Annotated in this window: 56 protein-coding genes and 1 pseudogene; 20 read left to right on the top strand and 37 right to left on the bottom strand. The window is 53.5% G+C overall.

Annotated features, from left to right (window positions below; all coding sequences use genetic code 11):
- Positions 1 to 316 precede the first annotated feature (316 nt).
- Positions 317 to 901 (bottom strand): NUDIX domain-containing protein, encoded by a 585-nt coding sequence (locus PHD44_RS02730; protein WP_300187824.1) that lies wholly within the window; start codon positions 899 to 901, stop codon positions 317 to 319.
- Between the two features lie 96 nt (positions 902 to 997).
- Here PHD44_RS02730 and PHD44_RS02725 point away from each other — a divergent pair, with 96 nt between their 5' ends.
- Entirely contained in the window at positions 998 to 1297 is a 300-nt protein-coding gene (locus PHD44_RS02725; RefSeq protein WP_300187822.1) for a hypothetical protein, read from the top strand.
- Here PHD44_RS02725 and PHD44_RS02720 read toward each other — a convergent pair.
- Together PHD44_RS02720 and ettA are read right to left on the bottom strand one after the other, a co-directional pair.
- Positions 1294 to 2109: an HDOD domain-containing protein gene (locus tag PHD44_RS02720; protein ID WP_300187820.1), complete on the bottom strand. Its 816-nt coding sequence runs from the start codon at positions 2107 to 2109 to the stop codon at positions 1294 to 1296. The genes PHD44_RS02725 and PHD44_RS02720 overlap by 4 nt on opposite strands.
- A gap of 88 nt (positions 2110 to 2197) precedes the next feature.
- Positions 2198 to 3862 (bottom strand): energy-dependent translational throttle protein EttA, encoded by a 1665-nt coding sequence (gene ettA / locus PHD44_RS02715; RefSeq protein WP_300187818.1) that lies wholly within the window; start codon positions 3860 to 3862, stop codon positions 2198 to 2200.
- A 58-nt stretch (positions 3863 to 3920) separates the two neighbouring features.
- Between ettA and PHD44_RS02710 the strand changes: the two genes are divergently transcribed.
- The 4 genes from PHD44_RS02710 (at position 3921) to PHD44_RS02695 (ending at position 8945) form a co-directional block, all read left to right on the top strand.
- Complete coding sequence (locus PHD44_RS02710) at positions 3921 to 5798, top strand: vWA domain-containing protein (protein ID WP_300187817.1); 1878 nt, start codon at positions 3921 to 3923, stop codon at positions 5796 to 5798.
- A complete protein-coding gene (locus PHD44_RS02705; RefSeq protein WP_300187815.1) occupies positions 5795 to 7075 on the top strand; it encodes a hypothetical protein in 1281 nt (426 codons plus the stop codon). The genes PHD44_RS02710 and PHD44_RS02705 overlap by 4 nt, the downstream gene beginning before the upstream one ends.
- Positions 7076 to 7144: 69 nt before the next feature.
- Positions 7145 to 7813, top strand: a complete 669-nt coding sequence (locus tag PHD44_RS02700) for a thioredoxin fold domain-containing protein (RefSeq protein WP_300187813.1) — start codon at positions 7145 to 7147, stop codon at positions 7811 to 7813.
- A 631-nt stretch (positions 7814 to 8444) separates the two neighbouring features.
- Positions 8445 to 8945, top strand: a complete 501-nt coding sequence (locus PHD44_RS02695; RefSeq protein ID WP_300187811.1) for a DsrE family protein — start codon at positions 8445 to 8447, stop codon at positions 8943 to 8945.
- Positions 8946 to 9185: 240 nt separating this feature from the next.
- Here the strand turns inward: PHD44_RS02695 and PHD44_RS02690 are convergent, their stop codons facing one another.
- The 3 genes from PHD44_RS02690 to PHD44_RS02680 all read right to left on the bottom strand — a co-directional run bounded on the left by PHD44_RS02690 (position 9186) and on the right by PHD44_RS02680 (position 12044).
- Positions 9186 to 9830: a peroxiredoxin gene (locus PHD44_RS02690; RefSeq protein WP_300187809.1), complete on the bottom strand. Its 645-nt coding sequence runs from the start codon at positions 9828 to 9830 to the stop codon at positions 9186 to 9188.
- 195 nt (positions 9831 to 10025) lie between these two features.
- Entirely contained in the window at positions 10026 to 11036 is a 1011-nt protein-coding gene (gene murB / locus PHD44_RS02685; protein WP_300187807.1) for a UDP-N-acetylmuramate dehydrogenase, read from the bottom strand.
- 66 nt (positions 11037 to 11102) lie between these two features.
- Entirely contained in the window at positions 11103 to 12044 is a 942-nt protein-coding gene (locus PHD44_RS02680; RefSeq protein ID WP_300187805.1) for a hypothetical protein, read from the bottom strand.
- A 174-nt stretch (positions 12045 to 12218) separates the two neighbouring features.
- Here PHD44_RS02680 and metG point away from each other — a divergent pair, with 174 nt between their 5' ends.
- Complete coding sequence (gene metG, locus PHD44_RS02675) at positions 12219 to 14276, top strand: methionine--tRNA ligase (protein WP_300187803.1); 2058 nt, start codon at positions 12219 to 12221, stop codon at positions 14274 to 14276.
- A gap of 68 nt (positions 14277 to 14344) precedes the next feature.
- Here metG and ccoS read toward each other — a convergent pair whose 3' ends face one another.
- The 4 genes from ccoS to PHD44_RS02655 form a co-directional block, all read right to left on the bottom strand.
- Positions 14345 to 14560, bottom strand: coding sequence for a cbb3-type cytochrome oxidase assembly protein CcoS (gene ccoS, locus PHD44_RS02670; protein ID WP_298219894.1), 216 nt, complete (start codon positions 14558 to 14560; stop codon positions 14345 to 14347).
- Between the two features lie 344 nt (positions 14561 to 14904).
- Entirely contained in the window at positions 14905 to 15834 is a 930-nt protein-coding gene (htpX, locus tag PHD44_RS02665) for a protease HtpX (protein ID WP_300187801.1), read from the bottom strand.
- Positions 15835 to 16005: 171 nt separating this feature from the next.
- Entirely contained in the window at positions 16006 to 16416 is a 411-nt protein-coding gene (locus PHD44_RS02660; protein WP_300187799.1) for a hypothetical protein, read from the bottom strand.
- 83 nt (positions 16417 to 16499) lie between these two features.
- Positions 16500 to 17333 carry a GNAT family N-acyltransferase gene (locus PHD44_RS02655; RefSeq protein ID WP_300187797.1) on the bottom strand — a complete coding sequence of 278 codons (834 nt, stop codon included), beginning with the start codon at positions 17331 to 17333 and terminating at the stop codon, positions 16500 to 16502.
- Between the two features lie 198 nt (positions 17334 to 17531).
- Between PHD44_RS02655 and PHD44_RS02650 the strand changes: the two genes are divergently transcribed.
- Complete coding sequence (locus PHD44_RS02650; RefSeq protein ID WP_300187795.1) at positions 17532 to 18575, top strand: quinone-dependent dihydroorotate dehydrogenase; 1044 nt, start codon at positions 17532 to 17534, stop codon at positions 18573 to 18575.
- 4 nt (positions 18576 to 18579) lie between these two features.
- Here PHD44_RS02650 and PHD44_RS02645 read toward each other — a convergent pair whose 3' ends face one another.
- The 12 genes from PHD44_RS02645 to PHD44_RS02590 form a co-directional block, all read right to left on the bottom strand.
- Positions 18580 to 19341 (bottom strand): molybdopterin-synthase adenylyltransferase MoeB, encoded by a 762-nt coding sequence (locus PHD44_RS02645; RefSeq protein ID WP_300187793.1) that lies wholly within the window; start codon positions 19339 to 19341, stop codon positions 18580 to 18582.
- A 36-nt stretch (positions 19342 to 19377) separates the two neighbouring features.
- Positions 19378 to 19800 (bottom strand): hypothetical protein, encoded by a 423-nt coding sequence (locus tag PHD44_RS02640; RefSeq protein ID WP_298219900.1) that lies wholly within the window; start codon positions 19798 to 19800, stop codon positions 19378 to 19380.
- Positions 19801 to 19961: 161 nt separating this feature from the next.
- Positions 19962 to 20822: a peptide chain release factor N(5)-glutamine methyltransferase gene (gene prmC / locus PHD44_RS02635; protein WP_300187791.1), complete on the bottom strand. Its 861-nt coding sequence runs from the start codon at positions 20820 to 20822 to the stop codon at positions 19962 to 19964.
- Between the two features lie 17 nt (positions 20823 to 20839).
- Entirely contained in the window at positions 20840 to 21934 is a 1095-nt protein-coding gene (gene prfA / locus PHD44_RS02630; RefSeq protein WP_367182000.1) for a peptide chain release factor 1, read from the bottom strand.
- A gap of 75 nt (positions 21935 to 22009) precedes the next feature.
- Complete coding sequence (hemA, locus tag PHD44_RS02625; RefSeq protein ID WP_300187790.1) at positions 22010 to 23275, bottom strand: glutamyl-tRNA reductase; 1266 nt, start codon at positions 23273 to 23275, stop codon at positions 22010 to 22012.
- Between the two features lie 111 nt (positions 23276 to 23386).
- A complete protein-coding gene (locus tag PHD44_RS02620; RefSeq protein WP_300187788.1) occupies positions 23387 to 24235 on the bottom strand; it encodes a phosphatase PAP2 family protein in 849 nt (282 codons plus the stop codon).
- Entirely contained in the window at positions 24232 to 25353 is a 1122-nt protein-coding gene (locus PHD44_RS02615) for a glycosyltransferase family 2 protein (RefSeq protein WP_300187786.1), read from the bottom strand. Before PHD44_RS02615 ends, PHD44_RS02620 begins: the two co-directional genes overlap by 4 nt.
- Before the next feature lie 310 nt (positions 25354 to 25663).
- Complete coding sequence (locus PHD44_RS02610; protein ID WP_300187784.1) at positions 25664 to 27016, bottom strand: ATP-binding protein; 1353 nt, start codon at positions 27014 to 27016, stop codon at positions 25664 to 25666.
- Complete coding sequence (locus tag PHD44_RS02605; protein ID WP_300187782.1) at positions 27013 to 27675, bottom strand: response regulator transcription factor; 663 nt, start codon at positions 27673 to 27675, stop codon at positions 27013 to 27015. Before PHD44_RS02605 ends, PHD44_RS02610 begins: the two co-directional genes overlap by 4 nt.
- Before the next feature lie 63 nt (positions 27676 to 27738).
- Positions 27739 to 28521, bottom strand: a complete 783-nt coding sequence (locus PHD44_RS02600) for a hypothetical protein (RefSeq protein ID WP_298219907.1) — start codon at positions 28519 to 28521, stop codon at positions 27739 to 27741.
- Between the two features lie 66 nt (positions 28522 to 28587).
- Complete coding sequence (locus tag PHD44_RS02595) at positions 28588 to 28932, bottom strand: PepSY domain-containing protein (RefSeq protein ID WP_300187780.1); 345 nt, start codon at positions 28930 to 28932, stop codon at positions 28588 to 28590.
- 82 nt (positions 28933 to 29014) lie between these two features.
- Positions 29015 to 29494: a co-chaperone YbbN gene (locus PHD44_RS02590; RefSeq protein ID WP_300187778.1), complete on the bottom strand. Its 480-nt coding sequence runs from the start codon at positions 29492 to 29494 to the stop codon at positions 29015 to 29017.
- A 159-nt stretch (positions 29495 to 29653) separates the two neighbouring features.
- On the opposite strand from PHD44_RS02590, the gene PHD44_RS02585 reads away from it, so the two are divergent.
- Positions 29654 to 30544 (top strand): ATP-binding protein, encoded by an 891-nt coding sequence (locus PHD44_RS02585; protein WP_300187776.1) that lies wholly within the window; start codon positions 29654 to 29656, stop codon positions 30542 to 30544.
- 254 nt (positions 30545 to 30798) lie between these two features.
- Complete coding sequence (locus tag PHD44_RS02580) at positions 30799 to 31095, top strand: RNA-binding protein (RefSeq protein ID WP_012823910.1); 297 nt, start codon at positions 30799 to 30801, stop codon at positions 31093 to 31095.
- A 150-nt stretch (positions 31096 to 31245) separates the two neighbouring features.
- Here the strand turns inward: PHD44_RS02580 and PHD44_RS02575 are convergent, their stop codons facing one another.
- Genes PHD44_RS02575 through pepN form a run of 4 tightly spaced genes read right to left on the bottom strand, consistent with a single transcriptional unit; the run spans position 31246 to position 36677 of the window.
- Complete coding sequence (locus tag PHD44_RS02575) at positions 31246 to 32007, bottom strand: methyltransferase domain-containing protein (protein WP_300187774.1); 762 nt, start codon at positions 32005 to 32007, stop codon at positions 31246 to 31248.
- Positions 32008 to 32016: 9 nt separating this feature from the next.
- A complete protein-coding gene (gene motB / locus PHD44_RS02570; RefSeq protein WP_300187772.1) occupies positions 32017 to 33093 on the bottom strand; it encodes a flagellar motor protein MotB in 1077 nt (358 codons plus the stop codon).
- A 39-nt stretch (positions 33094 to 33132) separates the two neighbouring features.
- Positions 33133 to 33984, bottom strand: a complete 852-nt coding sequence (gene motA, locus PHD44_RS02565) for a flagellar motor stator protein MotA (RefSeq protein ID WP_300187771.1) — start codon at positions 33982 to 33984, stop codon at positions 33133 to 33135.
- A gap of 53 nt (positions 33985 to 34037) precedes the next feature.
- Positions 34038 to 36677 carry an aminopeptidase N gene (pepN, locus tag PHD44_RS02560; protein WP_300187769.1) on the bottom strand — a complete coding sequence of 880 codons (2640 nt, stop codon included), beginning with the start codon at positions 36675 to 36677 and terminating at the stop codon, positions 34038 to 34040.
- A 315-nt stretch (positions 36678 to 36992) separates the two neighbouring features.
- Between pepN and rdgC the strand changes: the two genes are divergently transcribed.
- From rdgC to PHD44_RS02545, 3 genes are read left to right on the top strand one after another with little or no spacing between them, the layout of a single operon-like run.
- Positions 36993 to 37889, top strand: coding sequence for a recombination-associated protein RdgC (gene rdgC, locus PHD44_RS02555; RefSeq protein ID WP_300187767.1), 897 nt, complete (start codon positions 36993 to 36995; stop codon positions 37887 to 37889).
- A gap of 49 nt (positions 37890 to 37938) precedes the next feature.
- A complete protein-coding gene (gene purB / locus PHD44_RS02550; RefSeq protein ID WP_300187765.1) occupies positions 37939 to 39315 on the top strand; it encodes an adenylosuccinate lyase in 1377 nt (458 codons plus the stop codon).
- 13 nt (positions 39316 to 39328) lie between these two features.
- A complete protein-coding gene (locus PHD44_RS02545; RefSeq protein WP_300187763.1) occupies positions 39329 to 40720 on the top strand; it encodes a hypothetical protein in 1392 nt (463 codons plus the stop codon).
- Here the strand turns inward: PHD44_RS02545 and queG are convergent.
- Together queG and crcB are read right to left on the bottom strand one after the other, a co-directional pair.
- Entirely contained in the window at positions 40699 to 41784 is a 1086-nt protein-coding gene (gene queG, locus PHD44_RS02540) for a tRNA epoxyqueuosine(34) reductase QueG (protein ID WP_300187761.1), read from the bottom strand. The two genes, PHD44_RS02545 and queG, sit on opposite strands and share 22 nt — an antisense overlap.
- Positions 41785 to 41796: 12 nt before the next feature.
- Positions 41797 to 42171 carry a fluoride efflux transporter CrcB gene (gene crcB / locus PHD44_RS02535; RefSeq protein WP_300187759.1) on the bottom strand — a complete coding sequence of 125 codons (375 nt, stop codon included), beginning with the start codon at positions 42169 to 42171 and terminating at the stop codon, positions 41797 to 41799.
- Between the two features lie 166 nt (positions 42172 to 42337).
- Between crcB and PHD44_RS02530 the strand changes: the two genes are divergently transcribed.
- Positions 42338 to 43027, top strand: coding sequence for a rhodanese-like domain-containing protein (locus PHD44_RS02530; protein ID WP_300187757.1), 690 nt, complete (start codon positions 42338 to 42340; stop codon positions 43025 to 43027).
- A gap of 30 nt (positions 43028 to 43057) precedes the next feature.
- Here PHD44_RS02530 and PHD44_RS02525 read toward each other — a convergent pair whose 3' ends face one another.
- Entirely contained in the window at positions 43058 to 43948 is an 891-nt protein-coding gene (locus PHD44_RS02525; RefSeq protein WP_300187755.1) for a LysR family transcriptional regulator, read from the bottom strand.
- A 120-nt stretch (positions 43949 to 44068) separates the two neighbouring features.
- On the opposite strand from PHD44_RS02525, the gene PHD44_RS02520 reads away from it, so the two are divergent.
- Positions 44069 to 44746, top strand: coding sequence for a YceI family protein (locus PHD44_RS02520; RefSeq protein WP_300187754.1), 678 nt, complete (start codon positions 44069 to 44071; stop codon positions 44744 to 44746).
- A gap of 53 nt (positions 44747 to 44799) precedes the next feature.
- Entirely contained in the window at positions 44800 to 45657 is an 858-nt protein-coding gene (locus tag PHD44_RS02515) for a pirin family protein (RefSeq protein ID WP_300187752.1), read from the top strand.
- Positions 45658 to 46066: 409 nt separating this feature from the next.
- On the opposite strand, the pseudogene PHD44_RS02510 reads toward PHD44_RS02515, so the two are convergent.
- The 6 genes and pseudogenes from PHD44_RS02510 to rpmI form a co-directional block, all read right to left on the bottom strand.
- A pseudogene (locus PHD44_RS02510) lies at positions 46067 to 46330 on the bottom strand (MerR family transcriptional regulator); the annotation flags it as partial.
- The gene (locus tag PHD44_RS02505) at positions 46308 to 46610 is read right to left on the bottom strand and encodes an integration host factor subunit alpha (protein WP_290677765.1); all 303 of its coding nucleotides are present in this window, start codon (positions 46608 to 46610) and stop codon (positions 46308 to 46310) included. The gene PHD44_RS02505 and the pseudogene PHD44_RS02510, both read right to left, overlap by 23 nt.
- Positions 46611 to 46623: 13 nt before the next feature.
- On the bottom strand, positions 46624 to 49023 hold the full coding sequence (gene pheT / locus PHD44_RS02500; protein ID WP_300187750.1) for a phenylalanine--tRNA ligase subunit beta: 2400 nt from the start codon (positions 49021 to 49023) through the stop codon (positions 46624 to 46626).
- A gap of 41 nt (positions 49024 to 49064) precedes the next feature.
- Positions 49065 to 50087, bottom strand: a complete 1023-nt coding sequence (pheS, locus tag PHD44_RS02495) for a phenylalanine--tRNA ligase subunit alpha (RefSeq protein ID WP_300187748.1) — start codon at positions 50085 to 50087, stop codon at positions 49065 to 49067.
- 225 nt (positions 50088 to 50312) lie between these two features.
- The gene (gene rplT / locus PHD44_RS02490) at positions 50313 to 50672 is read right to left on the bottom strand and encodes a 50S ribosomal protein L20 (RefSeq protein WP_300187746.1); all 360 of its coding nucleotides are present in this window, start codon (positions 50670 to 50672) and stop codon (positions 50313 to 50315) included.
- Positions 50673 to 50685: 13 nt separating this feature from the next.
- The gene (gene rpmI, locus PHD44_RS02485; protein WP_298218176.1) at positions 50686 to 50880 is read right to left on the bottom strand and encodes a 50S ribosomal protein L35; all 195 of its coding nucleotides are present in this window, start codon (positions 50878 to 50880) and stop codon (positions 50686 to 50688) included.
- Positions 50881 to 51027: 147 nt separating this feature from the next.
- Between rpmI and PHD44_RS02480 the strand changes: the two genes are divergently transcribed.
- Positions 51028 to 51285 (top strand): hypothetical protein, encoded by a 258-nt coding sequence (locus tag PHD44_RS02480; protein WP_300187744.1) that lies wholly within the window; start codon positions 51028 to 51030, stop codon positions 51283 to 51285.
- A gap of 63 nt (positions 51286 to 51348) precedes the next feature.
- On the opposite strand, the gene infC is transcribed toward PHD44_RS02480, so the two are convergent.
- Both infC and thrS read right to left on the bottom strand, forming a co-directional pair.
- Positions 51349 to 51921 (bottom strand): translation initiation factor IF-3, encoded by a 573-nt coding sequence (gene infC / locus PHD44_RS02475; RefSeq protein WP_300187743.1) that lies wholly within the window; start codon positions 51919 to 51921, stop codon positions 51349 to 51351.
- A 184-nt stretch (positions 51922 to 52105) separates the two neighbouring features.
- The gene (gene thrS, locus PHD44_RS02470) at positions 52106 to 54019 is read right to left on the bottom strand and encodes a threonine--tRNA ligase (protein ID WP_300187741.1); all 1914 of its coding nucleotides are present in this window, start codon (positions 54017 to 54019) and stop codon (positions 52106 to 52108) included.
- Between the two features lie 505 nt (positions 54020 to 54524).
- On the opposite strand from thrS, the gene PHD44_RS02465 reads away from it, so the two are divergent.
- From PHD44_RS02465 to PHD44_RS02450, 4 genes are all read left to right on the top strand, one after another.
- Positions 54525 to 55247: a DUF484 family protein gene (locus tag PHD44_RS02465; RefSeq protein WP_300187739.1), complete on the top strand. Its 723-nt coding sequence runs from the start codon at positions 54525 to 54527 to the stop codon at positions 55245 to 55247.
- A 62-nt stretch (positions 55248 to 55309) separates the two neighbouring features.
- The gene (locus PHD44_RS02460) at positions 55310 to 56248 is read left to right on the top strand and encodes a tyrosine-type recombinase/integrase (RefSeq protein ID WP_300187737.1); all 939 of its coding nucleotides are present in this window, start codon (positions 55310 to 55312) and stop codon (positions 56246 to 56248) included.
- An 82-nt stretch (positions 56249 to 56330) separates the two neighbouring features.
- Positions 56331 to 56870: an ATP-dependent protease subunit HslV gene (hslV, locus tag PHD44_RS02455; RefSeq protein ID WP_300187735.1), complete on the top strand. Its 540-nt coding sequence runs from the start codon at positions 56331 to 56333 to the stop codon at positions 56868 to 56870.
- The coding region (locus tag PHD44_RS02450) for an AAA family ATPase (RefSeq protein WP_300187733.1) at positions 56867 to 57671 on the top strand (805 nt) is incomplete at its 3' end. The genes hslV and PHD44_RS02450, both read left to right, overlap by 4 nt.

Here is a 57671-nt window from a genome sequence, read left to right as displayed (position 1 = left end):
TACGCATTTCAATGACTTACGTCATTGAGCGGCAGGGCTTCCATGCCCTGCAAGGGAAGGTCTGCTTTCGTGTAGACCTTCCCTTGAGCAATGCCGTATTTACGGCTTTCATCCGGGCATCCTGTTCAATGTATTTGATTGTCTGGTTTTATCTCGATAGGCGCAAATGAATCGCGGCATTGGGAAAAAAACACACGGCTTGCACAATTTTCTTACATGGCTGCCTCAACATGAGGATCAAAAACATATTAACAAACATATAGTTGCCAAATTATCGACCTGTACGCGAAATTTATGCGACAAAAATAAGCAGGTTCTAATCATCACAAAAACGCGACAGATGCCGATCGAGCCATTGCATGGCAATGATCGGGGCCGCGGAACAAATGATGCCGGAATCGATACGGGCCAAGGCTTCGTCCAGAGACATGGTATGCAGCTTGATGTCCTCGTGCTCTTCCGGCAAACCAAAAAATGTTTCGGTCGGAGCCGCATCGATCAGAGCAAGAAACAAATAGATGCTCTCCGTGGTGCCTCCGGGGCTGACCCAATAGCGCGTGATCGGTATCAGACGCACGGGTTCGAGTCCCGATTCCTCTTTCATTTCACGTCGGGCAACAGATTCTACCGATTCATTCGCCTCGATCATGCCCGCCACAATTTCAGTCAGCCAGGGTCCGCCCGGCGCATCGAACGCACCGGGTCGAAACTGTTCAATCATCACGACTTCACGTCGTTTGGGATCAAAGGGCAGAACGGCCACAGCGTGACCACGCTCGAATATCTCCCGACTGATTTGTGGCGACCAGCCACCGTCATAGCGCTCGAAGCGAAGACGGTAGCGGTTCAACGCAAAAAAACCACGGTACAAAGGTTCTATATTCAGTAATTCGTACTGCATCTTCATCCTGATTGGTTAATGATATGACCGGGCAGGTTATGCTAACCGAAGTTCATAAGACTATTACGGCCAGACGGGAAAAGCAGAAGGTACCCCATGTCCCCATCCTTGATTCAAATACTCGAACCACTGATCGGTAGCACGCTGACGATTGGCCACCGCCGCGGAACGGTGATTGATATCTTAGAAGACCCCCCTTCACTGGTCATGAGCAGCCCCGAAGCGCCTGAAGAAATTCGTCTCGATCATCTGGGGAGGCCTCAAGAAACCAGCGTACCCAGTTGGACCGTGAGCCTGTTCAGCGAATCCGGAAACGTGCTGCATCCGGATTTACAAAGACAACTCCATCCTGATCTCGCAATCCGGGCGCATGAGTTTCTTAATAACAAAGATTAGAAACCCGCGCTAAGTGCTCGAATTGCATCGTCAATTTCCTGGTCAATCAAACTCACGCTCAAATCGAGACCCAGTTTTTCAGCGGCAGGAATGGGCTTGCCATCCGGTGTTTCGGTCAACCCTTTGGCCTGCGCGATTGCCGCGATGACCACGTCGGCATGATTGGCCGAACCCTCGTGCGTATAGTCGAGGTTATTCGCTTCCCGTACCACGTCTTCATACATCGGCGGGAAATCCCAGGCCTGAACGATCTTGGCACCCAACCGTGGTTGCAGGCTCATGACCAGTTCGTTCAACAGAGCCGGTGCCTCCTGTAACTTGGGAATATCTTCAGCCACCACAATCACCGGGATCCCCCCCACGCCGTGGAGCAACCCGGCCAACAACGCCTGGTCGACGTCGAGCTTGGTGTACTCCCTGGCAATACGGTGGGACAAAGCCGCGATCTGGGCAGAGAAGGACCAATGTTCCTGCATCGCCTTCTTGATCACGACATGATTCGCCTTGAAAAGCTGTTGGGTGGATAACGATACGATCAACTGACTGACTGTGCGCATACCAAGGCGCGTAATCACCTGGTGCAAGCCGTTAATCTTCTGTACACCACGGTACATTGCGCTGTTCGCGACCTGAATCAGGCGTGCGGCAATGGCTGGATCCTGTGCGACCACATCCACCAGATCCTGAATCGTGCTGTCCGGTTGCTCCGCCACACGCCGTGAGCGAATTGCGACATCAGGCAGTACAGGAAGCGCAATGCCCTTCTCCATGATTTTATTGATAATGGCCTGTTCCAAAGCAGGATTAACCATTTGAAGCTCCTTGTTATAACTGGCGGCACATGCACACCAGTAATCAGTCATTCACTGCTGGGTTCTTTTGGCCAAAACATAAAAACACTCAGGCCAATCGGGTGTATTTGATCCGTTTGGGTTGATCGGCATCCGAGCCCAACCGCTTGTGCCGATCCGCTTCGTAATCCTGGAAGTTCCCCTGGAAGAACACCACGGAGCCATCGTCCTCGAAGGCGAGGATATGCGTTGCGATTCGGTCAAGGAACCAGCGGTCATGCGAAATGACCAGCGCGGAGCCCGGAAAATCAAGAATCGCCTGCTCCAACGCCCGCAGGGTTTCGATATCGAGGTCGTTTGTCGGTTCATCGAGCAGCAGCACGTTGCCACCAGACTTGAGCAACTTGGCCAGATGCACGCGATTGCGCTCACCACCGGACAAGTCCTTCATGAACTTCTGCTGATCCTGGCCTTTGAAGTTGAAGCGGCCAAGATAGGCGCGCGAAGGCATCTCATATTTGCCGACCGTGATGTTGTCGTAACCGCCGGAAATCTCTTCCCAGACGGTCTTGTTATTTTCAAGATCGTCGCGACCCTGCGCCACGTAGGAAATCTGTACCGATTCACCGATGGAGATTTCACCGGCGTCCGGTTTCTCCTCGCCAATCAGCATCTTGAACAGCGTGGATTTACCCACGCCATTGGGGCCGATGATCCCGACGATCCCGCCCTTGGGCACTGAGAACGACAAACCTTGATACAGCACGCGGTCACCAAATTGTTTGGACAGATTGGTAACGTCGATCACCTTGTCGCCCAGGCGAGGTCCTGGCGGAATGTAAATCTCGTTGGTTTCCGAACGCTTCTGGAATTCTTCGGATTGAAGCTCCTCGAATCGGGCCAGACGCGCCTTGGATTTGGCCTGACGCCCCTTGGGATTCTGCCGGACCCACTCCAGTTCCTGCTCCATCGCCTTGCGCTTGGCCGATTCTGTTTTCTCTTCCTGTGCCAGACGCTTTTCCTTGCTGTCGAGCCACTCGGAGTAATTCCCCTCGAACGGAATACCCTGACCACGGTCGAGTTCGAGAATCCAGCCGGCCACGTTGTCCAGGAAATATCGATCGTGGGTTACGGCCACCACGGTACCGTTGAACTCTTGCAGAAAACGCTCAAGCCAGGCAACGGATTCCGCATCCAGATGGTTGGTTGGTTCATCGAGAATCAACATATCCGGGTTGGAAAGCAGTAAACGGCAGAGCGCCACGCGTCGGCGCTCACCGCCGGAGAGTTTGGTGACATCCGCATCCCAAGGCGGTAGACGCAGCGCATCGGCAGCGATTTCGAGTTTGCGATCAAGATCCCAGCCACCGGCAGCATCGATTTTGTCTTGCAATTCCGCTTGCTCGGCCAGCAAAGCATCAAAGTCAGCGTCCGGGTTGGCAAACTCATTGCTTATCTCATTGAAGCGCTCAAGCAACCGCGCCGTTTCACCCGCGCCATCCATGACATTGCCACGCACATCCTTGGCCGGGTCGAGATCAGGCTCCTGCTTGAGATAGCCAATTTGAATACCGGGTTGAGGACGTGCTTCACCAATGATGTCCTTGTCGACTCCGGCCATGATGCGCAGCAGAGTAGACTTGCCCGCACCGTTATAACCCAATACGCCGATTTTGGCGCCAGGGAAGAAATTGAGGTAAATGTCTTTGAGAATAAATTTTTTCGGAGGGACGAGTTTGCCGACCCCATTCATGGTGAAGATATATTGCGCCATACGACCTTGGGTTTTGAGAGTAAAATGTGCGGGTATTATCAATCAGATCGAGGTAAGGATGCCAGTACCACCGACAAGCCCGCCCCTCAGAAAGCATGCATCCACCCTTTGGGGGCTTCTTATTCTGCTGATTACCGGGCTGATTTGCGCTCCCGTTCTGGCAGCCACTCCGCCTGAACTGCATGTTTTGATCGACGTTTCCGGCAGCATGAAGCAAACCGACCCGCAAAATTTAAGGCGCCCCGCCTTGCGCTTACTGGGCGATTTGCTACCACCTTCCGCACAAATTGGCATCTGGTTTTTCGGCGACAAGATCAGCCCCATGCTAAAAACTGCCAGTGCTGATCCAAAGGTAAAGGAACGCGTCCGACAAACCGCCAAAAAAATCCGTTCCAACGAACCCTTTACCGATATTCCCGCCGCACTGACCGCGGCTGCAGCCACCTGGAACGATGGCACGGACCGTAACATTCTGCTGCTGTCCGATGGCATGGTTGATATCTCACCGGACAAGTCCATCAATGTTCGAGCACAAGCAGCGCTTTTGCAGAAACTCGTGCCACAACTTCGAGCCGAACATATTCGCGTGCACACGATCGCCTTGTCAAAAGATGCCGACAGTAAGCTGCTTTCCCAGATTGCGGCCGACACAGGCGGCATTTTTGTCGAAGCCGATTCGGCCGACGCATTGCAACGCGCTTTTCTCAAGATATTCGAAGCGGCTGCGCCCCGAGATGGCCTCCCGCTGAAAGACAACAAGTTTCTGGTGGATAGCGCCGTCAAAGAACTGACCATCCTCGCGTTCAGAGACAAACCGGAAGAACAGACCAAACTCAAGCTACCCAACGGTCAAATCGTTGACGCCCAAGGCAGCAAATCCAAAACGGGTTGGCGTTGGGATGACAGTGGCGGCCGTGATCTGGTCACCATCGAAAACCCGCCTGCGGGAGCGTGGCAGATTATCGGCGCACTCGATCCGGACAACCGGGCGCTGATCATCACCGATCTCAAACTTCGCCTGACACCCTTGCCAACGCGCATTTACCCCGGAGAACGGATCGATGGCGCGCTGATGCTGACCAATCATGATCAACCGATTACCAAAGCCGCATTAACACAAACCATCAAGGCGACGATCGACGAACAAAAAGGAAGCGAACTCATTACCTCAATCAAACTCAATGATCAAGGCGCAGACCCGGACATCATCGGTGGTGATGGCAGATTCAACTATCAACTTCATCTGATTGATCCAGCAGGTATTTACAGCCTGGTCGCCACAGCGAGCAGCCCGACCTTCCAGCGTGATTGGCGCCAGAATTTTGCCATGGCGCCGATGCCACCAGTGCAACTCAAAATCGTTTCATCCGAAGTTGAAGTCCCACCAGCCGCAAATGCGGATGGTACGGCGGGACACCCCACCCTACCCGTCAAAAAGATCATGCGCCAGATTCAAGTCACTCAGGATCCCACGGTGCTCGAACCCAATACGGCCAAATTAATCGGGCAATGGCAGTGCGAACGGACCCATTCCGATGGGCAGTATTCAAATAAACCCCAATCAAACAAAATTGTCGCGCCCATACCCATCGAATGGAATCTGACACACACCACCATGATGTTCCCTACGCCCGATGAAACAACGGCTGACTGTGTCCTCAACGCCGTGCTTAAAGCAAAACTGACGACACACAGGGAGATCGACCTTGTGCTTGAACCATTCAAACTAGCCGCCCTAACACCCACCGAGGCACAACCCAAACAGGCTGAACCTGTCGAACAGGCGCAAGAAGGTGCTTCGGGTAAGATCAACTGGATGCTCATTATCGTTATCAATGTCATAACACTGCTTTTGATCGGGCTGGGTATATGGCTTTGGCAACAAAAGGTGAAACGCACACACCGCCAACTGCTCAAAGAGGCACAATCAGTATGACAATCACAGCCGCCACACACAGTTTGTTCACCGAGAACTGGGCCATTCTGGCAACGGAAGCTGCTGCGGTTTTATTGATTCTGGTGCTGACCATTGGTTTAATCAGCTGGCTTGGTCGCCGCAAACGGATCAATGCGGCCCGATCGCTTCTCGATGAACGGGATGATTTGGCAGAAACTGCCACCGAAACCTTTCATACCCATGTTCAGGCGCTGGCAACCGGTAAGACCCTGACCCCCGATGAGCTGGACGATTACGAGCAGCGTAGCCTGCAACTAATCAACGAACTGGTGGAACCCTGGCTTGAGCCATCAGCGGAACGCCTGCGTGAAGCCGTACGTCAAATCATGACGATCCGGCACAACGACCTACACCAGATTACGGCCATATTCCGCCAGCAACAAGCGGCTGAACCCATTTCCGACAATTCGGCAAACGCACCGCAAATTCAGCAGTTGCAAACCGAACTCGTGGCCAGCCAGAAAGCCGAAGCCGAACGCTCGGCACAACTTGCTGAAGCATTGAAATCGGTCAGCATTATTGTCGGTGAATACGGACGGAAATTCGGTGTCGAGGCCGATTATCGCGTTCCACAGATCTTGCGCGCGCTGATTTATCTTCAATCCATTGATAAGGGCATGAATCAGCAGGAAGCTGTGGATGCCGCCGATGCCAGTATGAACAGTGGCATTGATGTGTTCGAAGAGGAAATCCTGGCTGACGAAAGCGTGGAGGTCGTTCCGACTACAACCTCTCCACCACCAATGTCGTCTCCAGAACCTGCACCCAAGGCTCCCAAAAATAAGCATGAGGATGCAGCCGCAACTGTAAGCACAGATGACAAGGAAGACTCACCAGGAGCTGTTCAAGCACCGTCAACGCCTGTCAAATCCATCCGTATGGAAAAAGCGGAAGAAACAGAAATTCAAAGCCGAGCGGCGCCTACGAAGGCAACTGAAAGTGCAACAGTAAAACAACCCGAAGAACCGAAAGCTGTTGATCTTGCAGAAACCAGCAGCACACCAAACAGCGATGACACCTCAACTGTAGATCAAGTTGGCGAAGAAGAACTCGAACCCGGTGAAGAGCAAATTGATCTGGATGCCGTTGAGCTGCCAGAAAAAACGCCAGATACCACGGAATTCAACCTTGACCTGGATGACATCGATGCGCTTCTGGACGCTGAAATCAGTCGCCAGCAGAAAAAAGTAGCGACCACACCATCCACGCTCCCTAATCTGGATGACGACGAACTCGATTTGAGCAAAAAACCATGACGCAAGAAACGTATTGGGCTCATAACGTCTAAAATAGATAGCCTGATAACTAAATTAGAGTACCATCTCATGATCGATCTTCATCTTCGCGGCTCCAAACAACAGCGACTGATCCCGTTCTTGGCCAGTGTGCTCTTAACACTTTTCCTTTTTAATGCGCCGGTGCATGCACAGACGCCTACCGCAGCACAAGATCGGGTGGTCGCCCAAAACCTGATGAACGATCTTGTCGATTCCAGTTGGATTAAGGATGGCAACGGGTCAAAAATCGTCTATCTGTTTTTCGATCCGAACTGCCCCTACTGTCATCATGTATTCGATTCGTTGATGAAGATTCGCAAAGATAGGCCCGATCTGCAATTTCGCTGGATACCCTTGGGTATGCTAGGCAGCAATTCGACGGCCAAGGCGGCAGCCATCATTCAGGCACCCGATCCGCTGAAGGCTTTTATGACCAATGAGAAGAATTATGGGTTTCTCAATTCGGATACCGGTGGCGGCATCCCACCGGCCAAGCACGTGGATGCAGCAACGCAAACCATCCTGGTTGAAAACCTATCGATTTTGCAGGGACAGAATTTGTACGGCATCCCCGTGGTGGTGTTCCAAGCAGATGATGGCAAACCCTTTTATTTCTCAGGTCAGCGCTCTGAAGCACAGTTAAGGGAAATTCTGGCACATGTGGAAGCCGGCAGCTTCGGCGGCGGGCAACCAATAAAAGGTAAGCAGCATCAATAGATGTATCCGTATCGTAACTTGCAAAAGGAAACCTTGCTTCTTGACGTTACTCCGCCCATAGAGGAACGTTTTCTGCCGATCCCCGAAGCGAAGATTGTGCCGAGGAAGCTTTCAGATCCTAAAACCTTTCTTGCAGGCCGGAGTGATATACAGCCTTGATTTAACAACAGGCAATTTTATCGATACTACTCATACACATGCCGTATGATCATCATAGATTGGGTTGCAATATCGGTGCGTTGGTTACATGACGAATTTGATGTCTGCAGTTTATGCACTTTCTACTCTGCAAGAATCCGTTCATGGCTTCGTGGGCCTGCGCCAGCTTAATGCGAAGCAGGCGTGAGCCCCCATTTAGATACGCTCGATCCGATACACGTCAGGCCCGAGATCAGTATTTCAATGACCTATGTCATTGAACGGCTGGGCGTCCGCGCCTTACACCACAGGGTTGTGGTGTGGTTCAATAACGCGGGCTTGCGCCTGCTTCGCATTAAGCTGGCGCAAGCCCGCGTATGCGATTGAGCCAGAGCAAGTTCGTTGCGGACTTTCCTCAACGAACTTCCTCGAAAAACCCCAAGGAATGGGTTTTTCGAGATCCCCAAAGTCATATAAAAACGAGGTTAAGACCATGAAAAATCTATGGATTGCTAGTGTGCTGGCCACATCATTTTTAATAACAGGGCCCTTAGTCCAGGCCTCTGAATTAAACAATAAGGCTGCCTTAGACGGCATCCAGGAAATTAAGGTCATCTATGATGTCCGTAAGGCGAACCCTAACTTGTTATTGGCATACCTTAAAGGGATTGAAAGCAACCGTAAAAATTTAGCTTTAGAGGGTGTTAAATCTACTCAACGCATCGTCTTTATCGCCGATTCTGTAAAGTACATTACCAGCGAACCTTCCGATGATGTCAGTATCCAGCATGGTGACGTGTTGAAAAAAATTGCTGAACAAGTTAAGCGTCTTAAATCCTTGGGGGTTGAAATGGAGGCCTGCAGTGCCGCGACTGCTGCCTTTAAAGTTGACAATGACACTATTCTGCCTGGAATCCAAGTCGTTCGTTCTGGCTTTCTTTCTGTCATGGGTTGGCAAGCCAAGGGCTATCAATTAGTACCGGTTTATAATTAGTCTAACTATATATTGGTTGCCATAAAGTCGTGCAACAAATCCCTTCAGGGCAGCTCGAATAACCTGTTGTGCTGTCCGATTGCGGTTTAACGTGGGCTGGCGCCTTCCTCACATTAAGCTTGCGTAAGCCCGTGACGGTTTTTCGAGGTGCCCAAAAATCAAAAAAGCCCGATTTGTTCGGGCTTTTTTACTGTGCGTTACTTCACACGACGTGAAGTACTGCCTTGATCGATTATGTAATCAAAGTGACTTCTTGCAGAAGTACCAGTCAACACATTCGTATTCACCGCTATTCATACGCGCTTCGGCTTCTTGGGCCGTTGCCGGAGGTGGCACGATGACCTTGTCACCTGGCTGCCAACCTTCTGGTGTGGCAACGCCGTACTTGGTAGAGGTTTGCAGCGCTTTCACCAGACGAAGAATTTCCGGAATCGAACGACCGTTACTCATCGGGTAGTAAAGCATGGCGCGCAAAACGCCTTCCGGATCGATCACAAACGTGGCACGAACCGCTTGAGTATCCGAAGCGCCTGGATGCACCATACCGAACATGCTTGCGACGTTCATCGAGAGATCGGCAATAATCGGGAAGGTAATTTCCACGCCAAACTTCTCTTTGATATTGCGTTCCCAGGCAATATGGGAGTAGTTGCTATCGATCGACAAACCCAACAGCTCACAGTTAATCGCATTGAAATCAGGTGCCGCCTTCGCAAACGCCATGAACTCAGTGGAGCAAACAGGGGTGAAATCGGCAGGGTGCGAGAACAACACCAGCCATTTGCCTTCGTAGTCTTTCAGCGTTTTACGGCCGTGGGTTGTGGGTGCGTCAAACTCCGGTGCGCGTTCGTTCAAACGGGGCAATGAAATGGAAACATCACTCATGGTCAATTCTCCTGGTTGGTCTATACATTGGATCAAACGATTCATTTGCCTGAAGGCATCGTTCTACAGCCGTGCTGTGGAATTAAATTTACCAATACATGATAGATAAATAAAATGAAAAATTCCTATCGATTCGATAGATGCTGCCTATCATCCTGTATTTATCGATTAAACCATAGCGATCTTTCAGCGTGATTACACGATCATTGGTTCCGTTTTTATTTGTACGGCGAAATGCCTCCAGACATCCGATTCGATCGCTTCGGCCAGTTGCAGAATTTCCTTCCCATCGGCGCCACCCCGATTAATCAGCACCAAGGCATGACGATCGTAAACACCGGCGGCACCAAATATGCGCCCTCGCCATCCTGCCTGTTCAATCAGCCATCCGGCGGAAAGCTTGACGGAATCGGGATCATCCAGTGCATAGAGCGGTACATCGGGCCAATTGGCCTTCAGCTTGTTTGCGTGCTGCTTAGATACAATGGGATTATGAAAAAAACTCCCCAAACTTCCGGGGAGCCGTTGGCGCCAATCGGGGAGTTTTTTTCGTCGCACTCGGGTCACGATTTCGGCCATATCACTCGCAACAAGTGCGGACATGGGTGTTTTTTTCGTCATTAAATACGCTTCGGCCTCATCGGCCAGACCGGGATAAGCAAGATTCGGCCAATCTGCCGGCGGCCTTTTGTGCAAACGAACCCATACACGCAGGACCAACCATCGATTCGGTTCCAACTTGAACCGGCTGTTGCGATAGCTTAATTGGCATTGCTCGGCCGACCAGCGAAGTGCTACCTGTTTCTGGCGATCCCATAGCTCGACAGAATCAAGCACATCACACAACTGCATACCGTAGGCACCGACGTTCTGGATCGGCGCGGCACCAACCGTCCCCGGAATTTCGGCAAGACGCTCAAGCCCATACAAGCCCTGTGCTGCGGTCAGACGAACCCAATCATCAAGGCCCAGTCCCGCTTCGGCGAACGCCAATACCGTCTCCCCCTCATCAACGAAACCATAATCAGCCGCTTTGATACCAACTACTTTACCGATGCGTTCCGTGACAAACAGGATGTTGCTGCCCCCGCCTACGACCAGCGTTTGTGGATCGGCAAGCCATTCTTCACGCAACCGGGGATTAGCCAAGGCGCGCTCGATATGGTCGATTTGTATGAATTGATCCGCGCAGGCGTCAACCCGCATGGTGTTGCCAACGGGTTCATTGTTAAGAAGCTTAAATCCCGAATTCACAAAAATACCCTATATGCTTTATTTCGCATCGGCAACAGCGGTGGCTTGGCGTTGCAGCACCTGAATAATGGATTCGACAACGATATTGGGCTGATTGAATGGCGGGTGATCCAAATTGATCATCTGCTGGGTGGCCCAACGGGTCGAGATAACGCCCATGCTTCTGGCCGCATCAGCGGGACACAAACACAACCCCGGTCGGCCCAGCGCGGCAGCGAGCCACGCACTGGCATTCAACCCGGTCAGGATATAGTGCGCCGTCAAAATCGTTGGCCAGTGTTTCAGCAATCGCTGAGCCGGGTTAAGCGCATGATCTTCTTCAAGATAGGTTACTCGCAACGGGGTCATAGCAATTCGATTCCTGAATTGCTGTAATGATTGTGCATCCCAGGGCAGTGAACTCACGTCGACAATCAAATCAGCCTCTGTATTGCCTGCGGACTGATCTGCTTTAACGGGGGAGGTCAACAAACCGTAGTTGGGCGCAAGGTCATGGAGGGAGTAGTTCAATGCGGCCGCGAACAAAACCCGTATGGCCTGGAGCGGGTGGAGCTCGGACGGAAGCGGGAAAACCGACGAATAATCGTTGTCTCGACGGGGTTGCGATAGATCGGCGATACCAACCCGACGCCAATTCACAAGGCGTGTGAATGCGCGTGTTTGTGACGTGCCGAACGGGTCAATCACGACATCCGGCGCTGTGAGCAAAGCAGCACTAGCCGACCTGGCCTCACGCCGTGCCGACCAACCAGAAGGATGCCAACGCGGCAGAGTCAGTCCCTTCTCGTCAATCACCACTTTACCGGTTACAGCCGGGTGCGCCTTGATGCACCGAGTGATCTCAGGCGTACCGGCGATCGTAATCTTCAAACCCGGAATCGCATCTTGCGCGTCCGTAAACGCGGCCCAAACGGGCAAACTACGCAGGGGATCGGAATCTAAACAAACTAAAATATGCATCCTTCAAACACCGTCCATCACGGGCCGAATGCTGAGTACGGGTTTTGCTGTGGAATCCATCCATCACCTTTCACATCGCCACAACGGCCTTTTATCGAGTCCTCATGCTAAACTTCGCGGCCCGGTTTTCCTAGACATTTATCCTAGACTTTTATCTCGGAACTTTTGCGTTTTATGACACTTCAAGCCCCTCGTCGCATTCTGGTGACATCAGCCCTGCCCTATGCCAATGGCCCCCTTCATCTGGGGCACATCATCGAAACCATCCAGACGGATATCTGGGTGCGCGCACAAAAACTGTTCGGCAATGAATGCCGCTATCTGTGTGCGGACGATACGCATGGCACGCCCATCATGCTCAAGGCGCAACAGGAAGGCATTACGCCCGAAGAACTCATTACACGCATAGGCAATAGCCACAAGGCTGATTTTGCTGATTTCATGATTGGCTTCGACATATTTCACAGCACCCATTCCGAAGAAAACCGGCGCATGGCCAGTGAAATATTCCAGCGGCTCGACGCTCGTGGCTTGATCAGTCGTAAAACCATCAAGCAAGCCTATGATCCGGAAAAGCAAATGTTCCTGCCCGACCGATTCATCAAGGGCGAATGCCCCAAGTGCGGCGCGGCCGATCAATATGGCGACAACTGCGAAAAATGCGGTGCCACCTACAGCCCGACCGACCTGAAGAACCCGCGCTCGGTGCTTTCCGGTGCGACACCCGTTGAACGCGATTCCGAACACTATTTCTTCGACCTGCCGAAAATGGAAGACCAGCTCAAACAGTGGCTGAGCGAGGATCGGGTACAGCCCGCCATCCGCGCCAAGTTACAGGAATGGTTCGATAGCGGCCTGCAGGCCTGGGATATTTCACGCGATGCACCCTATTTCGGTTTTGAAATTCCCGGCGCACCCGGCAAATTCTTTTATGTGTGGCTGGATGCGCCCATCGGCTATATCGGGGCCTTCCTGAAACTGGCCGAATCGACAGGGCTTGATTTCGACGAGTACTGGGGTGAAAACGCCCAAACCGAGCTGATCCATTTCATCGGCAAGGATATTGCCTACTTCCACACGCTGTTCTGGCCCGCCATGCTCATGGGTGCCGGATTGCGTACGCCGACAGCGGTGTATGCGCATGGCTTTTTGACCCTCAACGGCGAGAAAATGAGCAAATCGCGCGGCACGTTCATCCAGGCCCGCACCTACCTCGACCACCTCGACCCACAGGCCTTGCGCTACTACTTCGCGGCCAAACTCAGCGGCAGTATTGACGACATCGATTTGTCGCTCGACGATTTCCGTGTGCGCGTCAACTCGGATCTGGTCGGCAAGGTCGTCAATATTGCCAGCCGTTGCGCCGGTTTCATTCACAAGCAGTTCAATAGTGAGTTGAGTGCCGAACTCGCCCACAATGTGCTCCACGAACAACTCGTGGCCGCCGCCGAATCCATCAAGACACGCTACGAGCGGCGTGAAACCGGCCAAGCCATGCGTGAGATCATGGCTTTGGCTGACCTCGTGAATCAATACATCGATGAACAAAAACCTTGGGCCATGGCCAAGTCGCCCGACAGCCTCGCCGCCGTTCAAGGTGTGTGTACCGATGGCTTGAATGCCTTCCGCATCTTGATGACCTACCTCACGCCCGTCCTGCCGGCCATGAGTGCCAAAGCGGCCCAATTCCTGAACCTGCCTGAATTCCGTTGGTCCGATCTTGCGCGCCCGATGGTTGGACACAAAATCAACGCCTTTGAACCGCTGATGACGCGCATCGAACAAACCGCGACGGATGCCCTGCTCAAAGCAACACAAGAAGAGGCCCAAGCCATGAATCAAGCAAACCCTGCACCAACCCTGGAAGAAAAAACCCCAGGCGCTGAAATCGAACCGATTGCAGAAGAAATCACCATCGATCAATTCACGGCCGTGGATTTACGTGTGGCACGCATAGTTAATGCAGAGCATGTAGAAGGTGCCGCGAAATTGTTGCGCTTAACACTTGATATTGGCGAAGGCAAAACCCGGCAAGTCTTCGCCGGCATCAAGTCGGCCTATGATCCGGCCACCCTCGTTGGCCGCCATACCGTTATGGTTGCCAACCTCAAACCCCGCCAGATGAAATTCGGTCTGTCGGAAGGCATGGTACTGGCCGCGGGCGACGGCAAAGGCGGGCTATTCATTTTGTCACCCGACGAAGGCGCCACCGCAGGCATGCGTGTTAAGTAGGTTGTAACGCCGTAATCGGCTGACAAAAAACCGCCAAATGGCGGTTTTTTTTGGAAAGAGCAAAACCGCTAATTCTTGCTTTTATCTGGCTTCGATTCCGACTGGGCATCCTCGTTTGAATGATGATGTGTCGGGATGCGAGGATCATCGTCATCCATCAAAATACGGTGAGCGGGGCCTTCCAAATCTTCGTATTGGTTATTCTTGATCGCCCAAAAAGCCGCCCAAACCAAGATCCCGGCAATCACCATGCTGATTGGTACGAATAAATATAAAACAGTCATCTTAAAACCTCTGAACACGTTCACGGCCGTTCCCGGCTTTGAGCCGAGCCCTCACCTGCTATTTACTTCGAGCCTACGCCAAAAAGACAAGTTCCGCATCAGGAAAACAAAAAGCCTGCAACAAGCAGGCTTTAACATAAGGAATCTCTGCACGAATCCATCCATGGCTTCGTGCAGACACGCACAAGCCGGTACACGCCCGTCTTGTGCTCCGCATTTCAATGACTTACGTCATTGTGCGGCAGGGCCTCCATGCCCTGCTCGGGGAGGTCTGCATTTGTGCAGACCTCCCCTAAGTAGCCGTTGAGCCGACCGGGGATTAACGCAAGGCCATCACCCGGGTATTACTGCACCGTACCGGCACGCGCTCCGAAGCCAGAGGATTGCCCGTGACGCAAGGCCGCAATGCGCTCATCGAGTGGTGGGTGTGACATGAACAAACGACCGAACGAACCACGGTGACCTGAAATGCCGAACGCAGTCATCTGAGCTGGCAACTGTGCAGGCATGTCGTAATTCAACTTCAACCGCTCCAATGCCGCAATCATCTTCTGACGACCGGCAAAGCGGGCTCCTGCTTCGTCTGCACGGAACTCACGCTGGCGGGAGAACCACATCACGATGATGCTGGCCAAAATCCCGAAGATGATTTCAGCCACAATGGTGGTCACATAAAAGCCGATACCCGGCCCATCGCCCTGATTCTTGAGCAAAACGCGATCGACAAAATAACCGACGATACGCGCAAAGAAGATAACGAACGTGTTCACCACGCCTTGAATAAGCGTCAAGGTAATCATGTCGCCATTGGCTACGTGGCCAATCTCATGGCCCAATACGGCTTCGGCCTCGTCTCGAGTCATATTGGCCAGCAAGCCGGTGGATACCGCGACCAGCGCGTTGTTTCTGCTCGCACCCGTGGCGAATGCGTTGATTTCCGGTGAGTCATAGATGGCGACTTCCGGCATGCCGATTCCAGCCATCTTGGCCTGGCGCTCAACGGTTTGCAGCAACCAGCGTTCGGCTTCGTTTCGGGGCTGCTCGATTACTTCGGCACCCACGCTGCGTTTGGCCATCCATTTGGACATCATCAGCGAAATCAGGGAGCCACCGAAGCCGAATACAGCGGCCAGTACAAGTGTGGAGCCATAATTGATGCCAGCCTTATCCATTGTCACGCCAAGGCCGAACACCTTGGAGATGACAAACCAGGCGACAGACAGGATCACCATGACAGCCAGGTTGGTCAGTAAAAACAGAATAATTCGTTTCATGGCAGGAATTCGTTCTCCAAAAAGTTAAAGCACGTGCGACCCATTCAGAGTCTGATGCGTGAGATCAACACTCTAGCTTAAAGTTTGGTTCATTTGATTTTTTTCAAGTAGCTTTGCATATCATCTCCTGGCATAACATCTGGAGGCGTAGGCGCAAGTGCTCCGATGGTCTCAAGACAATCGCCCGGTTTTCAGATAGACAACCAATCGTGCCTCCTGCAGAAGATCAGTCAGCGTTTGTCGCTCATGTCGCGGCACGGAGAACAGAGGAAGGTTCTTCAGCAGGGAAACTTTTTGCACCAGATTCAGATAATCGGCGCTCGACATATATGCCGAGGCAACGGCCAAGGCGGAATCCAACATTTGATTCGCTCGATCGAAACGCCAGCTCAACCAGAGCATGCCGATGACATATTCGGCCACCAACCGCTGATCTTCGCGCCGCCCCGCCGCCGCGCGCAGAAGTTCGGCTTCACTGACATTCGGCATTTTTGATTCCGCTTGCTGTAAAAACAAGCGTAACTGTCGCTCAAATTGTGGATCGATTTTGGACTTGATCGGCAAAATCAGCTCTTCGTCCATAAGAAGGCCGCTCTGTTATGAATAGCGGCTCAGTTTAGCGCCATCTTGCGGAAGATCGATAAACATCTGGCTCTTTGCGCGATTCAGGCCGCCTGACGTGGTTTTACTGAATCAAGCACACCATCCTGTTTTCGCTGAATGAAATGCCGGACATAACGTCGCTGAAGATTCGACCGTGCTAACCAGATGAATACATCCGCCGTTTTGAAATCTTTATCCCAGAACGGTTCACCGCCGATCTGTGCACCAAGACGAAGGTAGGCTTTCAATAAAGGGGGCATTCGGACTTCCAGCGCGAGCAAAGCCGTGTCATGCTCCATACGAGGAAGCGCACGCAGGGAATCGACCCGCAACGATTCCGGCGTGAGATGCCGATCACGTAATTGATCCATGATGAGATTGGCCTGGATTCCGCCATCTTCCAGAGAAATGCTCGCGCATCCCATCAGGTACATGAACCGGTTGATTTCCATGAATTGCGCCAGACCAGACCAAAGACAGCCGATGGTGGCGCCATTTCGATAAGCCGGGTCGACACAGGTTCGACCGATTTCCATCACACGACCTTCCACACCTTTTAAGCGGGAGAGATCAAACTCTCTGGCAGAATAGTATCCTCCGGCAACCTGAGCCTGGGTATCCGTAAGAATGCGTGTACACGCCACCGCTTCGCCGGAATCCAAATCCCGCACCAGCATGTGGTGGCAATAGTCATCAAAATGGTCGCTTTCCAGCCCCAATGGCAGGGCGCAGTCGATTTTTGCACCCAATTCTTCAACAAAAACCCGATAGCGCAGACGAAAGCAGGCATCGATCTGCTCTTGGTTCAGCGCCAACTCGACTTGTAGTCGGCGATCTGAGTCAGCTTTGTTTTTCGGCCCCTTGGTTGAAGACGCTTTGTTGCAATCCAAATCCATGACACACCACACCTAGATTGATATGTAATGCAACTTAATCAGCGGATATGTCATTAGCGTGTTCGGTTTATTTCGCAACGCTGACAAGAACGTGAAATTTTGATGAATGCACGAGAGGGAATTTGAGGGGTTGGATTGCGCCCCGCACACGGTCACGGCAAACTGGGTGCCATTTCAACGCCAAGTGATCACACCCTTATGAATCTTTATCCATTGATTCGCGCCCTGCTGTTCCGATTCGAACCAGAAACGGCCCACCGACTGACATTTGCCCTGCTCGATCTGGCGGCCAAAACACCTTGGTGCACCTACGCGCGCGGGAAGGTTCCCTCAAGTCCGGTAGACGTCATGGGGTTGAACTTCCCTAACCGAATCGGTCTGGCGGCCGGGCTCGACAAGAACGGCGATCATATCGATGCCCTCTCGTGCCTCGGGTTCGGATTTATCGAAATCGGCACCGTCACCCCACGCGCCCAACCCGGCAACCCGCGACCACGGTTGTTCCGGCTGCCCGATGCAGAGGCGCTGATCAACCGCATGGGATTCAACAACGATGGCCTTAAAACCTTTCTCGACAATGTTCAAAATCGAACCAGCAAAGGCATTCTGGGCCTGAACATTGGCAAGAATTTCGATACCCCGATCGAGCGCGCGCTCGATGACTATTTGATCGGACTGAGAGAAGTCCATCGTTTCGCCGACTACGTCACGATCAATATTTCATCCCCGAACACAAAAAATTTGCGCCAGTTGCAAGCTGCGGATCAATTCGGTCCCTTGCTCGCCGCATTGAAGAAACAAAAGGACGAACTCGATCAGAAAAACGACCGTCAAGTCCCGATCGTGGTGAAAATCGCGCCCGATCTGAGCGGTGAGGAAATCGAATCCATGGCCCGACTTCTACTTGATGAAGGCATGGATGGCGTGATCGCCACCAACACCACCATCGATCGCGCCATGGTGGCGGGCCTACCGCATGCCGACGAGGCGGGTGGATTGAGTGGCCGGCCAGTTCGCAAGGCCTCGACCGAAGTCATCCGCCAGCTTCGCGCCACGCTGCCAGCCGATTTCCCCATTATTGGCGTCGGTGGTATCGATAGCGCCGCTGCGGCGCTGGAGAAGATCGAGGCCGGAGCGGACCTGCTGCAGCTTTATACGGGTTTCATTTATCGCGGGCCGGGGCTGATTGGTGAAATTGCACAGGCTTTGGCTTCAGCGGATCGAGACCGCAGTACTAAATAGTGAATTATTGGGCAGGGGTGGAGCGATTCTTACAAACAGGGCAATCGGGATCACGGCGGTACCGAATCGTTCTGAACTCGGCCCGCTTGAGATCGAACAGGGCGAGTCTTCCTACCAAGGTGTCACCAAAGCCAGCCAATATCTTGATGGCTTCACTGGCCTGCACGCTACCAATCATACCGACAAGCGGCGAAAGCACGCCCGTTTCACTACAACGCAGCGCATCCTCTCCTTCTTCCTGATACAAACAGTGGTAGCAAGGCGATTCGGGCAGTCGCGTATCGAACACGGTCACCTGCCCTTCCATACGGATCGCTGCACCAGAAACCAGCGGTTTTTGAGCATCAACACAGGCCGCATTGAGCGCAAAACGCAGTGCGAAATTATCCGAACAGTCACAAACCAGATCGACATCAGCCAGCAATTCCGGCAGGTTCTCCTTTGTAAGCTTGTCGTGAATAAGCCTAAGTTTTACATCCGGATTGATAGCGGCAATTCGCCGGGCAGCCGAATCAATCTTAAGCAAGCCCACAGAGGCGGTGTCGTGAATCACCTGTCGCTGCAGATTGCTCAAATCAACCGCATCAAAATCAGCCAGCACCAACTCGCCCACACCAGCAGCCGCAAGATACAAGGCTACGGGCGAGCCCAAGCCGCCCAAACCAGCGATCAAGACGCGAGATCCGCGCAGACGCTCTTGCCCCGCATAGTCGATTTCAGGCAGCATGATATGGCGGCTATAGCGCAGTAATTGCTCGTCGTTCATTTATTGTTTCAAAAAATTAGCGTGATTGTGAAGGGCTTAAAGGTAATGCTGCCAGGGATCATCGCCACGCTCTGTTGAGCCTTGGTGACGCGAGAAACGCTGGCAAGCGGAAATCTGCTCCGCTGTTGGCCTGAATACCTGATTGGGCATGGGGCAGTTCCCCAAACCCATGGCTTCGCGCTGATTCTCTTCTGAATACTCGATGAGTGCGATTTTGAGCTTGTTCAGCAGGGAAGCATCCAGATGAAAACCCGCAAGTTGCAGATGACGCCGCAAAACCTTGAGGCAGATCATTTGCAAGTCATATTCGACCCACATGCAGGCAGGGTTTTTGGGTTGTGCATCCTGCACTCCGTCTAGATGAACGGCAAATGCGCAGGCACCCGCCGCCTGATCCCCGTTGTGATGAGGCCCGCGAAAGGTGATCTCACGATGTTTGATTCGTTCGGAACTGTCCATCATCCACTCCTGCGCCCCGGAAATTTTTAGGGGGTGCGCTGAACTCATGGAATCAGATTAACGCAATTTTGGCATTTTGTGACCTTCAAATGACCTAAAACCAATCTTAGATGACGCTATGTGCCCGCCGCACTGGCATCAATCAGCAAGTAAACCTCAAATCAACGCCGCTGTGCAGCGGTGTTTCGCTCCTGCCCGGCAAGATCGGTTCGATGAGAAATAGATTCAAATCCATGTTGCGCCAGACACTCGGCCACGGCCTTTGCCTGATCATAGCCATGCTCGAACAGAATCCAGCCGCCCGGCTTCAACCGGGTTGTCGCCTGAGCGATGATCTGCCGGTAATCGGCCATCCCCTCATCTTGTGCGACCAACGCAGTCTGTGGCTCAAAGCGCAAGTCACCAACATTGAGATGAGGATCATCCGGGCGGATGTATGGTGGATTGCTGACAATCACGTCCAAACTTTCTTGTTTGAACATACTGCACCAGGAACCCTGAAGCCACTTGATCGGCAAAGCTGAATCAGGCAGCAATCGCCGTTCATTTTGACGTGCAACCTGTAATGCCTCGAAACTCAGATCACAACCGAAAACCTGTGCCTGCGGTCGCTCAAACGCCAGGCTGATGGCAGGCACGCCGGAACCGGTACCGAGATCCGCGACCGTCATTGCCTGCTCTAAAGGGATTTTTTCCAGCGCCCACTCCAGAAGGTGTTCGGTTTCAGGGCGAGGAATCAACGTGGCGGGCGTGACCTGAAATTCATGGCGCCAGAACGGCTTGAATCCCGTGATATAGGCAACCGGTTCACCAGCCGCACGACGTTCGAACGCGCTGCGCAACCGATCAGCCATTGCTGACGGCAATAGCCGCTCCGGTTCCATCAACTGACGGGCTCGATCAAGACCCGCCAATTGCGTTACCAGGCTTCGGATATCGACCATCGCATCGGCATCACCGCCGAGCAAGCCCCGTGCTTCGTCGATCAATTTGGCGAGTGGAATGCCCTGTTCGTGGGTCATGTGATCCACATCATCAATCAGAGCGGTGCCTGAGCCAGCGCCGCCAGTTGGTCGGCCTGATCGGTCTGTCGTAACGGGTGAATGATGGGATCAAGATCACCCAACAGTACTCGATCGAGCTGATAGAGCGTCAGGTTGATGCGGTGATCGGTTACGCGCCCCTGCGGGAAGTTATAGGTGCGAATACGTTCGGAACGGTCGCCTGAACCCACGAGTGCCTTGCGCGTGGCTGCTTGTTCCGCGTGGGCTTTTTGCCGCTCTGCATCAGCCAGTCGTGCGGCCAATACACTTAAAGCACGGGCTTTGTTCTTGTGCTGAGATCGCTCGTCCTGACATTCCACCACCATACCGGTCGGCAGGTGGGTCACGCGAATCGCCGAGTCGGTTTTGTTGATATGCTGCCCACCGGCTCCTGAGGCGCGAAACGTATCGATTCTCAAGGTAGAAGGATCGAGCGTGATGGCCTCCGATTCCGGCACGACCGGCATCACCGCGACCGTCGCGGCGGAGGTATGAACACGGCCCTGGGTTTCCGTGGTCGGCACACGCTGTACGCGGTGCGCGCCGGATTCGAACTTCAATGCCGCATACACGCCATCGCCACTGATTTGGGCAATGACTTCGCGATATCCGCCATGCTCGCCCGGTTGTTCGGAAAGAATTTCGGTGCGCCAGCCCTGGGTATCGGCGTATTTCAAATACATGCGCAACAAATCCCCCGCGAAGATGGCGGCTTCATCCCCCCCGGTGCCGGCTCGAATTTCAAGGATGACATCGCCATCATCGGCCGGATCATGCGGCAACAGGTGAATTTTGAGCGCTTCATCCAGCGATTCGATTTCAGCCTGCAATTCCTTCATTTCTTCGACGGCCAGCGCGGCCATCTCGCGGTCAGATTCACGGCTCATCTGTTCGGCCGCCTGCAAATCGGCTTTCACCTTCTGATAGCGGTCGAGCACCACAACGAGATCGTGCAGACGGGCATGCTCTTTTGACAGGCTGCGGAATCGATCCTGATTGTTGATTACCTCCGGTTCGGACAACAACGCATTGAGCTCGTCATACCGTTCGGACAGGGCGAATAAGCGATTCAACAGAGCGGATGGCAGCATGGAGCATTCAACAAGAGAGGGGAAACAAGATCCCGACAAGCGGGAAGAAGGATGACAATCGAAAATACGACCCAGCTAAGACGAGGGGGAATCCCCCCCCAGACCGAGGACGTTCTGAACCGCATGAACGGCGGTCAGATCACCCGTGGCACAGGCTTCACGCAGCACGACGGTGGGATGATGGATGAGCCGGTTGGTCAGGGTGTGCGCAAGGTAATCCAGGGTTTCCTCGGGAGATTTGCCCGCCGCCAGCAGTGCCTTTGCTCTGAACAGAACATCATCCCGGGTTTGCTCTGATTGGCGCCGGTAGGACTTGATCAGCTCCGCGCCCGTCTGCAACTGAACCCATTCGAGGAAATGCCCGACTTGCAGGGTGATGATTTCTTCCGCCTGTTCGGCTGCGGCTGCACGGGATTTCTGACCTTCGTCGATGACCGATTTGAGATCATCGACCGTATACAGGTACACATCCTGCAAATCGCTGACCTGCGGCTCGATATCGCGTGGAACGGCTATGTCGACCATAAAGATCGGACGGCGCTTGCGTTGCTTGAGTGCCTGCTCTACCGCCCCTTTACCCAGTACGGGCAACGGGCTGGCGGTTGAGGAAATAACCACGTCTGCCTTGTGCAGATGCGCCGGGATGTCGGTGAGGCCGATGGCAAGCCCGCCAAACTGTTCAGCCAGGTGATGGGCGCGGTCGATCGACCGGTTGGCAACAATAACCTGCTTGAGCCCACTGCCCTGAAGATGGCGGGCGCACAGTTCGATTGTTTCGCCTGCGCCGATCAGCAGGGCAGTCTTTTGGGATAGATCACCGAAAATCTGCTTGGCAAGGCTCACCGCCGCAAAAGCCACCGACACCGGGCTGGCACCAATCTGTGTATCGGTACGTACCTGCTTTGCCACCGAGAAGGTGTGCTGGAATAACCGACTCAGAACGGGGCCCAGCGCCTGAGCATCTTGAGCGATGGTGAAGGCATCCTTGATCTGGCCGAGAATTTGCGGCTCACCCAGCACCATGGAGTCCAAACCGCAGGCAACGCGCATCAGGTGGCGAATAGCGAGCTCATCGCGGTGGTCATACACATAAGGGGCAATGGCTTCCGGCGGCAAATGGTGAAACGCTGCCAGCCACTCGACCAGATTCTCCCGCACGCAATCCGAACGGGTATAAATTTCGGTCCGATTGCAGGTAGAAACGATGGCGGCTTCCTTCGCGCCACAACCATGAATCAGCCCCTCAAGCGCGGAAGACATGCGCTCAGGCCCGAAGGCGATGCGCTCACGCACATCCACCGGGGCCGTTTTATGATTCAAACCAAACGCAATAAGTGACATAGACGCGAATTATAGCCTGTCGGAGTCGTATTGAGCAGCCGCACGATACTGCAAGCGAGCCATTATATAAGTAAGCACTGAAATATGACCGGGAAAAATTTGCATGGTTTATTATTTACGACCCAAGTCATTCAAGGGTAAGCGCTGCCGATTCCGGTATTGCGGCCAGTAGCGCAACGATGCCCAGAACAGGGCGACCAGGCCCAATCCAGCGACCGACCAATTGGCCCACTCACCCAGGGGATAACCGGCATTGAACCAGGGCGAAGACAGTGCGCAGATCGCAGTGACAACGATCCCCGCAGGTAACGGCCATCGCGCATGGTTCAGACTTGACCAGCGATTCAACCAAAGCTGTGCCAACATGACCGAGATCAGGCCAATTACAGCGCCCGCAAGCACATCGGTCGGCCAATGCACGCCGACGGCCATTCGAGACACGCCCAATAGAGCGGCCGCAAGCAGAACCACGGCAGACCATCCGGCTGATAAACGAAGGCCGACAATCAATAGTCCAGCCAACGTGAACGCCGTAACGGCATGGCCAGAGGGAAAGCTGCCGTGGTCGAGCCGATGCCCGATCAGGTGCATGGCATCAGCTGCCAGAACGGCGGGTGGTCTGGGTATATCAAGAATCGGTTTTATCGAGTGGGTGATGGCGGTCGCAATAAGCGCAGAAAGCAGCAGCAAGGCACCCAGGCGCGGACGCCAGAGCATGAACGGCAACAACAAGCCAAGAGCCAGATAGGTGTCGGCCAGAGCGGTCATCCCCGACCAGAAGCCCGGTGCCAAAGGCCCCAGATTATTGAACGCATGGAAAATGGCCATACGCGCACCCGGCAGAGCCTCAACAAGAATCAAGGCCAACGATGCCGCCATACCGAAACCACAGGCCAGACGAACACCCGGCAACTGAGAAAAGTTCATGTTCGAAGTCATGGGGTGTTTTGACAGGTTCATCGTGCAGGCTCATCAGGTTGTGATTTCGATTGACACCAATTGGCGTCCTCAAGTTCAGTCAGAGCCGACGGGCGCACATGATAGGACTTCACTTCCTTGGATTCGTAGTATGTGCGCGACAACATTTCGGAAAGAACACCCGTGGTCAGAATCTGAACCGCAATCAACACCAGCATGATGCCGACCATAAATAATGGCCGATCACCAATTTGCTCGCCCATTATTTTCAGCACCAGAAGATAGGCAAGGATCAGGCTGCCAAGCGTACCGAAACCCATGCCCAGCATCCCGAAAAAATGCGCGGGGCGGGCAGAAAAGCGCATGAAGAAATACACCGAAATCAGATCGATAATGACCCGGAACGTGCGCGACAAACCATATTTTGACGTACCGGCCGTACGCGGATGATGCGCAACCACTTCCTCCTGAATCCGGCTGGGGGATGTTTGAGTCGCCAGCCAGGCAGGGATAAAACGGTGCATCTCACCGTACAGACGCACGCCCTTGATGATTTCAGCACGAAACACTTTCAGGCTGCAGCCATAATCATGCAGCGAGACGCCCGTAATCCGTCGAATCAATCGATTGGCAATTTTGGAGGGGACCTTGCGCAGCCAGAGATTATCCTGTCGGTTCTTGCGCCAGCCCGCTACTAGATCGAGATCTTCACGCAACAGACGATCCACCATGCGTGGAATATCCATCGGATCGTTTTGCAGGTCGCCATCCAGGGTGGCGATCACCTCGCCACGGGCAAAGTCGATACCCGCCTGCATGGCCGCCGTCTGGCCGAAGTTGCGCGCCAGTGGCACCAGTCGAACATGCGAACCGAACGCCGCCCTGCCCTGCTCGATCATTTTCACGGTGCGATCACTCGAACCATCATCCACCAGCAGCAATTCCCACGGTGCGGGGTAGTCGGCCAAGGCCTCATGCACCCGCTTTATCAAGGGGGCGATGTTTTCCTGCTCATTGAACACGGGGACCACCAGAGACAGACTGGCGGATTGATGTGATTTCGAGGTTGCCGAATCCACTGGAACCGAACCCATCACATCTGAGTTTATCGGCTCTGAATTCATCGGAGCGGAAGACTTAGGGGATTCTGGATGCGGCATGAGCAAATATCCTGAGCGAAACCGTTAAATACGGCCCGACAATGTTGGGTCTGAAACAAAAGGTGGCTGATTTTAAGCCATTTCAGGCATAAATGCGCCATCGGAAAGCATTACCGGGCTTTGGCTGCGACATCGTGGACCGGTTGCGACAGGTGTTAACCACTTGGGCATCTCGAAAAACCTACTGCGCGACCCGATTGCTGCGTTGGGCGGTGCTCGCTCCCTCGCCTATCTATTTGATATGTCTCAGTCGCTGCGCTCCGTCCGCCTTGCACTCGGGCCGCTCGTGACGGTTTTTCTAGGCGCCCACTTATAGGCCTTTGAACGTACGCGGCAGCCTGAGTGTAAACACCAGGCCATGGGCATCTACTCTATTAGAGACAGACACGGCCCCGCCGAGTTTACCGGCCGCCTCTCTGGCAATCGCCAGACCCAGCCCGCTTCCTTCTTCCGATGCGTCCTGCAGGCGATGGAATGGGGCGAAAACAGCCACCTGATTTTCGGTTGGAATGCCCGGCCCGGTATCAACAACTTCGATCGATACAGCATCAGCCTCTGCTCGTAACCTGAGGGTGACGACTCCACCGGCGGGGGTGTATTTAAGCGCATTCTCCAACGCATTGCGCATAACTAGCCCAAGCGCTTGTGCGTTGGATTGAATACGTATCGAAGTGGATTCATCCATGCCCAAATCAATCTGTCGGGCTTCGGCCAGCGGAATGAACTCAGCCAGCCATTGGCGCGCGAGTGCAACAAGATCGATGTCCTGACAGGATTCCTCGCCAGACTGAATTCTGGCCAGATCAAGCAGTTGCACTGTCAACTTCCGTGCCCGCTCGATTCCGGCCTTAAGTGGCACAAGACGTTCTCGCATCATTTCAGGAGAACTGGCCGCAGAGAGATTCTGTGCCTGAAGCGAAAGGGCCGTCAGTGGCGTGCGCAATTCATGGGCCGCGTCGGCGATGAAACGACGTTGTTCAGCAATCATTGTATCCACTCGCGCCAACAACCGATTGATGGCTTCGACAAACGGCACCACTTCTTCCGGCAAGTTTTGCACCGACACGGGTTGCGGACGTTCAGCCGCCTGCAGGTCAATATCCTTTGAACGTTGTTTGAGCGACTTCAACTCAGCACGCACGATGAATGCAATGACACCGATGAGAATCGGCAGCATGAGTAAAGATGGAATCAAGGTGCGCAGGGCGCTGTTCAATGCGATTTCGTTGCGGCTCTCCGTAGATTGAGCCACAACAAGCTGTGATCCACCGCCCGTATCTCGTACAAATATCCGGATGGATTCCGGGCCAGCGGGATTCATCAAGGTGTGTAACCCTGCATCGATCCGCTCCGGTAGCCAGGCAGGACGCGCACGATCAGGGAGGCGATAAATCCGGATCAATGACTCGGGGTCTTCTACTGACTTGCTGACCGTATCCAGTTGCTGGTGCACGGTTCGCCCTGAAGCCGGAAAGTCGACACTGAGCGCCGCAACCTGCCGTAGAGTGTCATCCTGAAATTCCTGAGCCTCGTCATAAGCGAAATAAAGCGCTGCAAGCGAAGCGATGACCCCCGTAACGAGAACGGCCACTGTCAGCATTTTCGACAGACGAATCTGGATTGAGTGTCTCCTTGCCGAACGTCCCTGAGATGATCGGGTCACGGTGCCGTACCCACTCGCCAACCGGAGCCACGCACATTCTTGATGACGCCCGCCCCCAGCTTCCGGCGGACGCCATGAATCAGAAAATCAATCGCGTTACTTTCGACTTCCTCATTCCAGCCGTATATCTGCTCCTCCAGTTCTGCCCGTGTCAGAATCTGTCCCGGTCGCAACAGTAACGAATGAAGCAAGGCAAATTCGCGCGCACTCATTAACACAGTGACGCCGCTGCATGTGGCCTCGCGAGTCGCCGGGTCAAGATCGACATAACCATTGCTGAGGATGGGTGAAGACTGCCCGCTCTGCCGACGGATAACCGCGCGCATCCTCGCCAGCAACTCATTCACGTCGAACGGCTTGACCAGATAGTCATCCGCCCCCAGATCCAGCCCCCGCACACGATCATCCACGCCATCACGCGCCGTGATGATAATCACCGGCAGGTCGCGCCCCGCCTGCCTCAATCGCTTTAACACATCAAGACCATCCTGTCCGGGCAATCCAAGATCAAGCAACACGACCTGATGCTCTGCGCTGTCGAGTGTAGCCAGCGCGATTTTGCCATCCTGTACCCAGTCCACGGCGTATGCGGCATCCTTCAGGGCTGTGGAAACCGCCTCGCCAATCATGGCATCGTCTTCTACCAATAAAATGCGCATGACACTCCTTAGCTTCTCGGAAAACTGAACTACTGCTGCCTCGAACTCTTTTCGAGATGGCCTTTACTCGATTTCAGCTTTTATCACATCTTTACGGGTCAGGCTGAGATAAACCACCAGGCTTGAAATGGCCACAAAAAACAGAAGACTGGTTTGAACCGTGCCCAAGCCAAGCCCGCCCACAGCAACCGGTTGCGACAGGAAATCGCCAAGTGAAGCGCCCAGAGGACGTGTCAGGATATAGGCAATCCAGAAAGCAAGGACTGCATTCAACTTGAACACGAAAAACGCGAAAGTCACAACGGCAATCATCCCGCCGAACATCAATGCCGAGTAGGCATAACCCATTGTCATCCGTTCGGCCACCAGATCACCGGCAGCCGTACCAAGCGCGAACGTGAAAAGAATCGCGAGCCAATAGTAGAGCTCCCGCCCACGCGTATCGATACGATGGATCGACAGTGTTTTCTCCCTGGCATACCAGACCGCAAACGTCACAGCCAAGGCAACAGAGAAAGCGAGCGTGCTGGCCTCAAGTGGAACGCCGAGCTGATCGGTCAGAATATCGGTAATCAATGTACCGACGATACTGATTAGCACGACTGTTAACCAATAGAGCCAAGGCGTGTAACGTTTTGTTTTAACTTGTGCGAACAGGAAACCAGCGAGCAAGCCCGTCATCACAATCGCCGTGCCTGTCAGCCCGACATTCAGATTGATATTGAGGAAATCAGCCGCTGTCTCGCCCACTGTAGTAGCGAGAATCTTGATAACCCAGAAAAGTGCGATGACTTCGGGCACTTTATTGAACAGTGTCTTTGCATCGGTCAGTTGAGCGTCATTCATTGAGCTTCTCCCAAAATTGGAAACGGCGCCGCAACTAACATCACGGCGCCCGACAGGGATCGTGGATCAGTCCGCACGATCACCCGAGTCATCATGATCGGCCTGATCGGCTGTGACCGAAATCACCTTACCGTCATTCGCATCTACCTTGACATCTGAGACTGCCTGCCCCTTGACCACTTCCACATCAAAAACCCGCTGTCCTTGGAATGATTCATACTCGGCTTTTGAAGCCTTACCACCGACATGCTGTTCCGCTGCGGTCACGGCATCTGCAAGACCAATCTTCGCCTGAGAAATAGCCAGGGCATCGTTACCTTCGTGCTGAGAAGATGCATAAGCGCCACCAACGGCAAGAGCAGAAAGAGCCACCAGCGCGGCCAGATAAGTTTTACGTTTCATGATATTCATCCCTCTGTAATCGTGCAGACATTGCACAGGGACAAAGATAGCGGTCGAGAATTAGCTGAGAATTAGTGACTTCGACATCCCACTACGAAGCAGGAGAAATATCCACGGGCATAATCTCGGGCCACGCGTGTTCAAGGCGCTGCAATAAACGAGACAAGGGCGTAATGCCGACAAATACCTCAACTATCTGGCCATTTCGAACCAGCAGGATCGTCGGCGTTCCCATGATGCGCAGCGTTTGTGCCAGCGCTCTATGTTCCATCACCGATAAGCGAAAAACCCTGTCCGGGTATCGTTTGGCAGTCGTGTCCAGAACCGGAGCCATTTTGCGACACGCACCGCAATTTGGCGCGTCGAAAGCCACCAGAACATTCATACCCGACCGATCTTCAAACGGATGCGCCGAATGGTCAGCCATTTGCGCGGACTGACAGGCACGCAGCAACTCATCAGGCACCGCTTGGCCCTGCATTGATTTCGCTCGCCGCACCACCAACCACTGCCCCAACAGGATCAGGAGCACCAAGGCAAACAAAACAGCGGGGACGGTCATATCGGGCATGGGCTTAAATCCGTGTGTAATTAAATAAGTTTTGCTCGCAGCGGACAATTCTCGGGCAGGAGACTGCCTATGCGCGCAGCGAGATCGTAGAATAATACAGAACCAAATACAGCGGCCTCGGTCTCGTTTAAAACCCCGCTATCCGCCAAGAGGCATGACATGCGTTTTAACAAATCTCCCAAATCATTCATCGCCGGCCTGATTGAACTGCTATCACAACTGGAAACCGGGCGTAAACAGGGCTTCAGGGAAAAACCGGATCCTCGCGCATTGGCCCAGCGATGGCACCCGGAAACGGGATTCAAAGTCATTCACCATCCTGCGCTGATCCCGGTTGAAGATCTTCTCCATCGAGAAAAACAGCTTGGACAAATTGAACGAAATACACACCTGTTTCTGAGTGGCAAACCCGCCAATCACGTGCTCCTTTGGGGTGCTCGGGGTACTGGCAAGAGTTCGATCATACGCGCAACCCTCACCCGTCACGGGGGGAAAGAACTGGGCATGATCGAGCTGGATCGGGAAGGCTTGGCTGCTCTGGGTGATCTGATTCAGATTCTGGGCAATCAGGACCGAAAATACATTCTGTTCATCGATGATTTGTCGTTTGAGGCAAACGATGCCAGTTACAAGGGTTTGAAAGCGTTGCTGGACGGTTCTCTGATGGCGCCACCCGATAACGTGCTGGTCTACGCCAGTTCCAATCGCAGGCACCTGCTTCCAGAATCCATGCAGGACAATCTGGCCGCACAAGTGGTTGAAGGCGAGTTACACGAAGGCGATGCGATCGACGAAAAAGTCTCGTTATCCGAACGGTTCGGTTTGTGGCTGGCATTCCATCCATTCAACCAGGATCAATATCTGGATATCGTGCGGGCGAAAATTCAAACCGTTGAGGGAGACACACCCGAACAGACAGACAAAATCCGCGATGAAGCGCGTTGGCAGAAAGAAGCGCTCATGTTCGCGCGCTTGCGTGGGTCACGAAGTGGACGGGTTGCGCACCAGTTTGTGCGTTACTGGCTCGCAGAAAACCTGGCAGACATTTGAGAACGAACAGACAAACCCGTTTTTGATGACAAAAGAATGAAACAAAAGTTATCCAATTAACAACACCTTCTGCTTATTTCAAGCCTCAGGATGAAAAACTGCTTGTAATTGATGTCTTTTGCTTTAATGTCAGTGTTGTGTTTACCAAGGCGCAAGTTTTTGTTGCCCGACCATAAACACCTGAAGGGTGCGTTTTAGTGCTATACAAACCCTTTGGTTGAAACGATAGCACGTGTACGAGAGTATTTTTTCCGATGATTAATATCTATGTTGGCAACCTGTCCTATCAATCTGGCGATGCAGACGTTCGTTCTGCGTTCGAAGCTTTCGGCGAAGTTAAATCCGCCAAAGTAATCCAGGACATGGCGACAGGTCGCTCCAAGGGTTTCGCGTTTGTTGAAATGGCAGACAAAGCTGCTGGCATGACTGCCATCGAGCAGTTGGACAACACCGACCTGAACGGTCGTAACATTCGTGTCAACGAAGCCCGTCCTCGCGAGCGTACCAATGATCGCGGCGGCGATCGTGGTGAATTCCGTTCACGCCACTAAGCCAAAAACCTCTTAGGTAATACGCTTAGATACAGTATGGGCCAACGGCTTTAAGCCTTTGGCTCTGGTGTAGATCAGAATTTACAGAAGGCTCGCAAGAGTCTTTTTTTTCGTCTGCAATTTATAAAAAACATAGCCTGACCACGCCAGTCAACGGTCAGAATCTGACAAAACCGGCAGATGATATAGATACATATCAAAATGTTGCGCGGGTACGAGACGGCTCTCCTCTATTCCCGGCACCGGAAATGCCAAGCTGAGCAACACGGCATTGGCCTTCATCTCACGCCCTGACTTTCTCCAGACCTGAAGCATGGGTTCCGGAGACAGGAAAGCGAATACCACATCGTACGGCGACCAATCCATTTGCCAGAAATCGCCAAAATGAATCGTGCAATTGCTTTGCTTGCGGCAGCGCCAGCGTGCAATCAGATACAACACCGGCGCACTTTCAATCCCGACGAATTGAGCCTCGGGAAGCGCTTGTGACAATCGAAGCAATAAACGACCATCACCACACCCGATATCCAGCAGCGAGTGGTGCTTTTCCTCCCGCATGAAATCGGCAAGAACACGGCTGACCATGGCATCGGAACGATAGAGTGGAATTCGATTGAAAATGGCATTCCACTGCAAGGCCATCAAAATCACAGCGGCAATGAGAAACCACACTGGATTAATCGTCAAAGAAAGCAATGCGGCCAGTGGCATTACCAGCAATACAGGACGCCACCAGGAGGGAAGAAGCCGCCACCCGAAACTCATCGCCAGCAAGCCGGCCACGATGGCAGCCAACCACAAAGGCAGATGCGGTAAACCGCTATCACGAAGTAAATACAGCAGACCGGCGGTCATGGCGACGCCAAGGCTCAATACAATCAAGGCGAGGACAAAGCCGAGTAAGCGAGGCATCAGGACGGATTATGGTTTTGCTGGTGCAGGCTGAGTGGGCGCTGGGGGCACAATGCCGGGATTGGTGATCGTGCCCGTTATTCCCTCGATAGTCGTTTCAGGCGCGCTGGTTGTCGGCGCTGCCGGGGTTTGAGCATTATCGGTGGGTGCTGACGTCGAGCTTGTATTGGATTTTGCTTTATCAGTTGTTTTATCCGCGCCGAAATCCATGGGGTGCAGAACACGTTCAGCAGCACTGTCATTCATGACGATGATCGAGATCCGTCGATTACGTGGATCGGCAGGATCCGATGGAATAAACGGCAAGGCGGCCGCCATGCCGACCACGCGCAACAATTTCGACTCATCGTAACCATCCTGGACCAACTCACGCCGCGCGGCATTGGCACGATCCGCCGAAAGCTCCCAGTTGGTGCGATCTATGCCATTGTAGGGAAGTGAATCGGTATGACCGGTGATACTCAGACGATTCGGCAACTTGTTGATGACCGGTGCCAGTTTTTTCAGAATCTCGGCAGCATAGGGTTCAAGACGGGATGAGCTGATCTTGAACATGGGGCGATTGGCCTGATCGATGATCTGGATGCGCAAACCATCCCGCGTCATATCCAGCTTGATCTGATCTTTATAAGCCTTGAGGGCCGGATCGACATTGATCAGGGACTCAAGCTCCTTTTTCAGATTTTCGATCCGCTTCTTGTCTTCTTCCTGAATTTTCTTACGTGCCTCTTCCTCGGTCATCTTCTTCAGATCGGTCTCGATCTTCGCCGGGGGCTCGCTACCATTGCGAACCTGCCCTTCTTTGCGCGTCAGATCCTCGCCACCGGCATTGATCAGACTGACCGACATACCGGCGCTGGGGCCACCCTCCAAGGTAACTTTGACCGGATTATTGAAGTAATCCGCGATGCCTTTGAGCTTGACCTCACCAACCGAACCCAGCAGCCACATCAACAGGAAGAACGCCATCATCGCAGTCACGAAGTCGGCATAGGCGATTTTCCACGCACCACCATGATGGCCGCCGTGACCTTTGTTCACCTTCTTGATGATGATCGGTTTGGATTGATCCGGCTGTTCGGCCATCAGAATGCTCTCGAAGAGAAATGCGCGGGCATCGGTTGATTATTTTTTCTTGAGGAACTCTTCGAGCTCCTGGAAGCCGGGGCGATCGGAAGAGAACAGCACCTTGCGGCCGAATTCGGCGGCAACCTGAGGTGGGTAACCATTCATGAAGGCAATCATTGCCGCCTTGATGCTCTGGTAGTACTTGGTGGAGTCGTTGACCTTGTGCTCCAGATTGGCCGCAACCGGGCCCACCAAGCCGTAGGAAATGAGGATACCGAGGAACGTACCCACCAGCGCCGCCGCTATCAAGCCACCCAAGATGGCCGGCGGCTCAGCTACCGATTCCATGGTGTGCACAACACCCAAAACCGCGGCAACGATACCGAATGCAGGCAGACCATCGGCAATTTTCGCAATATTCGTGCCGGGCAGAGAAGCTTCTTGATGGTGTGTGTCAATATCGATATCCATGAGGTTATCGATCTGGTGAACATCCAGGGTGCTCGACACCATCAGGCGCAAGTAATCGGTAATGAAATCCAATGCATGGTGATCGGCCAGTACGCTGGGGGCTTCCTTGAACAGGGCACTGTTCTGCGGATCCTCGATGTCTTCCTCAATGGCCATCAAGCCTTCTTTTCGCGCTCGAGTGAAGATGTGATACAGCAGGGCAAGCGTCTCCATATATAGGGCTTTTTTGTATTTTGAACCCTTGATGGCCGTACCAAACCCGCCGAGGGTGGCCTTAATTGTCTTGCCGGAGTTCCCTCCCACGAAGGCAGCCAACGCGGCCCCGATGATGATCAGATATTCGACGGGCTGGAACAGAACAATAAGGTGCCCGCCGGCTATAAGAAACCCACCGATGACCGAGCCAAACAGTAAAACCCATCCGATAATAACGTTCATGCTTGTCCTATTTTATTCGGGCAATCGCCTGTAACCCTTGCCGCTATTATTCATCAATCGAATGAATGCCCCAAAGCTTTTCCGGTAATTTCCGCCAGATCCGCTGAACATTCAGGTCGATCATGGATTTTTCTCAATGCCGCACACATCAACGCCGCACGATTCCCGTCAAATCGCTTCCAGGTATTGAATACCGAAGCCATGCGCGCGGCAATCTGCGGATTCATGGCATCGAGCTCGATGATGCGATCTGCCACCCATTGATAACCCGAGCCGCTACGATCGTGGAAACGCAACGGATTGGTTCGCGCAAAACTACCAATCAGGGCACGAACACGATTTGGATTCTTGATGGAGAACGTCGGGTGTGCCATAAGATCCTGTACCCGTGCCAATGCGCCCGCATCACTGCGTTGCGCCTGTAGTGCGAACCATTTATCCATGACCAGCGGATCATGTCGCCAACGCGCCTCGAACGCGGTCAACACGTGATCAAACTCCGCAGAATCACTCACACTCAATGCAATCAATGCATTGAAGGATTCGGTCATGTTATCGGCACGATCGAACTGTTCTTTAGCCAATTGTGTCCAGGCCGGGCGATTCAGACTGCACAGATAGGATAAAACCTGTCGGCGCAACTGACGCTGTCCCGCGGCACGGGATTCGAAGCGGTACGGGCCTTCCTGAGCGTGGCTCTGATAAATCAACTGCAAAGTCAACTCCCATTCCGCAGCCAGTTGCTGACGCAGCCGCACCCGCTCATGGTGTATCCATTCGACGGGCGTGTCGTGCTCGAACTGATCAGCCAGGTAATTCTCGCTGGGTAATGCGATGCACTCAGCCACGAACATCGGATCCTGTTCCGCCTCAAGCAGCAACTGCCCGAACGCCTTCGAGAGATCTTCGGGCAAGGCATCCTCACCGACCAAACCGACATCCATTGCCACCTTGATGCGACTCACCAGGCACCGCTGGATACGCCGCTGGAAGGCATCCCAGCGGTTGAAAGCATCGGTATCGGCACGGCTCAGCAGGCCAAGCGCCTCATCGGAGTAATCGTACTGAACATCCACCGGCGCGGTGAAGCCACGATTGAGTGAAGGTACAAGCAAATCGGCGTCTTTTTTCTCGATCGAAAACATCCATGACTGTGATGATTGTTCCACAATCAGGATGTGCTCAGCCTTGCCATCGAGCAATACGGGCTCCCCCGCTTCGTCAAACAAGGCAAAACCAAAGGGCAACATGTAGGGATGCCCATTGGCGGACTCTGGCACCACCTGCTCGATACTCAGAATGTATTGACCTTCGAGATATTCATCGCGCACAAGCAGCTTTGGCGTACCCGCCACGTCGTACCACTGGCGGAATTCGGTCAGATCGAGATCACTGACTTCGGCCATGCAGGAAACAAAATCCTCGATGGTGACCGCCTGACCGTCAAAACGATCGAAATACAGATCCGTACCCTGACGGAAGGTTTCTGCACCCAGCAAATTGCGCAGCATCCGCACCACTTCCGCGCCCTTGTTGTATACAGTCGAAGTATAGAAATTGTTGATTTCACGATAGGCCTTGGGCTGTACCGGATGCGCCTGCGGGCCCGCATCTTCGGCGAACTGGACTTGCCGCAGTAAATTGACATCGGCGATACGCTTGACGGCGCGCGATCCCATATCGGCAGAAAACTCCTGATCGCGGAATACGGTGAAGCCTTCCTTGAGTGAAAGCTGAAACCAGTCCCGACAGGTCACGCGATTACCCGACCAGTTATGGAAATATTCGTGCGCCACCACCGATTCGATACCGGCGTAATCGCCATCGGTGGCGGTATCCGGCTTGGCCAGAACGTAACGCGAGTTGAAGATATTCAATCCCTTGTTTTCCATCGCGCCCATATTGAAGTCGTCAACGGCCACGATATTGAAGACATCCAGATCGTATTCGCGACCATAAACCTGCTCATCCCAACGCATCGCATGCTTGAGCGACGCCATGGCGTGGTCGCAGCGGTCGGCATTATGCGCTTCGACATAGATGCCCAGTTCAACGGTTTTGCCCGACAGAGTGACGAATTCGTCCGTGATTCGTGTCAAGTTACCGGCCACCAGCGCGAACAGATACGAGGGCTTGGGATGCGGATCCACCCAGCGAGCCATGTGCTTGCCATCCGCGCATTTTTCGGCAGCGACAGGGTTGCCGTTCGACAACAGGACAGGATAAAGATCGGCTTCGGCAATCAAGGTCACGGTGTAGCGGGAAAGCACATCCGGCCGATCGATAAAATAGGTGATTCGACGAAAACCTTCCGGCTCGCATTGGGTGCAGAAATTCCCGGCCGATTGATACAGCCCCTCCAGAGCGGTATTGGAAGCAGGATCAATCCGGTTTTCGATCACAACATGAGCTTCATCCGGCACATCGGGGATGGTGAGCCTCGTCTCGGTCAAGACATATTGATTTTCCGTCAGCGCGCGTCCATCAACCTGCACGTTCAGCAGGGTCATATGTTCACCATTGAGCACCAACGCACGATCATGGTCCCCATTGCGGCGAATCTTCATCTGTGAACGCACATGAGTCTGGCTGGGCGCCAGATCAAAGGTCAGGTCGACCGTATCAATCAAAAAATCCGGCGGGGTGTAGTCTTCAAGGCGAATTTCAACGGCGCTCTGTTCAGCGGTGGACATAAATAATTCTCGTTCTGATTGAATTCAAAAAAACGCTTGATCATGAGCAAAAAACGCTGTGCGTATTGCATGGCAACCAAGTATCGAGGAAGAGTATAAACGCAATAAACAGCCTAGGGAGCCTCTGCACGAATCGATAGCGCCTCTGCGGGATCGCCATGGGTGCAAATGCAAGGCGCGGCACGCAGGGAATGGCCGTCGCCATTCGCAAGTGGCGCAAGGCTTCAGTTGGGCCCTTGGCGACCCGACCGGTGTTTGATCAAAGCACTGATGCATTCCTTGCGGCATAATGACGGCTCGTTTGTGGAGGAAATCATGTTTTTTCGTCAATTATCTGTCTACCGTCTCGAATCCGAATGCCCGGACTTTTCTACCCTGAATACCGCATTGAAAGAACACCCCTTCTCCCCGACACGACCGCAACAGGCCGAATCGGTCGGCTGGCTAACTGCCATTGGCGAACAGTATGTACACGAGACCGATGGTGCCGCGCGCATCGTGTTGCAGCGTGAAGAGCGCAGCGTGCCTTCTTCCGTCGTCCGTGACGAGGCTGATCAACGGCTGCTCGCCCGGGCGGGCACCACCGGTGAGCCCAGCAAAGCGGAAAAGATTGCCATGCGTGATGCCGTTTTGCTGGAACTGCTCCCTCAGGCCTTCCCCCGGCAATCGAACACTCAAACCATCATTGATAGCAAGAACCAGCAGGTGTGGTTCGATACACTCACGGCAACCAAGATCGAACAAACCTGCAACCAACTGCGCGAACAGATCGGTCAATGGCGCATGGTGCCTTTGTTCGGCACGCAGGATATTTCCGCCCATCTGGCCTCATGGCTGCTTGGTACGCCGCCCACCGGATTTGAAATTGGTGAAGGTGCCAAGCTGGTCGATTTGCGGGAAGGTGGCAGCGTGACCGTAGCGAAACTGGCACTGCCGGATCCGCACGTCGTCGCTCATTTGCACGAAGGCATGAAAGTCGATCAACTTGAGTTGATCTGGCGCGAGCAAATCCGGTTTACCTTGCGTGCCGATGGCGGTCTGGCGAAAATCAAGCCGACTGAACTTCTGGATACAGATGACTCAGGGGAAATGATTGACGATGCCGACCAGCAACTCGATGCCGATCAACGCCTGATGGTGGGCGCGCTGCGTCAACTGATTCAGGATCTGGCGAATGTGCTGAAAGACGACACAGATTCAAACACGAAATAACAAACCAATAAATAATGAACAATTATTGCGCACAGAACAGGAAGACCCAATGACCACGCCTGAAGCCACGCTCACCGCCATCAGCCCCGTCGATGGCCGATATGCCCGCCAAACCGAGCCATTACGAGCCTTTTTCAGTGAATTTGCCCTGATCAAGTACCGCGTCCTTGTCGAAATCGAATGGTTCAAGGCCTTGAGCGCCCACCCCGGTATCAGCGAGGTCCCCACACTCTCGCAGGCGGCGCGTCAACACCTCGATGAAATCGCAGAGCAGTTCTCCATCGCGGATGCCGAACGCGTCAAAACCATCGAACGCACCACCAACCACGATGTCAAAGCCGTCGAGTACTTTCTCAAAGAACAGGTGGCCGATTTTGCCGAATTGCGCGACTTGAGCGAGTTCTTCCACTTTGCCTGCACGTCCGAGGATATCAATAACCTCGCCTACGGGCTGATGCTCAAGGGCGCGCGCAGCGAAGTTCTGTTGCCGGTCATGGATGAAATCATCGCCGACCTGCGCGCCAAGGCCCATGCCTGGGCGCGCATTCCGCTGCTGTCCCGCACACATGGCCAACCCGCCTCACCCAGCACCATCGGCAAGGAAATCGCCAACGTACTGGCACGGCTGATGCGTCAGCGCGAGCAAGTCGAAACCATCCAACTCTTTGGCAAGATCAACGGCGCGGTGGGCAATTTCAACGCGCATCTGGCCGCTTACCCCGAAGTCGACTGGCCTGCGTTCTCCGAACACTTTATCCGTTCGCTGGGGTTGACACCGAACCCGTACACCATCCAGATCGAACCGCACGACTACATTGCCGAGCTGTTTGACGCCATCGCGCGCTTCAACACCATCTTGATCGACTTTGCGCGCGATATCTGGGGATCGATTGCCCTTGGGCATTTCAAACAACGGGTGGTGGCTGGCGAAATCGGTTCCTCCACGATGCCGCACAAGGTCAATCCGATCGATTTTGAAAATGCTGAAGGTAACCTGGGTGTCGCGAACGCCCTGCTCACGCATTTGGCGCAGAAACTGCCCATCAGTCGCTGGCAACGTGACCTGACCGATTCCACCGTGCTGCGCACGCTCGGTGTCGGCCTGGCCCACAGCCTGATTGCCTACCGTTCATTGCTCAAGGGGCTGGGCAAACTGGAAGTCGACGAGGCACGCCTGCGGGCCGAACTGGATCAGAACTGGGTCATTCTGGGCGAAGCCATTCAGACGGTCATGCGACGCTACGGCATGGAAAATCCTTACGAACAACTAAAAGCGCTCACCCGCGGGCAAACCGTCGATGCCAAAGCCATGCGGGTATTCATCCAGCAACTGGACGGCATCCCGGATGAAGCAAAGGAACGGCTGATTGCCATGACACCGGCCGACTACACGGGCAACGCGGCCGAAATGGCTGTGAAGATCTAACTGATACGCCGCCATGACGCTACCCGCCGACTGGATCGCCCATCTCCAACAGACACCACTACCCGTGCGCGCTGAAGTGCATCGACAGTTGACGGCGTTGCTGCAACGGGATGAAATCGATCAGGGCGAGTTGGTGGGGTGGCTGCGACGCGACCCAGGTGCCTGTGGTTTTGTCATGGGGTCTGCCGCCCGGGTACAACGGGCAAAGCAACGTGATGCGCCGCACAGTCTGGATCATGCATTGTCTTTGCTGGGTGACACGTGGAGCCGGCAACAGATTCCCAAATTACCCATCCTTGAAGAAACCATTACGGACGAACTGCAATTGGCAGGTTATCTCGTCGCCGTTGCACGTAGTCTGCATGCCGCGCGCCACGCAGAAAGCTGGTTGGTCGAACTGCGTGACACCAGCTACGAAATCGTGGTGGTTGCCACCCTGCTCCATAATTTTATTGAATTGGCTTTGTGGCGTGACGCTCCTGAATTGATGCGCCTGGCCTTGACTCAGGTTCGGGACAACAAGATCAGCACACTGGGGCACGCCATTAAGTCTGCTTTGCAAACCGAAGGCATTACACTGAATTTATTAGAAAAATCACTCAACGATTTCTATTACTTGCCTACACAGTTATTTGAGGATGAAGCCTCCACACCCATTCTCGCGCGTCAACATCAAACCATCGTACTTTTGGCCAGACGCATCAGCTTTTTCAGCGAGATGGGTTGGTATCACCCGCAAATCATTGCAACACAAAAGGAAATTTCCGATTTACTGAAACGTGACTGTGCCGCCACTGATCAATTAATTCATCAAGTTGCGGTGCAAACCGCACGTGAATTCGAGCCCATGGGCTTTTACAGCACCGCAGCACTGTTGATCGATAGTGCTTCGGTACCAACGCACTGGCCGCTACCCGCGCAATACGGACTGCAACCAAACACACAAGAACAAGCTCTGCTTAACTTCTCACGCCGTGCAACATCGCAGGCACTCACGCCGAACAACCTGATCAAGTCACTCATGTCGTGCTTGATCGAGGATTTGAAACTGGTTGAATTCATCATTCTCAGCAGAACGCCTTCTGCTCTCGATCTTCAGGTCAATGTCAACAAACGGGTGTCGGGTTCAGCCATACCCAAAGAAGTCACTCTGGCAGAAAACCCACTGCTTGCGCGACTAATGACCGGGATGAAAGGTTTGGTTATTTCGAGGGAAAACCGTTACAAGTTAAAGCCTCTGCTTGATGTGAACGGCCACATGTTGATTGAAAAGGATTGCTTCCTGCAGTCTTTGAGCATCAAAAACGAGCCATTTGTCCTGATTGTAATCGACACACGATCAGAACAGGATATCGCGCCAATTCGCGCATTGATGGCGCATATTCAGACATTCTGGCGGTTTTGAGGCAATCCTTTCCGCTGGGTCAATGCCCATTGGATGTGCCGATCCAGTTGATCACTCACCTGCCTGTATCGTGCCTGCAACGCCTCTACGGCCGGTGTATTGTCCGGTTGGTTACGCAACAGATTCCCCAGGGCCACGGCCACATTACGCAACCAGCGCTGCCAGCCGATCCGACGAATCGCCATGCCTTCGGTTTTGCGTAAAAAGGTCGGCTCATCCCACAGAAACAATTCAATCAGACCCGGTGCGTCCAGACCGTGGCGCGCACGAAAGTCGGCATCGGCCGCCACACGGGCAAATCGATTCCAGGGGCAAACCAGCTGGCAGTCATCACAGCCGTAAATCCGATTCCCCATTGCTGCGCGCAATTCCAGCGGGATGTCGTCTTTGGATTCAATCGTGAGATAGGAGATGCACCGGCGGGCATCGACCACTCCGTCAGCGACGATGGCTTGTGTCGGGCATACGGTAATGCAGGCGGTACACGATCCACAGTGGGATTCAACCGGCTCATCGAGCGGCAAATCGAAGTCAATGAACAACTCACCCAGGAAAAACAAGGAACCTGCCTGCCGGTTTAAAATCAGGGAGTGCTTGCCTTTCCAGCCAATACCGGCTTTTTCGGCTAAACCTGTCTCATAAACCGGCGCCGAATCCACAAAAGCACGAAAACCGAACGGGCCGATTGCATCTGTGATTCGTTCGGCAAGCCGTTGCAGATTTTTGCGTAACACCTTGTGATAATCGCGCCCCAGCGCATAACGGGAAACATAACCCAGTTCGGAATCATGCAGCACATCACGGGGGCCACGCGCATCGGGTGGCAGGTAATTTTTGCGCACGCAAAGAATGCGCAACGTTTTGGGCACTAATTCATGCGGCCGCAATCGGGTTAAACCGTATTTGGCCATATAGTCCATCGTGCCGTGATAATTTTGTTCAATCCATTGAATAAAGCCTGCTTCATACTGGGATAAATCCGTATCGGTCACGCGCAGATCATCAAAGTCAAACTCAATGGCCCAATCTTTGATTTGCGCTTTGAGTTCAACCGGATCAAACACCGAGCCACTCCATCAGATGCGTTCGGCCAAAAGCATCCCGCCTCGGGCGGCCGCAATGCAGACAACCACGGTCACGACAATATAGAGACTCGCCATCACCCATTGATCTCGTTCGATAAGCGTTAATGAGTCAATCGAGAAAGTTGACATGGTGGTAAACGCACCCAAAAAACCCGTCAAAATCGCGACACGATACTCAGGGGCAATATGAAATTTCTGCAGTAAATACACCCCCAGAAAGCCCATCAACGCCGAACCCAAGACGTTCACGGTAAGCGTGCCGTAAGGAAATGCCCGCCCAAGATGGTGCGTTACCCAGTTAATCATCGCAAAACGCGCCATGGCACCAAACGAACCGGCCAAAGCAATCAACAAATAAATTCTCATTGTTCACCCTTTTTTCTGCTGAGCCTGTACTCAGTCATGCGGTTGTGTTGCACATCTGAAGTTACTTCAGAATAACATAATTATCTAATATATTGATTTTATTGACAATCATCCACTCAACTGCTATTGCTTAGGTATTCTAACAAAGTTACAGGAGATACGCGCCATGGAACCCAGTAAGCACTTAACCACCTTGATTGCTTTTGTTTTGTTTGTCAGTCTGAGTACTGTATCTTTAGCGACCAACGCAGCCGAAGTTAAGCAAAAACTGCGGGTCAATATTACCCGCGATCTGCCTTCCATCACCGTCATGGACCATGGCAAGCCTGTTGTCATCGAGCGCAATCAGGATCCTGATCACACGGTGACCGCCGAGTACGCGAAAACAAGTCGAGATTGCCCACCCTTCTGCATTCAGCCCATGCAGTTGCTGCCGGGCGTGCATACCATCGGTGAATTGGAATTGATTCAATTTTTGAAAAAGAAAGCTGAGGGCGACAAGACGATTGAAATCATCGACTCCCGCACACCCGATTGGTACCGCAATGGCACGATACCCAGTGCGGTCAATATCCCATGGACACAAATCTACCGGGGTGCCTCCACGTACGAACCGCTTGTGGTCGAATCGCTGCTGACGGATAAATTCAACGCCAAAGTCAGTGATGGCATATGGGATTTTCGGGGCGCCAAGACCTTGGTTCTGTTCTGCAACGGCGCCTGGTGTGGACAATCGCCCACCAACATCAAGGAATTGGTTAGCATGGGCTACCCCGCCGATAAAATCTACTGGTACCGCGGCGGCATGCAGTCCTGGAGCAATCTGGGTTTGACGACAATCCAGCCGCCTCAATAATTCAGAGAATCGGTGGAATCACACCGAAAACTACACTTGGGCCCGTGTGTCGAATCGGGCCCGTATCTCATCTATTAAGCGTGCTCCCGCCAAGCCAGACGCGAATCCCGCATCGAAAACCAGATGAATGTCCGCTTCGTCGACAACGGTATCGGCCATTTGCAAAATGCTTAAATCTGGATGACTTGAAAGCAGTGATTCAGGAAGCCAAGCAAAACCAAGCCCTGATTCGATCAAGTCAATCGCCGTGTGTAAATGATCAACCGTAAACCGTTGCTCGGCAGATAACCAGCTTCCATTGGCTAGACGACTCGGTGCCGAATCTCGAATCACGATTTGCCTATATCGGCGCAAATCCGCCTCGGTAACCTGCCCCGCATCGCCTCCTGCTTGGGTTACGAGCGGATGAGTACGTGCCGCGCAAGGAACCAGCCTCAGGCGATCCAAGGCAATAGTTGGCATCCCTGTCACCATTTGGGTGCCAAGATACAAACCTACGGTTCCCTCCAGCATCATCGCCGGGCCACCGCCGAGAATGGTCTCAAAGAGCTCGATGCGGGTTTGCGGATAGGACTCAGCCACGATCGAAAAAACATTGGCAATCAGTGCCAATGGAATAATTTGATCAATGGCCACACAAAGCACTGGCTCCACACCCTGTGTCAATTGGGTAGCCAATGCCTGAGCGCCATCGAGGTCACGCAGCACCGGCCGCATTCGGCAGGTCAGCAGTTGACCGATCTCGGTGAGTATCAACCGCCGCCCCTGATAGGCCACCAAGGGCAAGCCGACCTGGACTTCAAGTTGCTTAATGGCGTGGCTGAGCGTGGATGGCGTCCGGTGAAAATGATCCGCCGCCGCCTGCAATCCGCCGTAATCGATCACACCGATCAGCCAACGCCAAGGGCGCAGATCATCCATAACCACCTCATTTCGAATTATTCGAAGTATTTTTGAAATAAATTTCGATATTAACAAAAATATACCTGGGTAAAATCCAGAGCGTCAAACAACAGATTCAATCTCAGCGAGGAATCCATCATGTATACCGCATCACTGACACCGACATGGTCGACAGTTAAATCCACGCCCAGGTCAATGGCTGTGCTGGCATTTATTGCTTCAATATTTGGTGCCACATCAAATGTGTTTGCCCAAGAGCAATACCAACCACTTAGCGATAATCCGGATGGGCAATATCAAATCGATCCGGATCACTCTCAGGTGTTTTTTACGCTTGGACACGTCGGCATCGCACCATTTACCGGACGATTCAACAAAATCAGTGGCCACTACACCATTGATAGCAAGCATCCGGGCAAAAACAAAGCTGAGATAAGCATTCCAGTCGAGAGCATCGACACCAACCTGGCCTTGCGGAATGAACACTTGCTCAGCAAGGAGTTCTTCGATGCCAAGAACCATCCTGAAATCACCTTCACGAGCACGAGATTCGTGCCGAACAAGCAGGGTGGCGGCAATCTGCATGGGCTCATGAGTTTTCACGGTATGACGCGCCCAGAAGTATTTCATGTCAAAAAGGTCGGCGCCGGGGAAGTGGCATATCTGCCCAAACCTTGGGGTGGGTATCTGAGCGGTTTTGTTGCCACAACCACGATCAAGCGCAGCGATTTCGGCCTGATGGCGTATCTCCCGCAAGGTCTTTCTAACGATGTTCACATCACCGTCAATATCGAAGGGGTTCGAGTCAAGCCGTAACCGATTCCAGTCACTAACCGACACCTTATTTACCGCAATGCACAGGAGTTATCATGAACACATTCCACATTCGATATGCTCAACCCACCGAAGATGGCGCCGGGGTCAAAATTCGCCGTATCAGCGAATTCACCGGAGCGATCGACCCGTTTCTGATGGTCGATGAGCTGAAATCAACCATCAAGGACGACTACATCGGCGGATTCCCACCGCACCCGCATCGGGGGTTCGAGACACTCACCTACTTGCTGCACGGCGGACTTAAGCATCGCGACTCTGAAGGGCACCAAGGTGGCGTGAGTCGAGGTGGTGCTCAATGGATGCGTGCGGGTAGTGGCGTTGTTCACTCGGAAATGCCGACAACCGACAGTGATGGCCTGCATGGCTTTCAGGTGTGGATCAACCTGCCTGCCGCACTCAAGATGAGCGCACCCACATACCGGGATATTCAGGCAAGCGAAATCCCGCAGATCGCATTCACGGGGGGTGAAGCGCGCCTGATTGCCGATCGGTGGCAATTCAACGGCACAACGGGCGACGGCGCCATGCCCACCTTGGGTGATGGTGCTGGCATGGCCGATGTCCGCCTGAATGCAGGCGCGACAGTCGAAGTAAAACTGCCCGAGGGCTACAGATTGATGGCGTATGTCTATGCCGGCGCGGTATCGGCACCGCGACAGGATACTGGCGTAGAAGGCAAGGCAGAAAACGGGGGATTGATGGTGTTCGGCAGGGGCGATCAGACTGTGAGACTGCACAGCGAAACAGCAAGCGGAGTGCTGCTGTTATCCGGCAAACCCATCGACGAACCCATCGCTCATCGAGGTCCGTTCGTGATGAACACCCCCGCTGAACTGCAGCAGGCAATCATTGACTATCAATCCGGTGCCATGGGACGACTTGATCGCTGAGTCCGTTGGCTAAAATCCCCCCCTACCCCAAGCCAACGCGTGGGGTAAGAGAAGGGAACCAAATTACGGCGATTTCAGAGCAAAGAGGTCATTAAAGTTGTTTTGAAATGGGCAGGCAGAAGAATGCCTACTACAGAAGAGGATCAATATTCCTTGATATCTGTTCCAGCGCCTGGCGAATCTGCGTGAGCGGCGGAACGGCTGAATCAGGGTTCAAAGGTGAAAGATGAGGCAGCTCATCAGCGTGGGCAACCTTGGCAGATGCAATCTGATCACTTGCCGTCAAATCAGGAGAATCAGCGGCGGGTTCCACATGAGTGATATCAGACAGCAAATCACGCTCATGATCCAGGTCTATATCTCGGGCTGTATCCAGGGCTGTCTTGCCAGATGGCTGCTTGAAAGCCTGGGCGAGTTGCTGCCGTGCGCCGGCAATAGTGAACCCCTGCTCATACAAAAGGCTACGAATCAGACGAATGAGCTCGATATCATGCCGTTGATAGTAACGCCGGTTGCCACGACGCTTGGTCGGCTTGAGCTGAGTAAACTCCTGTTCCCAATACCGCAACACGTGTGACTTGACATCACACAAGCCGCCTACTTCACCAATCGTGAAGTAACGCTTATTGGGAATCGGCGGCAGGCTCGATTCAGGATGCGTCAGAGCCGTCATAGGCCTCAACCATGGCCTTCAGTTTTTGCCCGGCACGGAAGGTCACCACACGGCGTGCCGATACGGGAATCATCTCGCCCGTGCGTGGGTTGCGGCCGGGGCGTTCGTTTTTATCGCGCAACTGAAAATTACCGAAACCGGAAAGTTTGATTTCCTCGCCCGATTCGAGCGTGGCGCGGAGTTCTTCGAAAAAAATATCAACAAAATCCTTGGCTTCGCGTTTATTCAAGCCAAGTTCGGCGTGGAGTTTTTCGACCAGATCTGCTTTGGTTAAGGCCATGAAATGCTGTCCCTTAGGTGCGCAATTGAATATTATGCTGCGCAAGATTTGCGCGTATGTCGCTGATTATACCGACAATTTCGTCATCCGTCAGTGTGCGCTCGGATTCCTGGAAAATTAATTTGACCGCGACACTTTCAAACCCCGGTTCAATACCGGCACCAACGTACCGGTCAAAGACGCCAACCTCGCGCAAACTCGCCGGACCGCCGTTCCTGATCAGAGATAATAATTCTGCAATCGGCATGGTGGCCGGCTTCAGGAGCGCCAGATCCCGTCTGACTTGCGGGAACCGCGAGCGCGGCTTGTTCATCGGCAGATGCCGATATTGCAAGGAGTGAAGATCGAGTTCCAGGACAAAAACCGATCCATTGACGTCCATTTTTTCTGCTATGTCAGGATGAATGGCGCCCAACCAGCCGCAAGGATGGTCATGAATCAGGATTTCTGCACTTTGCCCGGGATGCAATGCCGGGTGCGCAGCGGCCCGGAGGCTGACGTTGTTCGCGTGATCCGACGAGGGATCAAGACTGAAACCAAGGTGCAGCAGGAGTGCCTCGCAATCGCCCTTGAGGTCGAAGAAGTCTGCCTGAGTGCTTTTTTCGCCCCATTGCTCCGGCCAACGCCCCCCCACGATCACCGCGGCGAGTTGATCAATTTCCTGCACATCATCAAGCGAACCCTTGAAACTTCTGCCCATTTCAAACAAACGTACACGTGTCTGCTGACGATTCTGATTGAAGGCCACGGCCTGCAACAATCCCGGCCACAGGCTTTGACGCATGACGGCCATCTCGCTGGAAATCGGGTTTGCGAGTGCAATACCAGGCGCGGAGGTAAAAAGTTCTGCGATGGCAGGATCAATGAAACTGTACGAAATCGCTTCGAAGTAACCTCGGCTTGCCATGAAATCTGCAACTTTAGCAATGCTGTTTTCGGTTTCCGGTCGGACACCAATCGTCAGAGGCGAACGCCCCATTGGCGCACGAAATGCGTCAAAACCGAGCAAACGCGCCAATTCCTCAAGCAGATCTTCAGGAATCACCATATCGAAACGATGACTTGGCGGAGTGACTGTCAATACGGTATCAGACTGAAATTCAACGATGCAGCCCAAGCGCACGAGAAATTTCTTGGCTTGCTCTGGCAAAACAGCCAAGCCCAAACGACGCTCAGCCCAACTCATATCCAACTGGATAGCAGCAGGAACCTGCGGTGCCTTGGCTCCCTGAGCCGCACTGGCGTTACCCACCTGGCCGCCGCATATCTGTTGAATCAGCGTGGCGGCACGCGATAAGGCTCGTGCCGGTAGCAGCGGATCAACGCCCCGCTCGAACCGGAAAGCGGCATCAGTAGTTAGCCCCAGACGCCGGGCACGACCAGCAATCGCCTCGGGCGTAAAGTGAGCCGACTCGAGGACGATGTTTACCGTTCCGGCTGACACGGCCGACGCCAGACCACCGATGATCCCCGCCAGCGCGACCGGACCCGCTTCATCGGCGATCACGAGGCAATCGGCATCCATTTCCAGCTTTTGCTGATTGAGCGCATCCATGGATTCGCCCGGACGTGCACGCCGAACGGTCAAGCCACCCTGCAGTTTTTGCTGATCGAAGGCATGCAAGGGTTGCCCCAACTCGAGCATGACGTAGTTGCAGACGTCCACGATCGGCTCGATCACCTTGATCCCGGCACGACGTAGACGTTCAGACATCCACATCGGTGTTTTACGACCGGCAGACACACCACAGATAACTTGGGTCAAATAAACCGGGCAATCATCGGGAGCGGCGATTCGAGCAGACTGAACGGCATCCGACGTAACCTCAACCCCTGAGGATTGATCACGCGGGGTGATATCCAGATCAAACAATGCCGAACAATCACGTGCAACACCCAAAATCGAAAGCGCATCACCCCGGTTGGGTGTTATTCCCAACTCGATGATGGAATCATCCAGATTCAGCCAGTCGCGAATGGATTGTCCCAATGGTGCGTCCGAAGGCAATTCCCACAACCCGTCGACAACGCTGGGCATACCCAACTCGCTGGCACTACACAGCATTCCTTCAGAGGGAACACCACGCAATTTCGCTGATTTGATGACCAGTCCGCCCGGCAGTTGGGCGCCCAGGGTCGCCAATGGCACACGCATACCCACACGTACATTGGCAGCGCCACAAACGATCTGGTATTCATGGGTACCGTCGGTCACGCGGGTGATTTTGAGCTTGTCCGCATCCGGATGCAGCTCAACGGAACGCACCTCGGCAACCACAACACCGCTGAACGATTCTGCCGCCGGCTCGATGGCGTCGACCTCAAGGCCTGCCATTGTCAAACGATGGGCCAGAGTAGCCGTATCAACCGGCGGATTAATCCATTCGCGCAACCAAGATTCAGAAAATCGCATAAGAAGCTCGTGTATTTAAGCTGAAAGAAAGACCGGACATATCACACGAATTGTTCGAGGAAGCGCAGGTCATTATCAAAGAATGAGCGCAAGTCATCGACACCGTAACGCAGCATCGCCAGACGTTCCACGCCCATGCCAATCGCAAAGCCACTGACTTTGGCCGGATCGAGACCTACGGCACGCAAGACATTGGGATGAACCATACCGCTCCCGAGCACCTCGATCCAACCGGTTTTCTTGCAAACCCGGCAACCCTTGCCACGGCAATGAACGCACTGAATATCGACTTCGGCGGACGGCTCCGTGAACGGGAAAAAAGACGGGCGCAGTCGAATCGGCAAGTCATCCTGTTCAAACAATGCCCCCAGAAACTGTTCCAGTGTGGCACGCAGATCGGTGAACGTGACGTCTTCATCCAGATGCAGCACTTCAATTTGGTGGAACATGGGTGAGTGCGTCATGTCCGAGTCACAACGGTATACCCGTCCCGGCGCCAGAATCTTGAGCGGCGGGGTCTGTGATTGCATCGTGCGGATCTGAACGGGCGAAGTATGGGTACGCAGCAGACGTTCCGCATCGAAGTAGAAGGTATCGTGCATGGCGCGAGCCGGATGGGTCAGCGGAATATTCAGTGCCGTGAAATTGTGCCAGTCATCCTCGATCTCAGGCCCTTGCGCCACGGAATAACCCATTGAGCCGAAGATGGCTTCGACGCGCCGAATAATTCGTGTCACCGGATGGATGCCACCCAGCGACTGGCCCCTGCCCGGCAGAGTCACATCAATTCGTTCTGCCTCTAGCTTCTGCGCAAGAGCGACTTGCTCAAGTTCATTCCGCCGCATGTTAAGGGCGGAAATGATGGCTTCCTTAAGCTCATTGATTTGTGCACCCCTTGCACGGCGGGCTTCAGGATCCAGTGAACCCAGTTCTTTCATGAACTGGGTCACCACGCCCTTCTTACCCGTATAGGCAACGCGAATCTCTTCGAGCGCGGCGACATCCATCGCCTGCTCGATCGAATGTATCGCTTCTGCCTGAATGTCAGCCCATTGATTACCCACGCATCTGCTCCCAATAACACCCTGATGACCGAATCTGATTTTCCGATCGGTTGGATTAATCGATGAAGTCAACCCATATAGCGGGATCATAACCGTAAACGATTGACATCATGGATTAATCCGCCGGCACGTCACGCTATGATTGACCCACCAACGAAAAGGCGCTCTTGCGAGCGCCCGATTGTATCCGATTACATCACGTCGATGATGTAGATCAAAGAATGATCAAATACCAAGGGCCGCTTTCGCTTGCGCTGCGATTGCAGCAAATGCAGGCTTGTCGAATACGGCAAGGTCAGCCAGAACCTTGCGGTCGATTTCGATATTCGCCTTGTGAATACCATCCATCAAGCGACTGTAGGACAAATCGTTGTTACGCGCCTCGGCATTGATCCGGGTAATCCACAGTGCGCGGAAGACACGTTTCTTGGCCCGACGGTCACGGTATGCGTATTGACCGGCTTTAATAACGGCTTGATGGGCAACCCGGAACGTACGCGAACGGGCACCATAGTAACCTTTCGCTTTATCGAGGACTTTCTTGTGTTTTGCGCGGGCATTGACGCCACGTTTTACTCTAGCCATGGTTCAGTGCTCCTTACGCGTACGGCAACATGATGTGAATCGACGGAACATCACGTTCGTGAACGTACGAAGGTGATCCCAATTGACGCTTACGCTTGGATGACTTCTTGGTCAGAATATGTCGCATGTGCGACTGCTTACGCTTGATGCCGCCAGCGGTAATTTTGAACCGCTTGGCTGCACCGCGATTGGATTTGATCTTCGGCATATCGACTCCAGTTTCACTGTTTATGTTTATGACACCCAATACGTCGGAGTTAAATAACGCATTGAGGCTAAGGAACCTCTGATAAATTCGGAGGTTCCGCGCGGCACAGGGACGTGCCGCCATGTTCAATCACGCAGGTGATTGAACATGAAGCAAAGCAAAAGTCACGCCTTTTGCTTTGCGTGCTCTGATGTTTCCAGGATGGAATTATTCAGAGCCTCCCAAATCTCCCCAAAACCTCAAGACGGTAAAAAACCATCTCGAGTCAATGTGCACAATGCGCACACGGAGGAATTCTTTATCTTGGTCGAAGGCAGCCCCATTCATTCAAAACAGAGCAAGCCGACAACCACGATCAAAGTGGCGCGAGATGCTACTGGAAAACCGGGGAACAAGCAAGATTAATTGCGCACCGCACTAGACCAAACCAGCGTCACGGCGGGCCTTCAGAGTTGATAACCTGTGCAATCAACCTGTTTTCTTGGGAGACAGCACCATGGTGACCTGACGGCCTTCCATTTTGGGTCGCTGCTCAACGGTCGCCAACTCGATCAGATCCTGTTCGATTCGATCGAGCAGGATGCCAGCCACTTCCTTATGCGCCATTTCGCGACCACGAAACCGCAGCGTAATCTTGACCTTATCGCCCTCTTCCAGAAATCGCAGAATGCTGCGCATCTTGACCTGATAATCATGATCTTCCGTACCCGGGCGGAACTTGATTTCCTTGACTTCGATCTGCTTCTGCTTCTTGCGCGCTTCGGCCAGTTTCTTGCTTTGCTGAAATTTGAACTTGCCGTAGTCCATGATCTTGCAGACTGGCGGGTTGGCATTGGCGGCCACTTCGACGAGATCAAGTTCTGCTTCGGCAGCACGATCAAGTGCATCGCGGGTCCGGACGATACCGGCCTGTTCACCATTCTCATCGACTAATCGAACTTCACGTGCGGTGATTTCGTTATTGATACGCGGCTCGTCTGGATCACGGTTGGCCGGCGGGGTTTGTCCACGGAGTTGAGCTATCTTCTTATCCTCTTGCATTTAAAACAGATGGGGTGAACTATTTTGCACCGCATCACATAACCACAGGGCACGCCTTGGTTTTCAGGTCGAACATGTTAATACGCATTGCTGCGTAATGAAACCTTCAACAGGTTTGCCGGAACAAAAATCGCAACAAAACGATCAAAACCGGCCCTTGTTGCAATTCTGACTCAAGCAACCATCACACTGTGCCGGGAGCACGGGATTCCAATTGCAACTTGTCCAGCAGATCGGTCACCGTCATGACGCCAAGATCAGCGCCCTCTCTCGTTCGAACGGCGATGGATTCGGTCTCCATTTCCCGGTCACCGGCCACAAGGAGATAAGGCACGCGTTCCAAGGTGTGCTCGCGAATCTTGAAACCGACCTTTTCATTGCGCAGGTCGTCAACCACGCGTATCCCGGCTGCCTTGAGTTTGGCCGTGAGTTGCTGCACATAGCCTGCATGTTTATCGGTAATTCCCATGACCACCACCTGAACGGGTGCTAACCAGAAGGGCAGCAAACCGGCATGGTGCTCAATCAGAATCCCGATAAAGCGCTCCATCGAGCCGACAATTGCGCGGTGCAGCATCACGGGATGGCGACGCTCGCTGTGCTCATCGACGTAGGTGGCGCCAAGGCGCTCCGGCATCATGAAATCAACCTGAATCGTACCCAACTGCCAGGTCCGTCCGATGGCATCTTTCAGGTGATATTCGATTTTGGGGCCGTAGAAGGCACCTTCTCCGGGCAATTCCGTCCACGCCACACCGGCCGCACTCAAGGCGCCGCGCAGGGCTGCTTCCGCCTCATCCCACACGGCATCAGTGCCCAGCCGCTTGTCCGGACGCAGGGCGATTTTCACCTGGATATCGGTAAAGCCGAAGGTAGCATACACAGACAAAGCCTGCTCGTGAAAGGCTTTGACCTCCGATTCGATCTGGCTTTCCATGCAGAAGATATGACCATCATCCTGCGTAAACCCGCGCACACGCAAAATGCCATGCAGCGCGCCCGAAGGTTCGTTGCGATGACAGGAGCCGAATTCGCCGTAACGAATCGGCAGATCGCGATAACTGTGCAAACCGTGATTGAACACCTGCACATGCCCCGGGCAGTTCATCGGCTTGACGGCAAACGTGCGCTTCTCCGATTCGGTGAAGAACATGTTTTCCTGATAGTTATCCCAATGGCCCGATTTTTTCCACAGTGAAACGTCCAAAATTTGCGGGCAGCGAATTTCGTCGTAGCCAGATGATCGGTAGATGCCGCGCATGTGCTGCTCGATCACCTGCCACAAGGCCCAGCCCTTGGGATGCCAGAACACCAGACCCGGCGCCTCCTCCTGGAAGTGGAACAGATTCTGCTGTTTGCCGATGCGCCGATGATCGCGCTTTTCGGCCTCGGCCAGTTGATTCAGGTAGGCTTTAAGCTCCTTGTCGCTGGCAAACGCCGTGCCGTAGATTCGGGTGAGCATGGGGTTTTTGGCATCGCCACGCCAATACGCACCGGCCACCTTCATCAGCTTGAACACTTTGAGGCGGTTCGTATTCGGCACGTGCGGGCCACGACAGAAGTCGGTGAAATCACCTTGTGTATATAAGGTCAGCTCTTCCTCTTCAGGAATGCTTTTGATGATTTCAACCTTGAACTCTTCGCCCAGTTGATCGAAAAATTGAATGGCTTCGGATCGATCAACGACGCGGCGCTCGAGTTCATCACCCTTCGCAGCAAGCTCGTGCATTCGCGTTTCGATCGCCGCCAGATCTTCATCATTGAAGGGGCGTTCAAAATAAAAATCGTAGTAAAACCCGTTATCGATCACCGGACCGATGGTGACCTGTGCGCTGGGATAAAGCTGCTTGACCGCCTGCGCCATCAAGTGCGCCGTTGAATGGCGGATGACTTCCAGACCTTCCGGATCCTTGGCGGTCACAATGGCGATGCGCGCATCGTGATCGACCACACGGGACAAATCCACGAGCTTGCCGTCAATCTTGCCGGCAATGGCAGCCTTCGCTAATCCCGGGCCGATATCGGCCGCTATTTCACCCACGGTAACGGGATGGTCAAATGTACGTTGTGACGCATCGGGCAGGGTAATCGTCAACATGACGCTCTCCTTTGGCAGTGGCGGCTCCTACAACAAACCGCGTGTTTCAGGGGCGATACGGGGTGGGGTGCCGGTCAACCGGCAACGTGTTCCGAATCAGGGAAATCGCAAATCGGCCAGATTTCGGTGCTCGACCACAAAACGAGCCAGCCTAAACCTTCGATTTACAACAGCCCGACATCATAAAACAATCAAATAACACGTCAAAGAAAATCTAAGCGCGACATGCGGAAAAAGACTGCCTGGATTGTCGAACTTACGTGTCTGGATTGATTGCGGCGAAAGGGCATTCGGGTTATGGTTCTCATAAGGAATCTCCGATTAAATCAGAGGTTCCGTGCGGCATAGGGATTTGCCGCCATGAACGATCATGCAAGTGATTGTTCATGAAGAAAATCAAAAATCACATTTTTTGATTTTAGCCCTCTGAAAACGCCAGGATGGCGTTGTTCAGAGCATCCATAAGAGAACTTATACGCACAAACAACGATTAAACAAAACCATCATGACGAACGAAGCCACCGCCATCTCCCTGATCGACAACAACAATCAATCGCCGGATAAGGCGGCAGTGGTGGACTTTCTCCAACAAAACCCCGGGTTTCTTGCCGAGCACTGTCAGACGCAATTGCGATCCGTGCTTGAAGATCTGCTTGAATCCTCTCCCACGTTACTGACAGAAATCGAACTGCCTTCCCCGCCCGATGGTGTTGCCTCGTTGCCACACATTCAATTGCGTATCCAGAGAGAGCGGCTCGCTCGGCTGACACGTCAAATCAATCTGCTGCGCGCCACTGCGGAAGACAATGCCCGACTCGATCAGGTTTTGCATGACTTCGCCTCTGACCTTCTCCGCACGCCTCAGCGCACCGCCGAACAGTTGACCGTCCTGATCCACCGGCACTTCACCGTTGATGCGGTTGAACTGGTCTGTTTTGCCGACATGAAAACACAGAGCAAACAGATACTCAGCGGATGGGTGGAGAGCCGCAGCCCTCTTTGCGGCCGCCTCAACGAAGCTCAGCGTCAATTGGTATTCGACACGCACTTCCCGGATACCGGCTCCGCCGCCTTGATTGCCGTGGGCAATAATCCGGCAGAACCCGACTGGATATTGGCGCTTGGTCGTCATGCTCCAGATGGCTTCAATCCCACGCAAGGGACGCTGTTTTTGAGTCAAATCGGCGAACTGGCAGCGGCCTTCCTCTGCCCTCAAACCTGCGTTTGATGCCAGAAACCGCCCCCCTCACATCCTCAACAGCCCTCCATGCCGCTTTCGAGCGCGCAAAGATGCTGCTGACTGAAAGCGCCACACTCGCCAACAAAACGCAGTCGGCCTATCTCGGTGACTGGCAACAACTGCATTCCTATCTCCACGATCAGGATGTCCTTGAACCCAAACAGATTGATGATCGGCGCCTGCGCGGCTATCTCGCCCATTGCAGGGAATCGGGCCTCGACAACCGCAGCATCGCGCGCAAATTATCGGCCACACGCTGGTTGCTCAGATGCTGGCAAAAAGCCTACATTGTCTGCCCCGCCAGCCCAGATGCCCTCAAATCCCCCAAAGCGGCCAAGAAGTTACCGGATGCGCCCGCCATCGAAACGATGAACCAGCTGCTGGATCAGCCCCTGACGGAAGACGTTCTGATCATTCGTGACCGCTGCATGTTCGAACTGATCTACAGCAGCGGGCTCCGTGTTGCCGAACTGGTTCGGCTCGATGTTATCGATATCGACCGGTCTGAAGGTATTGCCCGCGTTACCGGCAAGCGCGAAAAAACCCGGATGGTACCCGTGGGCGGCAAAGCGCTTGACCGTGTGACCCAATGGCTCCCCATCAGAAAAACCCTGTTAAAAGACACGACAGAGCCCGCCTTGTTCGTCAATCGTCACGGCCAACGCCTGACGACCCGCTCGGTACAGATGCGCCTTAATCGCCTGGCCCAACAAACCCATTTGGGCCAAACCTTGCACCCACACCAGTTACGCCATGCCTTTGCGACGCACGTGCTCGAATCATCGGGTGACTTGCGCGCCGTACAGGAAATGCTCGGGCACGAAAGCCTGTCCACGACACAAATCTACACCCATCTGGATTTTCAACGGCTTGCCCAGGTTTATGAAGCTTCTCACCCTCGGGCGCAGAGAATAGACCAGCCAAAAGTTCAGGGAAAAGGCAGGGTCAATTTGGAAAAAAATGAACAGAAAATCGAAATTTCCGATTGATATTTGCCATTCTTGACCCAAATTAAACGAAACACTGATTCATTCAGGCAATGCACCACTTACGAACTCAAGGTTCAAACCCATGGAAAACTTTCACGGCACCACCATTCTGTGCGTGCGTAAAAACGGCCAGACCGTCATCGGTGGCGATGGACAAGTCACACTGGGCAACACGGTAGTCAAAGGCAATGCCCGCAAGGTACGGCGACTCTATAACGGCGACGTGCTGGCCGGATTTGCCGGAGCGACCGCCGATGCGTTCACCCTATTCGAGAAATTCGAAGCCAAACTGGAAAAATTTGGCGGCAATCTGCTTCGTTCCGCTGTCGAGCTTGCCAAGGAATGGCGTACCGATCGCGCCATGCGCCGATTGGAGGCCATGCTTGTCGTAGCCGATAGAAACTACATGCTGACAATCAGTGGCAACGGCGACGTGATCGAACCCGAAACCGACCTTATTGCCATCGGTTCTGGTGGGGCGTTCGCGCAAGCAGCCGCAACCGCACTCATGCAGCATTCCGGGCTGGAAGCCCGCGCGATAGCCGAAGCCGCGCTCAACATTGCCGGCGATATCTGCATCTATACCAACCACAACCTCACGATTGAAGTACTCGACGCATGAACCTCACGCCGCAACAAATCGTAAATGAATTAGACAAACACATCGTCGGTCAAGCCGCAGCCAAACGGGCCGTCGCCATCGCCTTGCGTAACCGCTGGCGGCGGCAACAGGTGGAAGAACCGCTGCGCGGGGAGATCACGCCAAAGAACATACTCATGATCGGCCCCACCGGCGTGGGTAAAACCGAGATCGCCCGGCGATTGGCCAAATTGGCCGATGCGCCCTTCCTGAAGGTTGAAGCCACGAAATTCACCGAGGTGGGGTATGTCGGTCGTGATGTTGAATCGATCATCCGTGATTTGGCCGACATCGGCCTGAAAATGCAGCGCCAGATCGCAATGGTCGAGGTGCGCGACAAGGCCCTGGTCGCAGGCGAAAACCGGGTACTGGACGCCCTGCTCCCCGCCCCGCGTGACGAGGGCTGGAATAGCACGGCCGATTCCCATCGTGACGAAGCCTATCGCAACACCCGCGAGAAATTCCGCCAGAAGTTGCGAAATGGAGAACTGGATGACAAGGAGGTCGAAATCGAACTGCGCCAACCCGCGGGCAACATCGACATTCTTTCCCCTCCGGGGATGGAAGAGATGGCCAGCCAGATTCGCGGCATGTTCCAGAATGTGAATCAAGGGAAAACGCAAACCCGCCGTTTGCCCGTATCCGAAGCGCTCAAACTGCTGACGGAGGAGGAAGCCGGCAATCTGGTCAACGAGGAAGAAGTCCGTGCGCAGGCACTCGAACGGGTGGAACAGCACGGCATCGTGTTCATCGACGAAATCGACAAGGTGGCCAAACGTGGAG

The organism is Halothiobacillus sp., assembly GCF_028710545.1.
Classification (GTDB): Bacteria; Pseudomonadota; Gammaproteobacteria; order Halothiobacillales; family Halothiobacillaceae; genus Halothiobacillus.
The sequence above is the reverse complement of the archived record's forward strand: the minus strand, read 5'-3'. Positions and strand labels throughout refer to the sequence as shown.

Bases quoted from the DNA above. Each gene is read 5' to 3' on its own strand.
- PHD44_RS02680 (WP_300187805.1), bottom strand. From the start codon at position 12,044: ATGCATATTTTAGTTTGTTTAGATTCCGATCCCCTGCGTAGTTTGCCC.
- hemA (WP_300187790.1), bottom strand. From the start codon at position 23,275: ATGTCACTTATTGCGTTTGGTTTGAATCATAAAACGGCCCCGGTGGAT.
- PHD44_RS02605 (WP_300187782.1), bottom strand. From the start codon at position 27,675: ATGCGCATTTTATTGGTAGAAGACGATGCCATGATTGGCGAGGCGGTT.
- PHD44_RS02575 (WP_300187774.1), bottom strand. From the start codon at position 32,007: ATGCCTCGCTTACTCGGCTTTGTCCTCGCCTTGATTGTATTGAGCCTT.
- PHD44_RS02700 (WP_300187813.1), top strand. From the start codon at position 7,145: ATGATCGATCTTCATCTTCGCGGCTCCAAACAACAGCGACTGATCCCG.
- PHD44_RS02655 (WP_300187797.1), bottom strand. From the start codon at position 17,333: ATGGATTTGGATTGCAACAAAGCGTCTTCAACCAAGGGGCCGAAAAAC.
- PHD44_RS02545 (WP_300187763.1), top strand. From the start codon at position 39,329: ATGACGCTACCCGCCGACTGGATCGCCCATCTCCAACAGACACCACTA.
- crcB (WP_300187759.1), bottom strand. From the start codon at position 42,171: ATGAGAATTTATTTGTTGATTGCTTTGGCCGGTTCGTTTGGTGCCATG.
- PHD44_RS02480 (WP_300187744.1), top strand. From the start codon at position 51,028: ATGAAGCAAAGCAAAAGTCACGCCTTTTGCTTTGCGTGCTCTGATGTT.
- PHD44_RS02600 (WP_298219907.1), bottom strand. From the start codon at position 28,521: ATGAATGACGCTCAACTGACCGATGCAAAGACACTGTTCAATAAAGTG.
- PHD44_RS02705 (WP_300187815.1), top strand. From the start codon at position 5,795: ATGACAATCACAGCCGCCACACACAGTTTGTTCACCGAGAACTGGGCC.
- PHD44_RS02465 (WP_300187739.1), top strand. From the start codon at position 54,525: ATGACGAACGAAGCCACCGCCATCTCCCTGATCGACAACAACAATCAA.
- PHD44_RS02640 (WP_298219900.1), bottom strand. From the start codon at position 19,800: ATGGACAGTTCCGAACGAATCAAACATCGTGAGATCACCTTTCGCGGG.
- PHD44_RS02615 (WP_300187786.1), bottom strand. From the start codon at position 25,353: ATGCCGCATCCAGAATCCCCTAAGTCTTCCGCTCCGATGAATTCAGAG.
- ettA (WP_300187818.1), bottom strand. From the start codon at position 3,862: ATGGCGCAATATATCTTCACCATGAATGGGGTCGGCAAACTCGTCCCT.
- prfA (WP_367182000.1), bottom strand. From the start codon at position 21,934: ATGCTGCCATCCGCTCTGTTGAATCGCTTATTCGCCCTGTCCGAACGG.
- PHD44_RS02515 (WP_300187752.1), top strand. From the start codon at position 44,800: ATGAACACATTCCACATTCGATATGCTCAACCCACCGAAGATGGCGCC.
- PHD44_RS02720 (WP_300187820.1), bottom strand. From the start codon at position 2,109: ATGGTTAATCCTGCTTTGGAACAGGCCATTATCAATAAAATCATGGAG.
- metG (WP_300187803.1), top strand. From the start codon at position 12,219: ATGACACTTCAAGCCCCTCGTCGCATTCTGGTGACATCAGCCCTGCCC.
- motA (WP_300187771.1), bottom strand. From the start codon at position 33,984: ATGAACGTTATTATCGGATGGGTTTTACTGTTTGGCTCGGTCATCGGT.
- PHD44_RS02520 (WP_300187754.1), top strand. From the start codon at position 44,069: ATGTATACCGCATCACTGACACCGACATGGTCGACAGTTAAATCCACG.
- PHD44_RS02595 (WP_300187780.1), bottom strand. From the start codon at position 28,932: ATGAATATCATGAAACGTAAAACTTATCTGGCCGCGCTGGTGGCTCTT.
- purB (WP_300187765.1), top strand. From the start codon at position 37,939: ATGACCACGCCTGAAGCCACGCTCACCGCCATCAGCCCCGTCGATGGC.
- rdgC (WP_300187767.1), top strand. From the start codon at position 36,993: ATGTTTTTTCGTCAATTATCTGTCTACCGTCTCGAATCCGAATGCCCG.
- PHD44_RS02580 (WP_012823910.1), top strand. From the start codon at position 30,799: ATGATTAATATCTATGTTGGCAACCTGTCCTATCAATCTGGCGATGCA.
- PHD44_RS02585 (WP_300187776.1), top strand. From the start codon at position 29,654: ATGCGTTTTAACAAATCTCCCAAATCATTCATCGCCGGCCTGATTGAA.
- PHD44_RS02590 (WP_300187778.1), bottom strand. From the start codon at position 29,494: ATGCCCGATATGACCGTCCCCGCTGTTTTGTTTGCCTTGGTGCTCCTG.
- PHD44_RS02505 (WP_290677765.1), bottom strand. From the start codon at position 46,610: ATGGCCTTAACCAAAGCAGATCTGGTCGAAAAACTCCACGCCGAACTT.
- ccoS (WP_298219894.1), bottom strand. From the start codon at position 14,560: ATGACTGTTTTATATTTATTCGTACCAATCAGCATGGTGATTGCCGGG.
- PHD44_RS02525 (WP_300187755.1), bottom strand. From the start codon at position 43,948: ATGGATGATCTGCGCCCTTGGCGTTGGCTGATCGGTGTGATCGATTAC.
- hslV (WP_300187735.1), top strand. From the start codon at position 56,331: ATGGAAAACTTTCACGGCACCACCATTCTGTGCGTGCGTAAAAACGGC.
- PHD44_RS02690 (WP_300187809.1), bottom strand. From the start codon at position 9,830: ATGAGTGATGTTTCCATTTCATTGCCCCGTTTGAACGAACGCGCACCG.
- rplT (WP_300187746.1), bottom strand. From the start codon at position 50,672: ATGGCTAGAGTAAAACGTGGCGTCAATGCCCGCGCAAAACACAAGAAA.
- PHD44_RS02620 (WP_300187788.1), bottom strand. From the start codon at position 24,235: ATGAACCTGTCAAAACACCCCATGACTTCGAACATGAACTTTTCTCAG.
- PHD44_RS02460 (WP_300187737.1), top strand. From the start codon at position 55,310: ATGCTGCTGACTGAAAGCGCCACACTCGCCAACAAAACGCAGTCGGCC.
- rpmI (WP_298218176.1), bottom strand. From the start codon at position 50,880: ATGCCGAAGATCAAATCCAATCGCGGTGCAGCCAAGCGGTTCAAAATT.
- murB (WP_300187807.1), bottom strand. From the start codon at position 11,036: ATGCGGGTTGACGCCTGCGCGGATCAATTCATACAAATCGACCATATC.
- PHD44_RS02530 (WP_300187757.1), top strand. From the start codon at position 42,338: ATGGAACCCAGTAAGCACTTAACCACCTTGATTGCTTTTGTTTTGTTT.
- PHD44_RS02695 (WP_300187811.1), top strand. From the start codon at position 8,445: ATGAAAAATCTATGGATTGCTAGTGTGCTGGCCACATCATTTTTAATA.
- pepN (WP_300187769.1), bottom strand. From the start codon at position 36,677: ATGTCCACCGCTGAACAGAGCGCCGTTGAAATTCGCCTTGAAGACTAC.
- PHD44_RS02725 (WP_300187822.1), top strand. From the start codon at position 998: ATGTCCCCATCCTTGATTCAAATACTCGAACCACTGATCGGTAGCACG.
- thrS (WP_300187741.1), bottom strand. From the start codon at position 54,019: ATGTTGACGATTACCCTGCCCGATGCGTCACAACGTACATTTGACCAT.
- PHD44_RS02730 (WP_300187824.1), bottom strand. From the start codon at position 901: ATGCAGTACGAATTACTGAATATAGAACCTTTGTACCGTGGTTTTTTT.
- PHD44_RS02710 (WP_300187817.1), top strand. From the start codon at position 3,921: ATGCCAGTACCACCGACAAGCCCGCCCCTCAGAAAGCATGCATCCACC.
- PHD44_RS02645 (WP_300187793.1), bottom strand. From the start codon at position 19,341: ATGAACGACGAGCAATTACTGCGCTATAGCCGCCATATCATGCTGCCT.
- pheT (WP_300187750.1), bottom strand. From the start codon at position 49,023: ATGCGATTTTCTGAATCTTGGTTGCGCGAATGGATTAATCCGCCGGTT.
- motB (WP_300187772.1), bottom strand. From the start codon at position 33,093: ATGGCCGAACAGCCGGATCAATCCAAACCGATCATCATCAAGAAGGTG.
- PHD44_RS02650 (WP_300187795.1), top strand. From the start codon at position 17,532: ATGAATCTTTATCCATTGATTCGCGCCCTGCTGTTCCGATTCGAACCA.
- htpX (WP_300187801.1), bottom strand. From the start codon at position 15,834: ATGAAACGAATTATTCTGTTTTTACTGACCAACCTGGCTGTCATGGTG.
- prmC (WP_300187791.1), bottom strand. From the start codon at position 20,822: ATGACCCACGAACAGGGCATTCCACTCGCCAAATTGATCGACGAAGCA.
- PHD44_RS02660 (WP_300187799.1), bottom strand. From the start codon at position 16,416: ATGGACGAAGAGCTGATTTTGCCGATCAAGTCCAAAATCGATCCACAA.
- infC (WP_300187743.1), bottom strand. From the start codon at position 51,921: ATGCAAGAGGATAAGAAGATAGCTCAACTCCGTGGACAAACCCCGCCG.